Source organism: Collinsella aerofaciens (assembly GCF_015553355.1).
GTDB classification, from domain to species: Bacteria; Actinomycetota; Coriobacteriia; order Coriobacteriales; family Coriobacteriaceae; genus Collinsella; species Collinsella aerofaciens_V.
On record NZ_JADNGN010000001.1, the window covers coordinates 13,388 to 71,058 of the forward strand.

At 62.2% G+C, this 57,671-nt stretch carries 40 protein-coding genes and 1 pseudogene (1 of these 41 cut by a window edge); 9 read left to right on the top strand and 32 right to left on the bottom strand.

Annotated elements, in window-relative coordinates; all coding sequences use genetic code 11:
- The 7 genes from I2D57_RS00060 to I2D57_RS00090 form a co-directional block, all read right to left on the bottom strand.
- The coding region (locus I2D57_RS00060) for a DUF4430 domain-containing protein (protein ID WP_195361058.1) at positions 1-1,169 on the bottom strand (1,169 nt) is incomplete at its 3' end.
- Between the two features lie 431 nt (positions 1,170-1,600).
- Entirely contained in the window at positions 1,601-3,364 is a 1,764-nt protein-coding gene (locus I2D57_RS00065) for an ABC1 kinase family protein (protein ID WP_195361059.1), read from the bottom strand.
- 8 nt (positions 3,365-3,372) lie between these two features.
- Positions 3,373-3,789, bottom strand: a complete 417-nt coding sequence (locus I2D57_RS00070) for a hypothetical protein (protein WP_117583986.1) — start codon at positions 3,787-3,789, stop codon at positions 3,373-3,375.
- A gap of 99 nt (positions 3,790-3,888) precedes the next feature.
- The gene (locus I2D57_RS00075) at positions 3,889-5,412 is read right to left on the bottom strand and encodes a C69 family dipeptidase (protein ID WP_195361060.1); all 1,524 of its coding nucleotides are present in this window, start codon (positions 5,410-5,412) and stop codon (positions 3,889-3,891) included.
- A gap of 435 nt (positions 5,413-5,847) precedes the next feature.
- Positions 5,848-7,167 carry an IS256 family transposase gene (locus I2D57_RS00080; protein WP_229026480.1) on the bottom strand — a complete coding sequence of 440 codons (1,320 nt, stop codon included), beginning with the start codon at positions 7,165-7,167 and terminating at the stop codon, positions 5,848-5,850.
- A gap of 101 nt (positions 7,168-7,268) precedes the next feature.
- Complete coding sequence (locus I2D57_RS00085; protein WP_195361061.1) at positions 7,269-8,135, bottom strand: bifunctional 5,10-methylenetetrahydrofolate dehydrogenase/5,10-methenyltetrahydrofolate cyclohydrolase; 867 nt, start codon at positions 8,133-8,135, stop codon at positions 7,269-7,271.
- Between the two features lie 2 nt (positions 8,136-8,137).
- Positions 8,138-8,770 (bottom strand): cyclodeaminase/cyclohydrolase family protein, encoded by a 633-nt coding sequence (locus I2D57_RS00090; RefSeq protein ID WP_195361062.1) that lies wholly within the window; start codon positions 8,768-8,770, stop codon positions 8,138-8,140.
- A gap of 375 nt (positions 8,771-9,145) precedes the next feature.
- On the opposite strand from I2D57_RS00090, the gene I2D57_RS00095 reads away from it, so the two are divergent.
- The 3 genes from I2D57_RS00095 (at position 9,146) to I2D57_RS00105 (ending at position 13,341) form a co-directional block, all read left to right on the top strand.
- Entirely contained in the window at positions 9,146-9,748 is a 603-nt protein-coding gene (locus I2D57_RS00095; RefSeq protein WP_195361063.1) for a hypothetical protein, read from the top strand.
- Positions 9,749-9,977: 229 nt separating this feature from the next.
- Entirely contained in the window at positions 9,978-10,571 is a 594-nt protein-coding gene (locus I2D57_RS00100; protein ID WP_195361064.1) for a hypothetical protein, read from the top strand.
- A gap of 304 nt (positions 10,572-10,875) precedes the next feature.
- Positions 10,876-13,341, top strand: a complete 2,466-nt coding sequence (locus tag I2D57_RS00105; protein ID WP_195361065.1) for a phosphatidylinositol-specific phospholipase C — start codon at positions 10,876-10,878, stop codon at positions 13,339-13,341.
- 94 nt (positions 13,342-13,435) lie between these two features.
- Here I2D57_RS00105 and I2D57_RS00110 read toward each other — a convergent pair whose 3' ends face one another.
- Positions 13,436-13,705: a hypothetical protein gene (locus tag I2D57_RS00110; protein ID WP_022095134.1), complete on the bottom strand. Its 270-nt coding sequence runs from the start codon at positions 13,703-13,705 to the stop codon at positions 13,436-13,438.
- A gap of 168 nt (positions 13,706-13,873) precedes the next feature.
- Between I2D57_RS00110 and I2D57_RS00115 the strand changes: the two genes are divergently transcribed.
- Positions 13,874-14,923, top strand: a complete 1,050-nt coding sequence (locus I2D57_RS00115; RefSeq protein WP_229055537.1) for a PDDEXK nuclease domain-containing protein — start codon at positions 13,874-13,876, stop codon at positions 14,921-14,923.
- 395 nt (positions 14,924-15,318) lie between these two features.
- Here the strand turns inward: I2D57_RS00115 and I2D57_RS00120 are convergent, their stop codons facing one another.
- The gene (locus tag I2D57_RS00120; protein ID WP_195361066.1) at positions 15,319-16,656 is read right to left on the bottom strand and encodes a TFIIB-type zinc ribbon-containing protein; all 1,338 of its coding nucleotides are present in this window, start codon (positions 16,654-16,656) and stop codon (positions 15,319-15,321) included.
- A gap of 218 nt (positions 16,657-16,874) precedes the next feature.
- Between I2D57_RS00120 and I2D57_RS00125 the strand changes: the two genes are divergently transcribed.
- Positions 16,875-18,056: a cation diffusion facilitator family transporter gene (locus tag I2D57_RS00125; protein WP_195361067.1), complete on the top strand. Its 1,182-nt coding sequence runs from the start codon at positions 16,875-16,877 to the stop codon at positions 18,054-18,056.
- Positions 18,057-18,068: 12 nt separating this feature from the next.
- Here the strand turns inward: I2D57_RS00125 and I2D57_RS00130 are convergent, their stop codons facing one another.
- The 12 genes from I2D57_RS00130 to I2D57_RS00185 form a co-directional block, all read right to left on the bottom strand.
- Positions 18,069-19,010, bottom strand: a complete 942-nt coding sequence (locus tag I2D57_RS00130; protein ID WP_195361068.1) for an SNARE domain-containing protein — start codon at positions 19,008-19,010, stop codon at positions 18,069-18,071.
- Positions 19,011-19,189: 179 nt separating this feature from the next.
- A complete protein-coding gene (locus I2D57_RS00135) occupies positions 19,190-20,857 on the bottom strand; it encodes a formate--tetrahydrofolate ligase (protein WP_195361069.1) in 1,668 nt (555 codons plus the stop codon).
- A 144-nt stretch (positions 20,858-21,001) separates the two neighbouring features.
- The gene (gene ruvB, locus I2D57_RS00140; RefSeq protein WP_118377279.1) at positions 21,002-22,069 is read right to left on the bottom strand and encodes a Holliday junction branch migration DNA helicase RuvB; all 1,068 of its coding nucleotides are present in this window, start codon (positions 22,067-22,069) and stop codon (positions 21,002-21,004) included.
- On the bottom strand, positions 22,069-22,689 hold the full coding sequence (gene ruvA / locus I2D57_RS00145; protein WP_195361070.1) for a Holliday junction branch migration protein RuvA: 621 nt from the start codon (positions 22,687-22,689) through the stop codon (positions 22,069-22,071). The genes ruvB and ruvA overlap by 1 nt, the downstream gene beginning before the upstream one ends.
- Positions 22,689-23,210 carry a crossover junction endodeoxyribonuclease RuvC gene (gene ruvC / locus I2D57_RS00150; protein ID WP_022095142.1) on the bottom strand — a complete coding sequence of 174 codons (522 nt, stop codon included), beginning with the start codon at positions 23,208-23,210 and terminating at the stop codon, positions 22,689-22,691. Before ruvC ends, ruvA begins: the two co-directional genes overlap by 1 nt.
- Before the next feature lie 137 nt (positions 23,211-23,347).
- Positions 23,348-25,333 (bottom strand): NAD(+) synthetase, encoded by a 1,986-nt coding sequence (locus tag I2D57_RS00155; protein WP_195361071.1) that lies wholly within the window; start codon positions 25,331-25,333, stop codon positions 23,348-23,350.
- Positions 25,334-25,450: 117 nt separating this feature from the next.
- Positions 25,451-25,813 (bottom strand): desulfoferrodoxin family protein, encoded by a 363-nt coding sequence (locus I2D57_RS00160; RefSeq protein WP_195361072.1) that lies wholly within the window; start codon positions 25,811-25,813, stop codon positions 25,451-25,453.
- A gap of 152 nt (positions 25,814-25,965) precedes the next feature.
- On the bottom strand, positions 25,966-29,430 hold the full coding sequence (locus I2D57_RS00165) for a DEAD/DEAH box helicase (RefSeq protein ID WP_195361073.1): 3,465 nt from the start codon (positions 29,428-29,430) through the stop codon (positions 25,966-25,968).
- Positions 29,431-29,592: 162 nt separating this feature from the next.
- Positions 29,593-33,396, bottom strand: a complete 3,804-nt coding sequence (dnaE, locus tag I2D57_RS00170; RefSeq protein WP_195361074.1) for a DNA polymerase III subunit alpha — start codon at positions 33,394-33,396, stop codon at positions 29,593-29,595.
- A 176-nt stretch (positions 33,397-33,572) separates the two neighbouring features.
- Entirely contained in the window at positions 33,573-37,217 is a 3,645-nt protein-coding gene (locus I2D57_RS00175) for a UvrD-helicase domain-containing protein (protein ID WP_195361075.1), read from the bottom strand.
- A 3-nt stretch (positions 37,218-37,220) separates the two neighbouring features.
- Positions 37,221-40,319: a PD-(D/E)XK nuclease family protein gene (locus I2D57_RS00180; RefSeq protein ID WP_195361076.1), complete on the bottom strand. Its 3,099-nt coding sequence runs from the start codon at positions 40,317-40,319 to the stop codon at positions 37,221-37,223.
- 220 nt (positions 40,320-40,539) lie between these two features.
- Positions 40,540-40,839, bottom strand: a complete 300-nt coding sequence (locus I2D57_RS00185; protein WP_006235366.1) for a YerC/YecD family TrpR-related protein — start codon at positions 40,837-40,839, stop codon at positions 40,540-40,542.
- 324 nt (positions 40,840-41,163) lie between these two features.
- Here I2D57_RS00185 and I2D57_RS00190 point away from each other — a divergent pair, with 324 nt between their 5' ends.
- Positions 41,164-41,529: a phage holin family protein gene (locus tag I2D57_RS00190; protein ID WP_022094856.1), complete on the top strand. Its 366-nt coding sequence runs from the start codon at positions 41,164-41,166 to the stop codon at positions 41,527-41,529.
- A 137-nt stretch (positions 41,530-41,666) separates the two neighbouring features.
- Here I2D57_RS00190 and I2D57_RS00195 read toward each other — a convergent pair whose 3' ends face one another.
- Positions 41,667-42,095, bottom strand: a complete 429-nt coding sequence (locus tag I2D57_RS00195; RefSeq protein WP_022094857.1) for an RrF2 family transcriptional regulator — start codon at positions 42,093-42,095, stop codon at positions 41,667-41,669.
- A gap of 253 nt (positions 42,096-42,348) precedes the next feature.
- On the opposite strand from I2D57_RS00195, the gene cysK reads away from it, so the two are divergent.
- Both cysK and mnmA read left to right on the top strand, forming a co-directional pair.
- Positions 42,349-43,287 carry a cysteine synthase A gene (gene cysK / locus I2D57_RS00200; RefSeq protein WP_195361077.1) on the top strand — a complete coding sequence of 313 codons (939 nt, stop codon included), beginning with the start codon at positions 42,349-42,351 and terminating at the stop codon, positions 43,285-43,287.
- A gap of 178 nt (positions 43,288-43,465) precedes the next feature.
- Positions 43,466-44,569 (top strand): annotated as a pseudogene (mnmA, locus tag I2D57_RS00205) (tRNA 2-thiouridine(34) synthase MnmA); the annotation flags it as partial.
- 8 nt (positions 44,570-44,577) lie between these two features.
- Here mnmA and I2D57_RS00210 read toward each other — a convergent pair.
- The 4 genes from I2D57_RS00210 to I2D57_RS00225 form a co-directional block, all read right to left on the bottom strand.
- The gene (locus I2D57_RS00210; RefSeq protein WP_195361079.1) at positions 44,578-45,951 is read right to left on the bottom strand and encodes a HipA domain-containing protein; all 1,374 of its coding nucleotides are present in this window, start codon (positions 45,949-45,951) and stop codon (positions 44,578-44,580) included.
- Between the two features lie 138 nt (positions 45,952-46,089).
- Positions 46,090-47,109: a M42 family metallopeptidase gene (locus tag I2D57_RS00215; RefSeq protein ID WP_152073760.1), complete on the bottom strand. Its 1,020-nt coding sequence runs from the start codon at positions 47,107-47,109 to the stop codon at positions 46,090-46,092.
- Between the two features lie 266 nt (positions 47,110-47,375).
- Positions 47,376-48,542 carry a lactaldehyde reductase gene (gene fucO / locus I2D57_RS00220; RefSeq protein WP_195361080.1) on the bottom strand — a complete coding sequence of 389 codons (1,167 nt, stop codon included), beginning with the start codon at positions 48,540-48,542 and terminating at the stop codon, positions 47,376-47,378.
- Between the two features lie 165 nt (positions 48,543-48,707).
- Complete coding sequence (locus tag I2D57_RS00225; RefSeq protein WP_195361081.1) at positions 48,708-49,424, bottom strand: YoaK family protein; 717 nt, start codon at positions 49,422-49,424, stop codon at positions 48,708-48,710.
- A 267-nt stretch (positions 49,425-49,691) separates the two neighbouring features.
- Here I2D57_RS00225 and I2D57_RS00230 point away from each other — a divergent pair, with 267 nt between their 5' ends.
- On the top strand, positions 49,692-51,827 hold the full coding sequence (locus I2D57_RS00230; protein WP_324249174.1) for a YgiQ family radical SAM protein: 2,136 nt from the start codon (positions 49,692-49,694) through the stop codon (positions 51,825-51,827).
- Here I2D57_RS00230 and I2D57_RS00235 read toward each other — a convergent pair.
- From I2D57_RS00235 to I2D57_RS00260, 6 genes are all read right to left on the bottom strand, one after another.
- Complete coding sequence (locus tag I2D57_RS00235) at positions 51,824-52,735, bottom strand: CPBP family intramembrane glutamic endopeptidase (protein WP_195361082.1); 912 nt, start codon at positions 52,733-52,735, stop codon at positions 51,824-51,826. The two genes, I2D57_RS00230 and I2D57_RS00235, sit on opposite strands and share 4 nt — an antisense overlap.
- 23 nt (positions 52,736-52,758) lie before the next feature.
- A complete protein-coding gene (locus I2D57_RS00240; RefSeq protein WP_022093947.1) occupies positions 52,759-52,980 on the bottom strand; it encodes a type II toxin-antitoxin system RelB/DinJ family antitoxin in 222 nt (73 codons plus the stop codon).
- Between the two features lie 215 nt (positions 52,981-53,195).
- A complete protein-coding gene (locus I2D57_RS00245) occupies positions 53,196-54,572 on the bottom strand; it encodes an ATP-binding cassette domain-containing protein (RefSeq protein WP_195361083.1) in 1,377 nt (458 codons plus the stop codon).
- Positions 54,573-54,575: 3 nt separating this feature from the next.
- Positions 54,576-55,631, bottom strand: a complete 1,056-nt coding sequence (locus tag I2D57_RS00250; RefSeq protein WP_195361084.1) for an ABC transporter substrate-binding protein — start codon at positions 55,629-55,631, stop codon at positions 54,576-54,578.
- Positions 55,632-55,633: 2 nt separating this feature from the next.
- Entirely contained in the window at positions 55,634-57,445 is a 1,812-nt protein-coding gene (locus tag I2D57_RS00255) for a [FeFe] hydrogenase, group A (protein WP_229055538.1), read from the bottom strand.
- A protein-coding gene (locus I2D57_RS00260; RefSeq protein ID WP_195361085.1) for an NAD(P)-binding protein crosses the window boundary here: on the bottom strand, positions 57,439-57,671 show its end. Its footprint extends 1,600 nt past the window's final position; only the last 233 of its 1,833 coding nucleotides appear in the window; its start codon lies beyond the right edge, outside the window; the stop codon is at positions 57,439-57,441. The genes I2D57_RS00255 and I2D57_RS00260 overlap by 7 nt, the downstream gene beginning before the upstream one ends.

A 57,671-nucleotide genomic window follows, 5' to 3' on the forward strand; every position in this document is an offset into this window, starting at 1 on the left:
GGCGCGGGGTCGCCGTACTTCGAGTAGCACCAGACGACGGAGTCGCCGTCCTTGAGCGTGTAGCCGCCCGCGCCGACCTCGGAGGCGCTGCCGTTGACGAACAGCTGCCAGTACGCGCCGGTCGCCGAGTCGTAGCCGAGCTTGCGGTCCTTATCGAAGGGCGACGTGATCGTGTTGAGCGCCCAGCCCCAGGTGCCGTTGGGATCGTAGTCGGTGGTCAGGCCGGCCTGCTTGAAGAGCTGCTCGGAGAGGTCGGCCGCGGTCGAGCCCTCCTTCAGCGTGATCCGCTGCGCGGCGGCCCAGGTCTGCTGGGCGCCCTTGGCGTCGGTGCCGACGACGGAGCACGTGGCAGAGACCTGAGCGACAGGCGCGGGGTCGCCGTACTTCGAGTAGCACCAGACGACGGAGTCGCCGTCCTTGAGCGTGTAGCCGCCCGCGCCGACCTCGGAGGCGCTGCCGTTGACGAACAGCTGCCAGTACGCGCCGGTCGCCGAGTCGTAGCCGAGCTTGCGGTCCTTATCGAAGGGCGACGTGATCGTGTTGAGCGCCCAGCCCCAGGTGCCGTTGGGATCGTAGTCGGTGGTCAGGCCGGCCTGCTTGAAGAGCTGCTCGGAGAGGTCGGCCGCGGTCGAGCCCTCCTTCAGCGTGATCCGCTGCGCGGCGGCCCAGGTCTGCTGGGCGCCCTTGGCGTCGGTGCCGACGACGAAGCACGTGGCAGAGACCTCCTGGCTCTCTGCCTTGGCAGGCTGAGCCTTGGCCTCTCCAGCGGCAGAGACAACGGCGGTGTCCTGCTTCGAGGCATCGGACGTCGATGCAGCCGGTGCCTCATTGCCGGCAGCGCTATCGTCCTCAGTCTTGTCGGTAGGGCCCGAAGCTGTCGCAGTGGCATCTTGCTCGGCAGTGCCCCCATTCGCCACCATGCCGCTCGCATTGAGGTCGGCAGCAGGGCTTGTCGCGGACTCACCAGAGCCGTTCTCGGCAAGCGGTGCCGCCTGAGCCACAGCGTCGGTAATGCCCTCGGCACCCTCGGCCCACAGCTGAGCCGGCGTGGTGCCAAAGGCCATCGCGAAGGCCAGGAATGCCACCAGGCAGCGCTTTGCCACGCCGCGCGCGATTACGCCACGGCGACGAAGCGAGGCACGCTGGCACTCGTCCTCAAACATATCCATTTGTCTCCTACTGTCTGTACTTGGAGCGTTGCCTTGAAGCTGCCCCACGTCATCGCGCATGTTGCGCTCGAGTTCCCCCATCGGGGTCCCCCTTCCCTCCAGAGCCCTATGCACACCGGCGGCATACGCCGCAGCCGCATGCAAGATGGGAGGCGATCCGACTTAACCTTAACGACTCGGGCGCGCCGTCCGATCTGCGACGTGAACATCCCGAGCCAAGAGGAATTACGGTTACTGGTACAGCCGGGGACTTGCACCCCGATTCTCCCAAACGCGCAGGAAAACCGCGCATTCGTGCGTCTCCGCACCACCATCTAGGCCATCGATTAAAACCGTCAATATGCTATCACGCAAAAGGGCCTCGCACGCAGGCGAAGCCCAAGGTAAAAGCTATTGTTTGCGATAGGAGAATGCGGTGACGGTCGCAGCCTCTAGTGCTTGCCGCCGTGGCTGTTGAGCCAGATATTGCGACCCAGCATAAGCGCCAGCACCAGCGCGCTCACGTAGCCCATAAAGCCAATGACTGGGATACCAAACACAACCGGCTCGATGCGCGCGTAGTACACCACCGACGAACCGATAAACAGACCGGCGATCACAATCGCCATCGACATGCGGTCGATAATTCCACCCAGCTGTCGCAGCGCCTTATCGCTGCTCATGATCTGCGTGTTTACCTTAAGCTGGCCGCGCGTAAGCATACGCGAAGCCAAGCCCAGATACTCGGCCGCCTCGAGCGAGCCTTTTGCCGCGCGATAGCTGCTCGCGGCAAGATCGCGGCTCATCTCGCGCATGCGGGCGTAGGTGCTCTTCTCGTTTTTGATGTGCGTCTGGATGATCTGGATCATGTTGACGTTGGGCATGTACTCGGTCAACAGGCCCTCGAGCGTCACCATGCCGCGGGCGAACATCGTCACCACGCTCGGCAGCTCAACGTCATTCTTACGCGCGAGGTTTAACAGCGAGGTCAAAAACTCGCCGATATCCAGATCCTTCAGGTCAAGGCCCGCAAAGTCAGCCACGATAAAGTCAAGGTCGGACAAAAACGCTGAATGATCGAGCTCGGCCGAATCGCCACGCGTCACGGCGAAGCGCATGAGCGAATCCTTGAGCTTGGGCACGTCACCCTCGGCCACGGCGAAAATCATGTCCTTGACGATACCGCGATCGTGACTCGACATGCGTCCGACCATGCCCAAGTCGATAAAGTAGACGATGCCGTCCTTGAGAATGATGTTTCCCGCATGCGGGTCGGCATGGAAAAAACCGTCATCGAGCACCTGCGTAGAGTAGTCCTCGACAATCGCGGCACCGATCTTTTCCAAGTCATAGCCCTCGGCCACCAAGCGTTCGGGATCGGCGATCGAAATGCCGTCGACGTAGTCCATAACCACCACGTGCTCGGTGCACAGGTCCAGATAGGATTTAGGGCACGTCACGCCATGAACGCTCTTATGGAACTCGTAGAAGTCGTTGAGGTTTTTGGCCTCGGCCAAAAAGTTGGTCTCCTCGCGAAACGAGGTCCACAACTCCTCGACTACGCCGTGCAGATCAACGAATTGATCGGTGTTGACGAACTTGGAAACGATACGCACCACCGAGCGGATGATATCGATGTCCTGTGCCATAACCTGCTGCGCACCGGGGCGCTGCACCTTAACGGCCACGTCCTCGCCGGTCACCAGGCGGGCGCGGTGCACCTGCGCGAGCGATGCGCTACCAAGCGGATTGGGGTCGATCGCGTCGAACATCTCCCCCAGGCGCAGGCCGTATTCCTCTTCCAAGCAGCGAAGCACTACCTCGTACGGCACCGGCTCCACGTCGGAGCGCAGACGACGCAGCTCGTCGCAAAAGCGTTGCGGCAGAATCTCGGACCGGTTGGCCAGAATCTGCCCCATCTTGACGAACATGGGGCCGAGCTCCTCGAGCAGGCGGCGCAAACGAACCGGCGTGAGGTTATCCCACACGCGGTACTTTTTGACCAGGCGAACAATCTGCCCGATGCGTTCGCGACGACCCGCCGGCGTGAGCTGGTATTCCTCGTCCGGCGCCATCGCGTCGGGCTCTTCGGGCACCATATCGACAGCGCGCGGCTTTTTGCGAGCGCCCGAGACGGCGGCATCGACCTCATCGACAACCGCCGCCTCGTCACCCAAAGGATCTAGATTGTTGTAATCGGTGGTGGAATCTGCCATCTGCGCTGCTACTCGGCCTCTTCGGTATCCTTCGCATCGTCGGGCTCAACGGACTCGACGGGCACCGAGGTCACGTTGTCCTCGACCGAATCGACGATGTCGCGCACATGGGCCAGGAAGGCCGTGCGCTCGGGGGCGGTCATGACGCGGACCCGGGCAAGGATGAGCTCGTCAAGCACGCGCTGGGCCGCGGTCTCGCCCTGCATGCCCAAGCGCTCGGTCAGATCGGAGATGGTACCGCCGGCCTGCTCGAACATGTCGGACACACTGCGGGCGATATCGGGGGTGGCGGTGTCCTTGCGGACCTGCTCGCCCTTGGTGTTAAGGTCGTCGAGGACCTTCTTGCCGCCTTCGACAGCAACGGCGGCAGCGCCAAAGCCCACGTTAATGGCGCCGTTAACAAGCTGATCGAGTTTCATAACCATGGTTATCTCCAATCACAAACAACTGCATTGGCGTTCTTGTACCCAAGATTGAGCGAAAGCGACAAAGCGTTTTAGCGCTATTCGATCGACGGGAAATCCCTACCTCACGTTGTCATTCATCGCGAAAGAGTTCTTCATGGCGCAGCTCGTGGTGTAAAGCACCTTGCCCAGCAGGGCATCGGTCTCCACGCGAACACGCTCGGCAAAGGCCTCGTTGGCGCGTGCAAGCTCGGCAGGCACCTCGACCTCGGGCAGAGCGGCTACGGCAGCGTCGACGTCATGGATCTGCTTGTGGCCCATGCCACCGATCTTCTCCTGATAATCCTCGACCGCGCGGCCGCACTCATGGAAGCGGACGTCAGCCAGCGCGCCGATCAGGCGGTTGGCCCAGTAGAAGTTTTCGGACGTCACGCGAGCCTGCGTGTCGGCATAGTACTCGGGCATAGTCTCGACGTTGGCGTACAGCGGAACCAGCGCGTTAAACGAGTTGGAACCAAAGGCCATCCACTGCACGGCGCGGTAGGCCGGCTGCGCATAGGGGCGCAGCTGCAACACGGCAAGCTGGCTGTTGCGGTTGATGCCGATGGGGCGATAGGCACCACGCGTAGCGGGCGTGCCCTTGCTGCCGTAGCAGTCGTACTCCGTGCCCTGGTAGTGGCTCGAGAGCACGTACTTGATGTCCTCGATGGTCACCTTGCGCTCGGGCACGCGGCTCCAGGGGATATCGTCGCTCTCGGGCGTGTAGTCGGCGTCGGGGCCATCCCACACGTCGCTGGGGTTGAGGCAGCGCTGCATGTACCAGGCGCGCGGCGTGTTGTAGACATGGTCGCTGTCGCTGTGCGAGCCAAAGGCCTCGCGCGGGTTAAAGACGGCAGCCGGGCCGTCGCTCTCGACGCCCAGCGTCAGGTCCAGATGCCACTCGGCCATCCAGGCGCGCAGGTCGGCGGAGCACATATGGTCGGCCTGGGCGCCCTCGGCGTCATCCAGGTCAAAGCTGTCGATGCCCAGCTGGTTGGGCATGGTCACATAGGCGTCGTCAGGCACGCGCTTGGCGATCCAGTGGTGACCGCCGATGGTCTCGAGCCACCAGATCTCGTCCACGTCGCTAAAGGCGATGCCGTTGTTCTCGTAAGTGCCGTAGCGCTCGAGCAGGTCGCCCAAGATACGCACGCCGTCGCGGGCGGACTTGGCATACGGCAGCACCAGGGTCACCATGTCCTCCTCGCCCAGACCGCCGGGCTGCGCCGGCACATAGCCGTCCTCGCCCTCGCTGCCCTTGGCGGGCACGTAGTCCACGAGCGGATCGGCGCCGCGGACGCGCTCGTTGGTGGTGAGCGTCTCGGTTGCGGACATGCCAACATTGAGCTCGTTGAAGCCCGCCTCGGCCCAAATGCCGTGACCGGGAATAACATCGGGGACGCTCGTGTAGCGCATGGGATTATCGGGCAGTTCAACGGTCAGGTGACTCAGGACGCTCGTGTAGACGCGCGGCTGCTCGTCGGGATGCACTACGCGCATGTGCTTGGGCTCAAACACCCCGTTGGACGAGTCCTCGTTACGCGCGACCAGGGTCGACCCGTCGTAGCTCGCGTTCTTACCAACCAAAATCGTTGTGCACGGCATGCGCATCCTCCTTGAGCGAAGAAATCAAACGATAACAGTGTATCGCTTCGGCGCAGAAAGGGCGAAACCACGGCCTCGGCAGCCCCGTGGTCAAAAAATGCCAAATATGAGTACTGTCACCAATTTAGTGGCAGCAAATTTCCCTGTAACGAGTGCCGAAAATCCCCATTTGCCCAAAAGCAAGACAACGTTATTCCCCATAAGTTCAATAAAATAGGCTTCCTAACGATAATGGATACCGTTAGGAAGCCAAAAAGACGTAAGACATATGTGACTATCTTGGCAACAGTACTCATATTTGGCATTGTTTGACCACGTGGTATATAGCTAACCCCCTCAAACAGCCCAAAACGCCTATTTCGATGCGCGCTCCGCGGTCGCGCGCGCAGACGTGGTGTAAGAGTGTCCTGAGGTCCGTCGCTGCAAGTCCCGATGTTACTCCTTCTTGAGACCGCGCTTCTCGACTATCTCGTCCACTATCTCCCTGGCGCGCCGCCCGAGCGCGCGGCGCCTCCCCTCTGTCGGGGCCGGCCTGTCCGCGGGCTCGGCGAAGCCCTCGGCGGCCGAGGCCTCGGAGAACACGCGCTGCTGGGACCACTGCCCCTCGGTCTCCATGAGGCTCGCGCACGTCAGGCGCAGCATCGACTCCCTCGAGGGGAAGGACTGCACGACCCTGTAGCGGCGCTTGATCTCGCGGTTGGCGCGCTCCTGGACGTTGTTGGTGCGGAGCTTGGCCCAGTGCGCCCTGGGGAAGGCCGTGAACGCCAGCGCGGAGTCCTCGGCCTGCTCGAAGACCTCGCCGGCCCTGGCGGACACCGACGCCACCCAGGGCGCCGCCTCGGCCCACACGCAGCGCGCGAGGTCGGGGTCGTCCTGGTAGACCGCGGCGTGCACGAGGTCCCTGACGGCCGCCTTGGAGTCCTCGGGCCTGCCCGAGCAGGCGCTCTGGAGGTTGCGCTGCAGGTGCGTCACGCAGCGCTGCCAGGCGCAGCCCTGGAACAGGCGCGAGACGGCGGCCACGAGCCCGGCGTGGCTGTCGGAGACCACGAGGCGAACGCCGGCCAGCCCGCGCTCGCGCAGCCCGCCGAGGAATGCCGCCCAGGAGTCCTCGCTCTCGGTGTCGACCACGTCGCAGCCCAGGAAGTGCTTGCGCCCGTCGGCGCCCAGCCCGATCGCGGTCACGACGCCCTGCGAGACGACCGACGAGCCGACCCTGCAGCTCATGTAGGTGGCGTCGAGCCACAGGTAGCAGCACGGCGTGCCCGAAAGGTCGCGGCGGCGGAACTCCTCCACCTCGGCGTCGAGGTCGGAGCAGAGGCTCGAGACCTCCGAGCTCGACAGCGAGGATATGCCCAGCTTGGACGCCACGCGCTCGACCTTGCGGGTGGACACGCCGCACACGTACATCTCCTGCACGATGGAGGCCACCGAGGTGTCGACGCGCGACCATCGCGCGAGCATGCCCTCGGGGTAGTAGGTGCCGTGCCTGAGCTTGGGTATCTCGAGCTCCACGTCGCCCACGGCGGTCTTGAGCGACCTGGGGCGGTAGCCGTTGCGGCTGTTCTCCCTGCCGTCGCTGCGCTCGTTGCGGCTCGCGCCGCACATCTGCTGGGCCTCGGAGTCCATCAGCGCGTTCATCACGCCGCCCAGCACCCTGCACGCGAACTCGCGCGCGTCGCCGCACTCCTGCCAAAGCCTCGCCGCCTCGAGGGCCTCGTCGCGGCCGAGGCGCAGTACACTCTCTTCTTGGGGCATCGCCTTTCCTTCCATTCGTCACCTTCATTACTCCAACGACGAATTCTAGGCGGTGTCCCCTCCCTTTCAAGAAAGAGAAGAGGCGGGGCATGCCCCGCCTCTTACACCACATCTCTGCGCGCTACCCGCTCCGCCGCCTCAATCACGTGTTTGGCGAGAATCGCGGTGGTCACAGCCCCCACGCCGCCCGGCACGGGCGTGATGGCGTTAACGACCGACTCCGCAGCATCAAAATCGATGTCCCCGACCAGCTTGCCAGCGTCCTCATCCCAGTTAATGCCCACATCAATGATCGTCTGGTCCTCGCGGACCGCATCCGCGCCAATCGTGCGTGCGCGTCCAACGGCGGCAACCACAATGTCGGCAGCACGGCACTCGGCAGCAAGGTCGCGCGTATGCGTATGGCACGTCGTCACGGTCGCATTGCGCGCCGTAAGCATGGCGGCAACGGGACGACCAATCACCAGAGACCGACCGACGACCGCAACCTTGGCCCCATCCAGCTCAACACTGTAATGGTCCAGCAACGCCAACACGGCCTCGGCCGTGCAGGGAGCAAAGCCCTCGCCACGACCCGAAAGCGTGGTAAGCAGCGCGGCCGGCGTCATGGAGTCAACATCCTTGGCGGGATCGAGCGCTGCGGCGACGGCGTTCTCGTCAAGGCCGGCGGGCAGCGGGCGGAACATCAGACAGCCATGAACAGCCGAATCGGTATTGATGTCCTCGATGGCCGCCAACAGCTCGTCCTGCGAAACATCGGCAGAAAGCAAAACGCGGCGAGCCTCAATGCCAACCTTCTCGCAGCGCTTGAGGGCACCGCGCTCGTAGGACAGGTCGTCCTCGCGCTCGCCCACACGAACGATGGCTAGCGTCGGCACGATGCCCCGTTCGCGCAGGGCGGCGCAGCGAGCAGCGAGTTCCTCGGTCAACGTGCGGGCAACGGGAGCACCCTTGAGTAGCTCGGCCATGGCTATCCCCTCTTCCTGGCTGCGTCGGCGGCGCGGCGTGCCAGCGCATCGGCGCGCGGCAACCACGTGTCCAGCAGCTCATCGCACGCCGCCTCGAGCTCCTCGGCGCGTGCCCGGTCTTTCATGGACGTGGTGTTGGCAAAGAGCGTCAGGCTCGCGCCCTGCATGGCGGCGCGGCAGAACACAGCACCGCACGCCACGTCGGACAGCAGCTGGCGCGATCCCTTGTCGGCCATGTCCTCGAGCAGCGCCAGCGCGCGCCCGCAGGCATCCATGATCCGATACGGAGGCATGGCCGCCACGTGCAACGCGTCCTGAATCGCCGCAGGTCGAGCCGGGTCCTCGCGCGAAATACCGTACGCCGCCGACACCTGCCCGTATGCACGAACGTCCTCGGCGACCAGGCCCACAAGCTCCTGAGCAAGCTCGTCTGCCTGGGCAAACGCGTGCGTCAGATCGTCCGCGCGATCGGCAAGCGCAGGGTTGGTCGCCCCGTAGCGAGCAACCATCCCGCAAAGCGAGGCGCCCAGCGCGCCCACAAAGGCGCTCGCGCTGCCGCCGCCGGGCACCGGCTCGCGCGCGGCAAGCGCCTCGGCAAATCCGCGGCAGGTCTTATCCATCATCTCTTGGCTCATACGCACGCACCTTCAAGTCATATACATCGGTCGGGCGGCGACCGCCGACCAACCGCATCGAACACGTAATGGTGCTAAGTCTAGCCCATAAGCACATGAGCGTCAGCGCACCTGGCCATCGCAGATTTCTATGACACACGATAGGCGGCAGCGACGCAAACATGGGACACATGGCCCACGTTTCGAGACTCCCGGGCAGCGGCAACTGGGGCATACATATAGATAAGGAGCCCTATGTTGGGGAAACGCTCACCACGGCACCGGACGACGAATGGAGGAACAACAGCACAGCAAACAAAGTCATCATGTGCGCGCAACCGCCGCCCCAACAACCCACGGCACACGATGTCCCTGGCAGACAAGGAGGACGCCACCATGAAGAAAAAGACCCTATCGATCCTTTCCCTTTGCATCGCCCTCTTTGCCGCGTTTGCCCTTGTCGGCTGCGGCGGGAGCGCATCGGGCGGAGGCGGCAGCACCTCAAAGAGCGAAAGTAAGGAAAAGGCCCCCGTCGCCGAAAAGACTGACTTTATCTGGTTTAAGGTCGAGATGCCCGAGAGCGTTGGCGTGAGCGACTCCGCCGGCAAGAACGCCGACAGGGTCCAGCTCACCTTCCCCGAGAACGAGAACACCACAGTCGACCGTTTCATCCCCGTTTGGCAAGAGAAGATGACGGCCGAAGAGTCCTTTGCAGAGCAGGCCGAAAGGCACACCGGAACGTTCCAGTGGGAGGATGGCGACCCCGTCGAGTACAACGGCAGAACATGGCTCACCGGAACGTGCAAGGACAACGGCGGCACTTATACCTACCTCTTTACCGACGTCGACACGGGAAGCGTCTATATCATGATTAGGAACGTCGACCTTCACAAGAAAGAAGCCGAGGCGCTCCTCAACTCCATCGAGTTCCCCGATAACATGGAAGAGGCAATTTCCGAGGCACGCGAAGTTGAGATTTCGAGCATCGAGATCAAGTAACGGGACTCCGCACACGCCCACGTACGCGCGCCCCATTAAAACAACGGGCGCCCAACCCGGGGAGGGCCGACGGCACCGCCCCCCCCTCTTTTGCGCCCGAACATATTGCCACTTAACGGCGCAAATCCGGCCCTCAGAATGGGACACATGGCCCACCCTAGCGAGCCGTCCACGCGTACAGTAAAGGCAGGTAATCCATGGGCGGTTACAGATCGAGGAGGACACGACCATGAAAAAGAAGGCCTTTGCGATTCTCACCCTCTGCATCAGTCTCTTTGCCGCGGTTGCCCTGATGGGCTGTGGCGGAAGCGGCGGCGCTACCGGCAGTGGCGGTGGCGGCGGAGCAGAAAAGCCAGCCGTGGATATGAGGACCGACTTCATCTGGTTTAAGGTCGAGGTCCCCGAGGGCGTCGAGATCACCGACGTCGCAGGCGACACCGCCGACAGGGCCCAGTTTAAGTTCACTGAAAGCGAGCACGCCAGCGATCGCTTCATCCCCGTCTTCGACTCTGACAAGAACGCCGACGAGCTGTTCGACTACGAGGCAAAGTGGAATGCCAGCTTTGAGTGGACCGAGAATGACCCCGTCAAGTACAACGGCAAGACTTGGCGCAACGCTTCCTATACACACTCGGGCGGCGTAACGACTGAGTACTTCACCGACGTTGAAGGCGGCAGCGTGTACGTGCGCATCGACAACGTCGAGGAGCACAAGGATGCCGTCGAAACCATGATGAAGTCCCTGGAATTTGCCGACGACATTGCCAAGGCCAAGACCGAGGCCATGGATGTTAAGCTCGACGATATCGAGATTAAGCGCTAAGCGACTGGCGAGCGCAATGGGAAACACGAGCGCAGCGCAAGCAAGCGACAGTAACCCAGCGCTTCGTACTAAGGGAGGGCCGGTAAACCGACCCTCCCTTTCTTATGCCGGCAGCCGACGAACACGAGGATGCCGGACGCCGGAACCATCCCAGACACGGTAGCAACACAAATAGACAAGCACCCCAACACGTCCGCCCGCCGATTTATTGCACCGCGCAGACAATTAAACCGGCACCTTTAAACATCTGGGCAGTATAGTGACCCAAACGAGTGCATAACCGCACCCTGCGAATGGAGGAGTTATGACCGAACACCACGCCATCAGCCGTCGAGCATTCACGTTGGGCCTAGGACTCGCAGCATTGTCGCCATTTGTAAGCCTGCCCGAAACCGCGGGATTGGGCCTTCCCATGCGCGCGGCATTTGCAGAAGACGCACCCACACCGGCGGCCACCCTCGACAAGTTCGTCATTCGCCTTCGCCCCGCGGGCTACTTTCGTACCGCAAGCGTCAACCAAGACGGCAACTTCAAGGGCAACGTCTGTCATCTGTTTAACGACGGCACGTCCAGCAAGCTCATCCTTGAGCACGTAGAGACCGATACAGATAATAGAAATTGGTATGCCATCCGCACCCTGCTCAATTTCGAAGAGCACAAGAAGACGGGCTACAGCATTTGGTCGGTCGATGGCGACTCGGACAAAGATGGAAAGGTCATCCATGTATGGAGTGGCGAGCATGACGGCAAGGCCAGTCGCTCTTTTGCGTTCGAGCGTCAACCAAACGGTACCTATATCATCCGAGACCGCACGGTCGAGAAAGAAACCGAGAAAAAAGACATTAAGTACCTGGCCATAGAAAAGGACGGCAAAGACCAGGACAACAATAAGATCTGCCATAAGAGTAAGAGCATTCCGTGGGAGCTCGAGCTTGTCGGTTACGACAAGGGCGAGATCAATACCACGGTTAGAAGTATCGACTGGATCACGTATAGCAGCTACGTCGACGGACCATGCTGGATGAAATACGTCGACGGCAACAAATACCTCGACGAGCTGAGCATCCCGGGCACGCATGATTCAAGCACCTGCAGCGTCGACAACGACACCGAGCCCCAAACCTCGCTTGCAAAGTGCCAGCAGGATTACATCCCCACGCAGCTGCTCGAAGGCATTCGCTATTTTGATATCCGACTTGGAAAGAACAACGAGAACGGCGACCCCGGCATCGACCATGGAATATGCTACCTGCTCAAAAAAGACGGGGGCTTTATACATCTCTCCGATGTCATCGGTTACTTCAAAACATTTTTGAACGAAAACCCGTCAGAAGCGCTCATCATGCTGGTGTCACGAGGCAACGACGAAGCCACCGACGACAGTGTTACGACGGCTTTCGCCAATGTTATGGACAATAACTCCGATCTGTTCTATACGTCGAGCCATGTCCCCACACTGAACGAGGTGCGCGGAAAGATCGTCTTGTTGCGTCGATTTAAACTCGCCGGCGACAGTGTAGACGGCCACACGTGGGGCCTCGACCTCACCGAATGGGACGACAAAATCAAGACGCATTCCGGAAAGTCCATGTGCCTCGTGAAATACGAGCAAGGCTTTGAGGCTGCGGGCAATACGGGCGACAAAGAGCCCTATAGCACAGCGGTATATGCTCAAGACCATTACAACTGCACGGGGTCCAGTAAAATCGACTGGGTCGATATGGCCCTGAAGGCAGCGTCCGAGTTCGAGCGCAGCACCGTAGATATCACTGCCGCGGACGGGACAACGGTGCAGGCAACGGAGCGCTGCTGGTTTATCAACTACACGAGCTGCACGCAAAACAACCCTTTTACCGCAGCGCGAGTGGTCGACGAGCACCTGTACAAGAGCTCGTATATAAACAATAGCGGAGTTGAGAGCACAAAGGCGGACTGCCGCAAGCACATTGGCATCATTGCGTCCGACTTTGTTGATGCGGCACTGGCCCGAAGCATCTACCAGCGCAATTACGATACGCAGCACAAGCAGACGGCTTCGTGCTACCTCCCAGCCCGCATGCACATGACATATGGTGACTCGCTGAGCGACGCCTCGCTCCAGGACGGCAAGACCGTTGGCGAGGGTCATTTCCGCCTCGTCGACAGCAGCAACGTACTCAACGTGGCGGCTTCGGGAAGCGCTTTTGCCATCGAATACGTTGATGTCGATGCCTTGGGCAATGAGACCGTTATAGGGCTGCAGGGATCCGTGCCCATCGATATCGATCCGCGCGTGCTGACGCCTCATTTTGAGGGACTCGAAGGCCTTAAGGCCGGCGAGGACGTGCGCGCCAAGATTGCGGCATCACTCGAGGGCAAGCTCGAAGGCGATGCCTGCACAGCACAGCTCGAGTTTGTGCACGACGCAAACGGCGCTCCGGGCACGGCGATGGCCGAGGGCGAGGCATTTGCCGCAGGGACGTACTGGGTGCGCGCGAAAGGCCTTTTGGGCGATGCGGCGCAAAACTACACGCTTGCCACCGACGGAGCCGCAAGCTTTGCCGTGACGGCCTCGGGCGGCGCAGGCGGCAATGGCAACGATGCCAACGCAGGAAGCGCTGATAAGAACGGTAAGGGCAACAAGGGCAAGGGCTCGGGCGGAAAGCTCGCCGACACGGGCGACGGCTCTGGAGTTGCCGCCGGGCTCGCTGCCGCCGCCATAGCTACAACGGTCGCCGGCACGGCAATGCTTGTCAACGACCGCGAAGACAGTGAAGGCGCTAGCGAATAGGCCAGCCGACCGTTTGGACACATCGACTCAATGGGGGGCGCAGGACACCGTTCTGTGCCCCCGATTTTTACCTTGGCCCAAACGCCGCCATAGGCTACATCACCATGTTCAGCGCGTTAACAAACTCCTGGGCCTTCGCACGGCTGCTCAGGCTAAAAACACAAGCAGTCAACAGCCTGTTACGCAGAAAAACATCGCGGCCCTTGATCCTGTTGACCCCCGTAATGTCCTTAAGATAGACAATCTCGGTGTGCTTGCCACCAAAAGTGCCCTTCTTGAGCACCTCGATACGATTGGGGTAGATCTTAACGTCTTTAAACCTACCCGAACCTTTGTCCTGGAATAGCAGCGTGTTGTTGTCCATACGCGTCACTCCCGTGGGGTTCGCTAAAACTGTCTCTATTGCCACATTTTAGTCACCGCAAGGCTCCCATGCGAAGGTGCCAGACAGCAAAGCAATTCGTGTCCGCGCGAGGCTTTAAACTAAATGCAATCAAGATGCATTCCACAAGAGGAAAGTGGGGCGACAGTGATGGGCGAACTGGTAAACCGTGGAGAATCGGCAATCGTGCCCGAAGGTTTTTACAAGCAGGTCTCCTCAATTCTCAACGCCGCTCGCGACAAGGCCTATACCGCCGTTAACTTTGCGATGGTTGAGGCGTATTGGGAGATCGGCAAGAGCATTGTTGACGAGCAGGGCGGAGAGGAGCGCGCAGCATATGGGGAGGCATTGATTGCAGGCCTCTCCAGAAGGCTTACCGCGGATTTCGGAAGAGGCTTTGGCATCGCAAACCTTCGCAATATGCGTCAGTTCTTTCTTGCGTTTCCAATTCGCGACGCACTGCGTAGCGAATTGAGCTGGACTCATTACCGCAGGTTGATGCGCATCCCCGACCCTGATGCTCGCGCCTGGTACATGAACGAATGCGCCGATTCTCGTTGGAGCACGCGTCAGCTCGAGCGCCAGATCAACACCATGTTCCGCGAGCGCCTACTTGCCAGCAAGGACAAAGAGGCCGTCACCCAGGAAATCCAAAAGAGCGCCCCGGCTCGTCGCCCCGAGGATATCATCCGCGACCCATATGTACTGGAGTTTTTAGGTTTCTCGGACGATGCTACGTTTCGTGAGAGCGATCTAGAGCAGGCGCTCATCACGCATCTTCAGAAGTTCCTGCTGGAGCTTGGCCGTGGCTTCGCTTTCGAGGCGCGCCAAAAGCGCATCACCTTTGATGGGCGCCATTTCTATATTGACCTTGTTTTTTACAACTATCTGATGCGCTGCTTCGTGCTCATCGACCTTAAGACCGATGACCTTACGCATCAGGACCTGAGCCAGATGCAAATGTATGTGAACTACTACACGCGCGAACTCATGAACGAAGGCGACAATCCGCCCATAGGCATCGTGCTCTGCGCGGACAAAAGCGATTCGATCGTCGAGTACACGCTGCCCGAAGACAACGACCAAGTGTTTGCCGCCAAATACCTGCCATATCTTCCAAGCAAGGAAGAGCTGGCGCGCGAGCTGAGTGCCGAGTACCGCGCCATCAACGAAGCGACCAATGGCGAAACGCAAGGGTAGCAGCACGTTGCGACCGAAACCACCGCAGCCGTCGCAGGCGCACTCGCGGTTGCGACGCACGCTACGAAACAATACCGGTCATGGACGCCGGCAACGACATTCTAGCCGTGGCTGGCGAGCGTGACCTGACAGGCAAAGACGCGGCCTTCGTCTGATGTTGGTCCATTGGCTGCCACAGAAAAGGGCCGGTTGCAGCCGGCCCTTTAGACGATAGCACCTGCGTTGCCCGCGCTTCCGAAGTGTGACTAACTGAGGAGCGGGTTCCGTGGCACAACCTGATCTTGCCCAGCGAGGCGGCCCTTTTGCAGCCGGTCCACCGTTTATTTACATCTACCCCCTGCCAAACTACCGGATGGCAGCCCCCATGCCTGCGAGCCGTCCCGTGCTGGGCTTCCCTACTTCCCAAAGATCGCAGCGAGCAAGCCCTTGCGTTTGGGCTTCTCCTCTCGGCAGGAACCCTCGGCAACCGCTGCAACCTGGCGCGGTTGCTCGCCGCCTCCACGGCGCACGATCTGGTATAGGAACGGAGATTTAACATATTTGACCTCGACGGGCGTGGCGTGTACGGTGCTCTCACCGGACAGATGCAGGCTCGGGCTGAGCGGCGCCACGATATGCGTTTCGCGCTTGTCGCTAAACACCACCGCGGCCGCACGACCCGTCTGGCCGTTTACGGCAATGCGCACCTGCTCGCCATCGCGGCCATCCGTCGCCGGACGATCGACAAAGTAGACCGGCACCATCACCAGGCCATCCTTATGCTTGCGGGCCTTGCGCGCCCAGGTTCGGATGCTCTTTTTATTGAGCCCCAGTACGGCCTCGGCATCGTTGCCCGCAACGTCGAGCGCCAACTTATCAATGACCACCTGGTCCTTGGTAGATGCATCGACGGAGACAACGCGGAAGTCGCCTTCCTGCATGGCGGGATCGAACGGCCCAACCTTGGCAAAGTCCCACGGCTCCAAAATTCCCATAAGGCGAACATCCAGGTAGTTTGCCCTGGGATATGCCCAGTCGAGCACCTCGTAGTACACCAAGGTCTCCTTGCTCAGGCCCTTGCCCGGGAAGCTCGCCATCATGCGCAGGTCCGCCAGCGCCATGGGGAAGTAGAAGAGCATCATGTCGTTTTGGATCGCGTCTTCCACGTCGTGCCCGGCAAAGGCCTCCGCATACTGGCGCACCAGCTGCAGCGCGTTGGCACGTGCCTGCTGCGGCGAGATTTCGCAGGGAATGCCCTGCTCCGGCACATACTCCGCACCCACGCCCATGGTCAGACGCTTGCTAAACGTACCGGGCCTGAGCAGGTCGGCAATGCCGATCTTGTTGCCGCAGGACGGGCACTCAAACACACGCTGCGTTGACTCGCCCTCAAAGGACGCTCCGCAGAAGGGGCAAGGAATGCTCACATGCGTGACCTCTTGGAACTCCTGCGCCGTGCCGCGATCCTCCCACAGCAGATGTTCCAGAACCGACTGATTGCGCCAGTGCGAATTGAAGAAATACCAGTCCGGGTCCTCCGGGCGCTCGAGTTGCGACACATGCGTGAGCTTGAGCAGTCCATCTACCACCGTCAGCGGCGTATGGCGAATGCCCAGGGCGCTCTTGGGCTCCCCCGCATCAGCCTGCCACGGAACGACCGTGCCGCAATAGGCGCACTCAAAGCTGCGCTTAGCCTGGTGCGAGTACATAGGGCCGCCGCAGTTTTGACATTTAATGGCAAACATCTCGTCCATGGAAACGTCCTCCTTTGCACAGGGGCTGTCGACATTAAGTATGTCGAGCAAGCAGGCACATGCCCATACCCATGTGGCCCAAAATGGACCACCCAGGCAGACGAGAAGGCTCGCTCGTTAGCACCAGCAGACTATTGCTGCATTTTCTGAGCATCGGTGCACGGCGCCCCCGCGCGAGCTACACTATCCCCTTAAACATGATTGTGAGGACGACCACTATGCTATTTGTAAATCGGCTGGTACATATGCTTGTTCCCGGCAGCGAAAGCGAGCCGGTCGATACCTCCTGCCGCACCAACGCGGGTTTTGCCGCAAGCCTCATCTGCATCGGCCTCAATATCACGCTGTGCTTGGCCAAGGGCATCGCGGGTCTGCTCGCCGGCTCCGTCTCCCTCATCGCCGACGCTTTCAACAACCTCTCCGATGCCTCGAGCAACATCGTGAGTCTGCTCGGGTTCCGCCTTGCCAGCCGCCCGGCAGACGAAGGCCACCCCTATGGCCACGGTCGCTATGAGTACCTAGCCGGCCTGTTCGTCGCCGTCCTGGTTTGCGCCGTCGGCATCAATCTGATCCTCGAGTCGGTCACTAAGATCATCAAGCCTTCCCCCACTGCATATTCGGTGCTCTCCTTAGCCGCCCTCGTCTTGTCCATGCTCGTTAAGCTCTGGATGACCGCGTTCAACCGCACGCTGGGCGACCGCATCGACTCCGAAACGCTCATCGCCACGGCGCAGGACTCCAAAAACGACGTCATCACCTCGGGCTCGGTCTTGGTGGCGGCGCTTATTTCGCAGACGACCGGCTTTGACCTCGATGGCTGGGCAGGCCTGGGTGTGGGCATCTTCATCTGCATCAGCGGCCTGGGCCTGGTGCGCGACGCCATCAGCCCGTTGCTGGGGCAAGCGCCCGACCCCAAGCTCGTCCAGGCAATCCGCGACAAGATCATGTCCTATCCGCAGGTCTTGGGCACACACGACCTCATGGTGCACGACTACGGCCCCGGTCGTCAGTTTGCCAGCGCCCACGTGGAGATGCCCGGCGAGGGCGACGCGTTTGAGCACCACGAGATTCTGGACACCATCGAGCACGACATCAAGCGCCAGATGGGCATTGGTATCACGCTGCACTGCGACCCCATCGCGACAACCGGCGATGACTTGCGCGGCTGGGTCAAGCGCGGCGTCATGCAGATCGATCCCGCGCTCTCCATCCACGACCTGCACGAGCACGACGGGTTCGTTTCGTTTGACCTGGTGCGTCCCGACGGCTTTGACATATCCGACGAGGAGCTGCTGGAGCTCGTCACGCGCATCGTGCACGAGCGCCGACCCGATGCCTCATGCGTCGTTACGTTTGACTCGGGCTTTAGCTCGCCCGACCGTCCGGCCGAGCAGCTGTAGCCCACTTAACAGCTAGTTTCCCCGCGCGCCCGAGATGCCGTTTTGTAGGGCGTTCCAGGCATCCGTCGCCATGTCGCCCAAGTTCTGCGCGGTATCGCCCAGATTTTGTGCCGTATCGCCCAGCTCTTGCGCCTTGTCTCCCAACTCCTGCGCCTTGTTGCTCAAGTCCTCCAGCGCATTGGAGCTCGAGCTGTCGGTACCGCTTTGGCCGTCGGACGAGTTGCCCGAACTGTTCTTGTGCGTGAGTTGAATTTCGAGGTTGCCGTTGTCGTTATAGTAGGCAGAAGTAACGACCCAGTTGGCATCGACGACGGGCGTTGAGCCATCATCAGTCAGGACCACGGCATTCGAAAGATCGGCGCCGCGCGACTTGAGGATCTTCCTGGCGTTGGACCAGTACTGCCCCGGGATATCACTCAGATCGACGGTGCTAGACGAGGCGGACTCGGTTTGCTCGGCAGTGGTATCGGCCGTTGAACTCCCTCGCTTGTTGAGCATGCCCGACACGATGGCAAACACAACCGACAGCGCAAAGAAGATCGCCAGCACGATGAGGATCTTCTTAATCACGCTCGACGAACGCGACGGCGTCTCTTCCTCGTCCTCGCCATATTGCGGAATCGACTTGGGGTACTCGCGATACGGCTCGCGCGACTCGTAGCGAGGCTGCGCCGTGCGAGGCATATACGTCGTCTGCTGAGGCTGCGGAATGGGATTCTGCGGCAGGTCATCATAGGGATTCGGCGTCGAGGCGGCATAAGAATCCTGCGGCGCGTAATCAAACGGGTCTGCCGCCGCGTCGCCATAGCCCATAACTCGTGTGGGCTCGGCAGAAGGCTGCGTCGCGGCGGGGTCGACATAACCGGGGTTGGGAACAACGCGGGTCGCATCGGCGCTATCGCCAGCCTGCGCGGAACCGTAGCCGCCCATCACGGTTGTCTTGTCCTGATCCATGCAACGATTCCTTTCCGTCGCCTGTAAGCATCAAGTTATCCATGCATTCTACCAGCGCAAAAGCCTATGATGGGCAGAGTCCGTCGGTATCTACAAGACATGCGCGGGTCTAAGGATCAAAAAGCCCCGCCGGGCCTTGTGGGCACGGCGGGGCGGGCTAGCAGCGATGGACAGCAGACTTAGAACAGGCCGGTGATGTTGCCGTCGTTGTCGACGTCGATGTTCTCGGCCGCAGGGACCTTGGGCAGGCCCGGCATGGTCAGAACACTGCCAGTCAGTGCGACCACAAAGTGGGCGCCGGCGGAAACCTTGAGCTCACGCACCGTGATGCGGAAGTTCTCGGGAGCGCCCAGGGCCTTGGCGTTGTCGCTAAAGCTGTACTGCGTCTTGGCGACGCACACCGGCAGGTTGCCAAAGCCATTCTCGCGCAGCTCGGCGAGCTGGCGCTTGGCGGCCGGCGTAAAGTCAACGCCGTCGGCGCGGTAGACCTTGGTGGCAACGGCCTCGAGGGCATCAGCGACATCAGCGCCGTCCTCATAGGCAAACTTGAGCTCGCTCGGCTGCTCAATCAGACGCATGACCTCATCGGCCAGGTCGAGCGCGCCCTCGCCGCCCTTGGCCCAGACCTCGGAAAGCTTAACGTTGACGCCGAGCTTCTGGCACTCGGACTCGATGAGCGCAAGCTCGGCCTCGGTGTCCGTCGGGAAGCGGTTGATGGCGACCACGCAGGGCAGACCATAAACGTTCTGGATGTTGTCGACGTGACGCAGCAGGTTGGGCATGCCGGCCTTGAGTGCCTCGAGGTTCTCCTCGTTGAGGTCGGCCTTGGCGACGCCACCATTGTACTTCAGCGCACGAGCGGTCGCGACGACCACGACGGCGCTGGGGCGAACGCCCGTCATACGGCACTTGATGTCGAGGAACTTCTCGGCACCCAGATCGGCACCGAAGCCGGCCTCGGTAATAGCGACATCGCCAAAGCGCATCGCCATACGCGTAGCCATGATAGAGTTGCAGCCGTGGGCAATGTTGGCGAAGGGACCGCCGTGGACAAACGCGGGCGTACCCTCGAGCGTTTGCACCAGGTTGGGCTTGAGCGCGTCCTTAAGCAACGCGGCCATGGCACCCTGGGCCTTAAGGTCGCGGGCACGGACGGGCTCGCCGGCAAAGCTATAGCCGACGACAATCTCGCCCAAGCGCTCCTTGAGGTCGTTAATGCTCGTAGACAGGCACAGGATTGCCATGACCTCGGAGGCAACGGTGATATCGAAGCCGTCCTCGCGCGGCACGCCCTGGGCCTTGCCGCCAATACCGTCGATGACATGGCGCAGCTGACGGTCGTTCATGTCGACGACGCGCTTCCAGGTGATGCGCTTAACATCGATACCGAGCTGGTTGCCCTGCTGAATATGGTTGTCGAGCATGGCAGCCAGCAGGTTGTTAGCGGCACCGATAGCGTGGAAGTCACCGGTAAAGTGCAGGTTGATGTCCTCCATGGGGATGACCTGCGCCCAGCCGCCGCCGGCGGCACCGCCCTTGACGCCAAAGACGGGACCGAGCGAAGGCTCACGCAGGGCCACAGCACTCTTGACGCCGCGACGGCGCAGGCCATCGGCCAGACCGATGGTCGTGGTGGTCTTACCCTCGCCCGCAGGCGTTGGGTTGATAGCGGTCACGAGGACGAGCTTGGCCTGGTGATCAGTTGGCTCATTAAGCAGAGAGTAGTCGACCTTAGCCTTGTCGAAGCCGTACGGAATCAGGTGCTTTACGTCGACACCGGCGTTCTTGGCCACCTCGGTAATGGGCAGCGGTGTGACGGAACGTGCGATTTCGATGTCAGTAGGCATGGGAGGTCCTTTCGTTACCGAATGAGAAAAAGACCAATTCAGCATAGCACGGGCGCGCAATAGTAAAACACCCGTAACCGATGAATGGCGATATGTTTATCCAATGCTCAGCGATAGCTTAACAGCCCGCCAAAACAAAGCGCCCTAAATGGTAGGTTCAATCCCCAAGTGCTCAAAGGTGCGAAGCGTTGCCTGGCGGCCCTGGGGCGTGCGAATCATCAAGCCGCACTGCAGCAGATAGGGCTCATAGACATCCTCGAGCGTGCCCGGGTCCTCGCCCACCGCGCTGGCAAGGGTCGTAAGTCCCACGGCACGACCGGAGAACGTCTTGGCAAGCGTCTCCAAGATACGAATATCCATCCAGTCCAGACCGAGCTCGTCGATCTCGAAGAACTCGAGCGCCTGACGGCAGATATCGAGCTCAATGGGACCGTTGCCGCGCACCTGTGCATAGTCGCGCACGCGCTTGAGCAGGCGGTTGGCAAGACGTGGCGTACCGCGCGAACGCGAGCCGATCTCGAGTGCACTGGGATGATCGATCGTCACGCCCAGGATAGTCGCCGAGCGCGTCACAATCTGCGCGAGCTCCTCGACCGTGTAGTAATCCAGGCGATATGAAATGCCAAAGCGGTCGCGCAACGGGCCTGTCAACATGCCTGAGCGGGTCGTTGCCGCTACCAGCGTAAATTTGGGAATATCCAGGCGAATCGAGCGCGCCGCCGGACCCTTGCCAATCACGATATCGAGGGCAAAGTCCTCCATCGCGGGGTACAGGACCTCCTCGACCGAACGGTTGAGGCGGTGGATCTCGTCGATAAACAGCACATCACCCGGCTGCAAGTTAGTAAGGATGGCCGCCAGGTCGCCCGTGCGCGCGATGGCAGGGCCACTCGTGGTCTTGATCTGAGCGCCCAGCTCGTTGGCGATAACGGTGGCCAGCGTGGTCTTGCCCAGGCCCGGAGGACCCGAGAAAATCACGTGGTCGAGCGTCTCACCACGGCTCTGCGCCGCTTCGATCAACACGCGCAGGCTCTGCTTGATGTGCTCCTGGCCACAGTAATCGTCCAGGCGCTGGGGGCGCAAAGTGCGGTCGACATCGAGGTCCTCGGCCGTCAGCTCCGAGCCCACCATGCGCTCGCCGTGCGCCATGGATGCCGCCGGCGAGTTGCCGGGCGTCGCCCACAGGTCCTGAGAGTCATCGGCTTCCCACATCACGCATCCATTCCAAGTCGCTTAAGCGCCGCGCCGAGCAAATCCTCGACACGCATATCCTGCCCATCATACCCGCTCAGAGCGACATCGGTCTCCTGCGGGCTAAAGCCCATGGAAAGGAGTGCCGCACGGGCATCGTCGATCGCCGAGGGAGCGGCAGCGGGCACGGGCATCGCAACCTGTCCGGGAATCACGTCGACCGGCACAAAGCCCTTATCCTTGGCAAAGGTGCTCTTGAGTTCCAGGATCAGGCGCTGAGCTGTCTTTTTGCCCACACCGGGTACCTTGGCCATGCCCTTGTCGTCCTCGGCCATCACCAGCGAATACAGCTGCCCCACGGTATAGGTGGAAAGCACGGCAAGCGCCAGGCGCGGGCCAACGCCCGAAACGGACACGAGCCGGTCGAACATCGTGCGCTCATCCTTTGAGGAAAAACCGAAAAGTGTCATGGCGTCCTCGCGCACCTGCATACGCGTGTAGAGACGGACCTCGCCGCCGGGCGTCGGCAACGTGGCCGCAGTGCTGCCCGAAATGCCGAGCTCAAAGCCAACGCCCGACACATCGACGACAGCAGAGCTCATCGTGGACTCGACAAGCGTTCCGTGGAGCTGGGAAATCATCAGTATCCGGTTCCTCTCTGTTGATAGAACTCGCCACCGGTGAGGGCGCGGGTGCGGCTGAGGTTTACGTGGCAGATGGCGCAGGCCAGGGCATCGGCGGCATGGTCGGGATGCGGGTCGTGGTCGAGCTGTGTTAGCGTGCGTACCATGTAGGCGACCTGCCGCTTGTCCGCGGCGCCGGTGCCCACCACAGCCTGTTTGATCTGCATGGGCGTGTACTCGCCAATCTCGAGCGCGCACTCCGAAAGCGCCACAAGCGCAGCACCTCGGGCATGCGCCGTGGGAATGGCCGAACGAACGTTGGCACCAAAGTAGATGCTCTCGACAGCAGCCGTGTCGGGTCGATAACGCTCAACGACATCCTTAAGGTCATGGGCGATATGCGACAGGCGCACCGCGAGCGGACTTCCGGCACTGGTCTCGATGCAGCCATAGGCACGGCAGCGAACCTCGCCACGCCGCTCCTCGATAATCCCCCAACCCGTATGAGCCAAACCGGGGTCAATGCCCAAGATAACCAAGCCGACCTCCCCTCGCCACAAGCACAGCGCAAGGCAAGGCCCCGCGCATCATTCACGAACGTCTGTTCTAGAATAACACAACGGGGTCAAGATGCTTAGTTGAAGTATCAGGGTTGGGAGCAAATCCCATCCCCAGTTTAGTTCTGCGAGAAAAAGGGGAACTGCCTCGGATCTACTGGCGGGTGCGGCATCGGGCCACCCTGGGGACTACCTTGCGAGCCGCCCTGACCGCCCATCATCTTATCGATGGCGTCCTGAACCTCGCCCTCGAACTTTTTCATTCCCTCGTGTAAACGACGCTGACCGTCCTCAGAGCGCAGCTCCTCCATCTGCTCGGGCGAAATGCCCAACAGGTCACCCAATATGCCCATCATCTCGCCACGCATGCGCTCGCTTGTATCCTCGTCGGCAAAGCGGTTCACCTCGGCGCGCGCCAGCGCATCGACCGTCATGCGTTCCTTGCCGCTCAGCCCCAGGTCGGACCACGCGAGCATGTACGGCCAGGCGCGCTCAACAAACGAACGGGCCGAGACGATCGGCGCCGTCGGCAGCATGCGGCGGGCGGCCTCGCCCTGACGCACGAGCATCAGCAGCAGCGAGCAAGCCTCGGGCTTGCCGGCGGCCATCGGGATGTCGTCGAAAGCTCGATTGCGGTCCACGTGCGCCTCGAGCGCGCCATCGACCTCACCCGGCTCAAGCCCGCCGAGCAGCTGTGCCGCGCGGTCGAGCATATCGACCGGACCGTCGAGCGTCGAGAGCGCCTGCGCCAGCACGCGCTCCATACAATCTTCCACCGCGTTGAGCGTCACGAGCTCTTGGGGCACCACGGCAGACGTGCGGTTGCGCACACGCGCCACAAACTCAAGCGTCGACAGGTACACATCGCCAAAGGGCGCAAAGTCGCCCTGGTAACCGCCGCAAAGCGCCGGCGCCGCCAGCGCATACTCGGTTTTGGACAGCGGGCTCAGCGCCATCGCACCCAGCTCGAGCGCCGTGTCCTCCAGCATGAGGCCCAGCGTGCGCGAGCGCAGACGCTCGGCATCGCCCGCCGACACGTCGCGATCGAGCACACGCGCCGCATCCGGTGCATCGCGCTCGACAGTGCGAATGTGCAGACGCTCGGCAAGCGCGCGCACGGCGGCGCAACGGGCGGCCTCAGTCTCTTCCTGGGCCGGCGTAAAGATGCGATTGCGCCCCAGCACCAGACCGATCACGTTGCGCGGACCCAGGGCATCGACGGCAAGTGCCGCGAGTAGGGACGACGGCAAATCGCCCTCGAGCGCCACCACGGCACGCGACGCACCGCGGGCGCGGGCATTGTCGCGCACGGCGAGCACCAGTGCCTGCCACAGCCACTCCTCGGAGCGAAACTCGGGGAGCTCATGGTCCTCCAAAGCGTCGAGCATCATGCCGCGCTGTATCTCCTGGACCAGCAGACTCTCCTCAAAGCACGGGGCCTTGGCCACCACGCGGCCGCAGTCGTCGAGTACAAACGACCCGCCGGTATACACCGACTCGTCATAGGCACCGACCGGCGCCATGCAGGCAAACCATACGCTGCGCTTGGACGCAATCTTGCGGTAGGCACCGCTGCGAACGGCGGCAATGGCGGCCGTCTCGCGGTCGGTCATATCAAACGCGTTGAACTGAAAATAGGCGATGAGGTCGACGCCGGTCGGCAGCATCTCGAGCTCGCGGTCCAGGTCGAAAATCACGGCGATACGCACGCCGTCCACGTCGAAGACCGGCGGCGCCCAACGGGCATCGCCGTTCCCACCGCGCTGCAGGGCAATGCTCGAACGGGCCGGCACCACATGGCCGTCCTTGAGCATCATGTAGTCGAGCAGGGGCTGGCCCTCAAACGAAACCGCCGCGGGCACGATGCAGATCATATCGAGTTCTTGGATACGCTCGGCAACGCCCGTCAGGCTCGTCAGCATGTCGTGCTCAAAGTCGGCAGTGCCCACCAGACCGCCGGGCAGAGCGCCCATAAAGAGCGGAGCCGGGACGCACAGCACGCGCGCCCCGCGTTCGTGGGCTATACAAGCCTGGTCCTCGATGCGACCGCAAATGCCCTCAATATCACCCAGACGCATATCGATCTGTGCAAGTGCGAGCTTCATGGCTCAGCCCTTTCCGTCGTAAACCATCGTTGTCGTAGTAAAAGCGCCGGCCGCATAATGCAGTCGGCGCTCGCATGTGCATATGCTAGCTATGATACCCCGAGCGGGGGCGCGCTCCTAGAATGTCGCGGACCACAGCCCGTGCAGGTTGCAGTAGGCATAGACGGTACCGGTCTTGGAACCGCCGGCAAAAAACGTCGCGGGCTTCATGCCGGGCTCAAGGTAATGGACCTCTAAGCGGCCCTCGGCCTCAAGGGCGATCCACTCAATATAGTGCTCGGGCAGGCTGGGGTGCTCGACCGAGCCCACGCGTGCGCGGATCACGTGACCGTCACGCTCGCTCTCGACAACAGGCACGTGCTTCTCGTGCGCCGCGTCCTCGGTGTTCGCGGTCAGCTCCGTGCAGCCAGCAGGGGTTGCAACGTCGTTGCCCAGGGCGGCAATGAGCTTGCCATCGGGGTCCTTAAAGAATTTCGCCATGATGTTCTCCTTTGCTGATGTGCCAATATGTTCTTGATGGTTCTTATGCCCAAAGGCAGACAAACCATCCACGGCATTGCAAATGAACACATAACGGGCAGGGACGATGGGGCAGCGTGTGCCATCCGCCCAGGCGGCCCCACCCGAGCGGGTTAGCGCCCGTCGCCGCCCAGCAGTGCCAGAACATCTTCGCGGGTAAACAGCGCCGACGAGATGCCGTCGCCGCCGAGCACGCTGTTGACCAGGTCGCGCTTGGACTCCTGCATCTGCATAATGCGTTCCTCGATCGTATCCTTGGCGATGAGCTTGTACACGGTCACGGTATGTTGCTGGCCAATACGATGCGCACGGTCGGTCGCTTGGTCCTGCGCCGCCACGTTCCACCACGGGTCGTAGTGGATGACCACGTCGGCCGCCGTCAGGTTAAGGCCCACGCCGCCCGCCTTGAGCGAAATCAAAAAGACCGGAACCTCGCCCGCTTGGAACTGCGCGACCATCTTGGCGCGGCTCTCCTTAGACGAAGCGCCCGTGAGCTTAAGAAAGGCGATGTCCTCCTTGGCCAAGCGCTTACCGATGATATCGAGCATACCCGTAAACTGGCTGAACAACAGGATGCGATGCCCGCCGTCGAGCGCGCCGTGGACGAGCTCCATGCACGTATCGAGCTTGGCGCTTCCCGCCTTGTAGTCCGCGTAGTGCAGATGCGGATCGCAGCAGATCTGGCGCAGCTTGGTGAGCTCGGCGAGCACCTTGAGCTTGTCCTTCTTAAACTCCCCAGCCTCGCGGTGCTGCACCTGCTGGGCGATGCGGTCCTGGTTGGCCAGGTAGAGCTTGCGCTGCTCGCCGGTGAGTTGTGCCATGACCGTATCCTCGATCTTCTCGGGCAGGTCAGCCACCACGTCTTCCTTGACGCGGCGCAACACAAACGGCGACACGAGTGCCTGCAGGCGAGCGGCACTGTCACCCTCGGCATGCTCGACGGGACTTTCAAAGCGCTTGGCAAACGACTCACGCGTCCCCAGAAGGCCCGGCATTAAAAAGTCGAAGATGCTCCAAAGCTCGGACAGACGGTTTTCGATAGGCGTGCCCGTCAGGGCAAAGCGCACGCCGGCAGGCAGGCGCTTGGCGGCGTGCGCCACCTGGGTGAGCGGGTTTTTAATGTACTGGGCTTCATCCAGCACCACACGGGCAAAGTCCTGCTCGACGTACTCGTCGATATCGCGCCGCATAAGGTCATACGACGTTACAACCACGTTATGTTCGGCCACGCCGGCGATCTGCACGCGGCGTTGAGCCTTGGCGCCCACGATGGCGCACACATCGAGCGAAGGCGCAAAGCGCTCCAGCTCGGCGGTCCAGTTGTACACAAGCGACGCAGGACATACCACGAGCGTGGGCTTAGTGTCCCCCGCCTCCACGCGCGCCAGGATATGTGCGATCATCTGCAGCGTTTTGCCCAGGCCCATATCGTCGGCCAAGATGCCGCCGAGGCCCAGGTGCTCGAGCGAACCGAGCCACTGGTAGCCGTCGACCTGATAGCCGCGCAGTGTGGCCTTGAGCGAGACCGGCACCGTAAAATCCATCTTGCCGAGCGTATCCAAGCGCTCGACGGTGCGGCGGAACGCGGCGTCGCGATCGGCCTCAAGCGCCGGCGTGCGCGCGAGCATGCTGTCGACAAACAGGGTACTCGACGCGGGAAGCGACACGCCGTCGAGCAGGTCGGCAGCATCGACCCCCAGGTCCTCGGCAAGGCCAAACGCAGCACGGGCTCCCTCGTCCAGGCGAATGATATCGCCCGACGTGAGACGCGCAAACGTCTGGTGGCGCTTGTAGGAGTCCAGATAGATGGCAAGGTCTGCCGCCGAAAGCCCACTTGCGCCCAGCTCAACGTCGAGCAGGTTACTCTTGACGGTTGCACGCACCGAAAGCTTGGGCGCAGGGCGAACCGAGACCTGGCGCAAGCGGTCGCTGAGCATGACCTCGCCCAGCTCGGACAGGGCGGACAGGCCCTCGGTCAGCAAGTGGAACAGGCTCTCGTCATCGCGTTCCTCAAACGCCAGGCCGCCCTCGTAAAAGTCGAAATACAGGGCCGCCGTATCCATAACGCGAAACTCTGCTATCTCGTCGCGCGGCGGCACGCCCGGGCGCTGCTCTTCGAAGGGGCTGCCCGGAGCGCCCAGGCTAAAGAGATCTGCCGACCAGTCGCCATAGGAAACCGTAATCTTGCAGGTCACAAGCCCGTCATCGACACCGATTGCCATGGCAAAGCTCGGCTCGGGCGCCACGGTGTCGAGCACGGTGGGAGCGGTGAGGTCAGTATATTCGCGCAGCACGGGCAGTGCCATGCGGCAGAATTCGCCCACCTGCTCGGCGGCGATATGGACCGGCGTGCGACAGGGCAGCAGACGCGACAGAAACGGTGCGGCATGCTGGGCAAACGCTGCATCGGCGCGGCGCGCGCGGTGCGTGTCGACCAGATAGGCAACGTCGCCCGAGGCAAAGCAGTACATATCGGCGGGCAGGCGCAGGTCGTAGCTGCCACCGACCGCCGGCGCGATCTTGGCGGCAAGGAGCGGCGGTTGTTTTGCCGAGGCCTCGTCCTCCCCCACCGGCGGCAACTCAACCGCAACCTCGTAGGAACGATGCGTCGTCGTTCCCCGCGACCAGGCGGGCTCAAAGGAAATGGTCCGGCCACGCAGCAAGTCCAGCATGTATACGATGTCATGCTCGGACAGCGGCAGCTGGCGCTCGGCGACAAAGCCGCTGCGTGCAAAATCGTACGACGCCGAACGCGAACTTGTGATGTCGCTCAGATACACAACCGTTGCCACAACAAGGTCGAGTAGGCGCACCGAAACCTCGTTGAAGGCCTCGGGCGCATGGAGGAATGTGAGCTTTTTGCCGTATGAGAACGTGCCGCCGCGCACGTAGGCGGCGGCCATGCCGTCGATGTCCTTGACCACGTAGGACACCGAGCCGCAGCGGATGCGAAGCTCGAGCGCCCAGCTAAAGCGGTCGGCAAACAGCGGATTGTAGTACGGCACCAGCGAGGGCTCCAATACCGCCTTGGGGGCATCAGGGTCGACAGTGCCGGCGAGCTTGCGGCGCATACCCGCCAACTCATCCATGCGCGCGTCCGAAAGATCGGAGAGCGCCTTCATGAGGCTCGGGCTCGTGGGAACTGGTGCCGGGAAGGGAAAGTTAGGGTTGACCGCCGGTGCGGCGAACGCAGGACGCACGGCTTGCTTGGGCGCCGCCGTAAACGTGCGGACCGGTGTGCGCAGGCCCTCGACGGGCTCAATGCCGCTTGCGTCCAGATACGCAAGCGCCGTGGCGATGGCGTGCTTGCACATGCCGGGGTAGCGATAGGCAGCGGGGCAATCGCAGTCGTAGTCGATCACCTCGTGCTCGTCCATGTCGAGCGCCACGTGCGTCTTGTACAGGTCGCCGCGCGAGCCGCGCACTGCACCCTCAACCGTCACGTTTTTGGAGAAGCGCGAGCCGCTGTCCTCAATCGACAGCACGGCGCCGTTGAGCATGAGCGAACGCCCCTTCATAAAGGTGCCGCTCAGCGCCGCCTCTTTCCGGAGCGTCTGCACAAACGTCCCCTGCGCCATCACTTCCTCCAATCCACACAGGGTAGCTAATTTTGGGACGGGGCTATTTTAGCTACCCCTCATATGTCGGTTGAGATGCATTCCGACCCCGACTCATTCGCCGTCAGTCAAAGGGTAGCTAAAATAGCCCCGTCCCAAATTAGCTACCCCGGCAAAATCATTTTAGATAACCGTCACTCTGCCCTGGTTACCCACGATGGCCTTGGCCTCGGCCAGCAGCGGAATCGAGCGCGCGTTGACCTTGGCAGGCACCTCGGCGCGCAGCACGCGCCCGTCCACCTGCTCGATAAAGATCTCCACGCGGTCGCCGCCCGGGTTAGTGGTGAGCACCGTGGCCAGGCGCGCCATATTGCCCTGGCTAAAGCGGCTGTTGGGCACCATGACCTCAAACACCTTAGGCTTGTTGTTCTCCTCGTTGAGCTCCAGCGGCACGATCTCCTGCGCGATGATCTGGTCGCCGCGGTCCGAGCGCTCGAGCTTGCCTTTGATGCGCACAAAGGCGTCGGACAGCTGCGCGCCGGTCTCGGGATCGACCTCGCCGTACAGATACCCCTCGGCCTCTTTATAGGTCTTGGGGAACACGACGACGGTGGCCTCGCCTTCCATGTCCTCGAGCTGCACGATGCCCATGGGGTCGCCGTTTTTGGTCACGCGCTTGGACACGCTCGAGACCATGCCGGCCCACCACAGCGCCTTGCCCTCGGGAATCTCCTGGTTGATGGTGCCGCCCGTAGGATTCTGAACTTCGTAGCCGGTGTCGATCTGCGAGAACGAAAAGTCGCGCGCTTTGCTGAGCGCATACTCAAACGGGCGCAGCGGATGGTCCGAGACATAGATGCCCAGAACCTCCTTCTCCTGGCTCAGCTTGAGGTGGCGGTCCCATTCCTGGCCGTCCGGATCGGGCACGCTGACCTCGAAACCCGAGCCCTCAACATCACCAAACATGTCGAAGAACGAAGTCTGGCCGCTCGCGCGGTCCTTCTGGCGCTTTATCGCGGCGTCGATGATGTTCTCGGGGTTGTTCTTGTCCACAAAGTGCATCATCTGGCGGCGCGGATAGCCCGTGGAGTCGAAGGCACCTGCCTTGATCAGCGATTCGATCACGCGGCGGTTGGCCTGGCTCGAGTCCACGCGCTCAACAAAGTCGTGCAGCGTCTTAAACGGACCGCCTGCCTCGCGCTCAGCGATAATCGCCTGCGCCACGCCGGTGCCCACGCCTCGAATACCGGCCAGACCAAAGCGCACGCCCTCCTTGGTAGCCGTGAACTCGGTGCCGGACTCGTTGACATCTGGCGACAGCACGGGGATGCCGTCGTGACGGCACGCCGAGACGTAGTGCACGATCTTGTCGGTCTTGCCCGTGTAGGACGTCAGAACGGCCGCCATGTACTCGTGTGGATAGTGCGCCTTGAGCCACGCCGTCTGCATAACCAGGATGGCGTAGCCGGCGGAGTGCGACTTGTTGAAGGCGTAAGATGCGAACTCGAGAACATCGTCCCAAATCTTCTGGGCGACCTCGCGCGTGTAGTTGTTCTTGATAGCGCCGTTCATCCAGTGGTCGTAGGTGGTCTCGTCCGAGCCATCCTCCCAGTGGAGCACCGTCGAGGTGAGCAGCTTGATCTTCTTCTTAGCCACGGGCTTACGGATACGCGAGTCCGATTCGCCCTTGGAGAAGCCGCACATCTCGACGGAGATGAGCATAACCTGCTCCTGGTAGACCATGGTGCCGTAGGTTTCACCCAGGATGTCGTCCAGACGGTCGTCGTAGGAGACGGCCGGCTCCTTGCCGTTCATACGGTTGATGTAGGACGAAACCATGCCGGCGCCCAGCGGGCCCGGGCGGTACAGGGCGATCAATGCCACGACGTGCTTGTACTCGGTGGGCTTCATGTTCTTGATCGTGGCCGTCATGCCGGCGGACTCGACCTGGAAGACGCCGGCAGTGTGGCCGGAGCCCATGAGCTTAAAGATCTCGGGATCGTCAAAGGGAATCTCTTCCTCTTTGATGTCGATGCCGAAGTTCTTCTTGATGTTTGCTTTGGCCTTGGAGATAACCGTCAGCGTACGCAGGCCCAGGAAGTCCATCTTGAGCAGGCCCATGTCGGCAACGGTATGGCCCTCGTACTGGGTAATCTCGACGCCGCCCTTAGTATCGAGCTTGGTGGGCACGTGCTCGTTGACGGGGTCGCGGCAGATCAGAACGGCGCACGCGTGCACACCCTCGCCACGGGTGAGGCCCTCAATCGAGAGCGCCGTGTCGATGATGCGGCGAGCGTCGTCGTCCTTTTTATAGGCCTCGGCAAAATCGGGGTTAAACAGATCTTCTTTGCCGGGTTGTTTGTCGAGCACCTGCTTGAGCTTGACCTTGGGGTCGCTCGAGACCATCTTGGACAGGCGCTGGCCCATGTAGACCGGGTAGTCCAGGACGCGCGCGGCATCATTGATGGCCTGCTTGGCCTTGATGGTCGAGTAGGTGATGACGTGGGTGACCTTCTCGGGGCCGTAGAGCTGGCGAACGTGCTCCACGACCTCGAGGCGCCGCTCATCGTCGAAGTCCATATCGATATCGGGCATCTCAGTACGCTGCGGGGAGAGGAACCTCTCAAACATCAGGCCGTTCTCGAGCGGGTCGAACGCGGTGATGTTCATGGCGTAGGCGACGATAGCGCCGGCGGCAGAACCACGGCCGGGGCCGACGCCGATGCCGTTGTCCTTGGCCCATTGCACGTACTCGGCAACGATGAGGAAGTAGGCGGCAAAGCCCTTGTCGCAGATGACCTTGTATTCGTACTCAAAGCGCTCTTTGATGTTGACTCCGCCGATCTCGCGCGTGGCCCAGTCGTCACCGTAGTGCTGGCGCAGGCCCTTCTCGCACTCGCGGCGGAACTGGCTCTCGTGCGTCTCGCCGGGATCGAGCAACGGGAAGCGCGGCAGGATGATGGAGTCCCAGTCGAGCTCCACGTAGCACTTGTCGGCAATCTCGAGCGTGTTGTCGCAGGCCTCGGGGCAATACGGGAACATCGCCCGCATCTCCTCCTCGGTCTTCATGTAAAACTCCGAGCCGGTCATGCGCATGCGGTTGGGGTCGTCGACTTTGGCGTTCATGCCGATGCACATGATGACGTCCTGCACGGGCGCGTCCTCGCGGCGCAGGTAGTGGAAGTCGTTGGTCGCGATGACCTTGACGCCCACCTGTTTGGCGATGTCGATGAGCGTGCGGTCCATCTGCTCGTCGGTCAGACCGTTGTCGGTGGTGATGCCGTGTTCCTGGATCTCGATGTAGAAGTCGCCGGGGTCGAAGGTGTCGCGGAAGGTCTCGGCCCACTTGATGGCGCCTTCCATGTCACCGCGGTCGATGTATTTGGGGATGATGCCGGCGATACAGGCGCTGGTGCAGATCATGCCCTTGGCGTGGCGGCGCAGGTTGTCGAGCGTCACACGGGGCTTGTAGTAAAAGCCCTGTACGGCGGCCTCGGAGACCGTCTGCATCAGGTTGACGTAGCCCTCCTGGTCCTTGGCCAGAAGGATCATGTGGTAGAGCTCGGGCTTGTGGTCGCGGGCGAGCGTCTCGTCCGGCGTAAAGTAGACCTCGCAGCCAAAGATGGGTTTGATGACCAGGGGCGGCTTGAGCTCGTCGATGTTGCCCTTCTCGTCCCACATGGCCATGTCCTTCACATACTGGGCATGCTCGCGCGGGTTTTCCTCGGGATCGGGCTCCACCAGCTCGTCGCGGCGGTCCTTTTCCAAGAAGGCCTTGTCGTGGCTCCAGGTTTTGTACTCGGGCGTGTTGTGATTGACGGCGTCGCAGGCCAGCGCCAGGTCGGGCACGCCGTACATGTAGCCGTGATCGGTAATGGCGACGGCGGGCATGCCCAGCTCTACGGCGCGGTTGACCATATCCTGGATACGGGTTGCGCCGTCGAGCATGGAGAAAACAGTGTGATTGTGCAGATGGACGAATGCCATGTGATGAGCTCCGATGCGGGTTCGTGTTCTGACTGAACGATTTTACCCCACGGCACGGACAGCACCCGAACCTAGCCAAACCCACACGGCTCCCCTTGCAGTTGCGGTGAAATAGTTCCCGCTTGGGCCACCTGGGCCGCAATACAGGAACTATTCCACCGCAAGTTATCTGAGGACTAGAGATTGTAGATGACTACTTGGGGCTCGGCGGGTTCGACGAAGATGGCTGGATTCGCCTGTTCCACGCGGACGAACTTGACGGTCACGGCCTCAAAGCCCGCCTTGTGCAGAACATCAGCGTAGACGCGCGCCTGCAGGGCGTGCTTCTCCTGCAGCTGTTCCGGCGTCTCGTCCGGTGTACCGCCCGTCTTGTAGTCGATGACCAGCGCGCGTGACGAATCCGCCGGGTTCGTCGCCAAAGCGTCGATGGCGCCTTCGGCATATACACCGTAGCGGGCGATGTCCTCGTCCTCGCAGCCCAGCGAAAAGAACGGCACCTCGGCGCGAACGCACGGCCACGCGAGCAGGTCGGCACGAACAGCCGACTTGAGCCAGCGGTCCAGGGCAACGTCGAAGCGTTCGCGCTGCTCCGGCGTCAGACGCCACAGGCGCGCCAGCGCATCGGCACGCGCGGCGGGCAGCGCATCGGCACCCATCTCGATAAGCCACTGGCAGGCAGCGTGGAAGGCCGAGCCCAGCGCCGTGGGATTGCCGGTAGGCTCAACGGCGGCCACGTCTGCATCCGTCATCTCGGAACCATCCGACTCCGCATCATCGCCGGACTCGTCCATGGGAACACGAGCCTCGGCGGCACGGTCCTCGGACTCGGCATGCAGCGCCGCGGCAATTGACGAGTAGCTGTACGAGTCGCGCATCGGATACGGACAGATGCCCATGCGCACGCCCACCGCCTGGGGATACACAAGCTCAAACGCATCGGGCTCGGGGTCGGCAGGGCCGGGAACAGCGGCGCGGGCATCTGCACCGGCGCCCTCCGGCTCCGCATCGCCGCGGACAAGCCTACCCTCGGCATCCAGTGAAGCGTTGGCCTCAAACGCCTGCTCGCCAAAGGTAAAGTTCGCCAGCGTGATGAGCTCGTAGTCGCCCGGCTGGGAGTTGTCGAACACCAGGCGGTCGGCATCGAGCTGCGGCATGTCCAGAGCGTCGGTCGGCAAAATACGGCGCAGCACGTCATAGGTCAGATCGGTCTCGACATCGAAGGTCGGCGCCGTCACCTTGCCACGGCTCACGCCGGCATCCATCGCCAAGATCACCAGCTCGCGCGCACGCGTCATGGCAACATAGAGCAAGCGGGCCCGCTCCTCGAGCGAAAGCTGCAGGTCGTCGTTGCGCAGGCGAACGAATGCCTCGGCGGGAGAACCCGTCGCGCAGACATCCTCCATGAGCTCCGGCGGCAGCCACAGCGACGTGCCCTTGCCCTTAAACGCATGCTCAAACTGCTTTTTGACGTCATCGCCCTTCACAAAGGTTCCGTCGGCGAGCTTAACGCCGTCGAAGCGTGCCGGCAGCGCCACGACCTGCGCTCCGCCCTCGACGCGACCCATCTGTGCCGCACCCGAGGACTTACGCACGCCAAAGCACTCGGCGACCGCCACGACCGGATATTCCAGGCCCTTGGAGGCGTGCACCGTCATGATGCGCACCGCGCCGTCGCCCTCCTCGTTGAGGGCACCCGGGGCTTCCTTGCCCGCCAGGAAGCGATCGAAGGCAAGCGCAATGGAGCGCGGCGAGTTGCCGAACTCGGCCTCCGCCTCGGCCACGGCATCGAGCGCCTTGAGCACGTTGGCGGCAATGGCCTTGCCCTCGGGACCACGCTGCGCCAGACGCACGAACCAGCCGGAGGCGTTGACCACGTCGCGCGCGATGGCGGCGAACGAATCGCGACCCACACGACGAAGCGCATAGCGCAACACCTCGCGGGCGCGCGTCACGAGCGGCAGGTCTTGCAGGCCCGGCACATCGGAATCGCTCATAATGCCCGCATCGATGTTGCGGCGCGAGGTCTCCCCCGTCTCGCTATCGAGCTTGGTCGCCAGCGCCAAAAACTCCTGGGCGCCGAGCGCAAACATCGGCGAGGCGAGCAGCGGCATAAGGCCCTGCGCCGTATCGGCCGGGTTGGTGAGCGCGCAGACTAGAGCGCGCACCGTCTGCACCTCGGCAGCCTGCGCAAAGACCGAGCCGCCCGCGATGACGCAGTCGAGCCCCTGGTCGCGGAAGGCCTGTGCGTAGACGTCTGCGTTGGTCATGCGGCCCAGCAGCAGCACCATGCCGCCCTGAGGCTGGCCGGCATCGGCAAGCGCGCGGAATCGCTCAGCGATCGCACGGGCCTTGGCCTGTGTGCGTTCCTGCGTACTGCCGCCGGCAACAAAGAGGGCCTGGCGACGCGAGGCATCTGCCACCAGCGTGTCCTTGCGGCCGTCGCTCGCCTCAAGGTCCAAAAAGCCCTGCATCAGGCCGCCGTCGTCGCCGTCGAAGACGCGGGCCACATAGCGCAGCACCTCGTCGTGGCTGCGGAAGTTGCGCACGAGTTTGACGAGCTCACCGGCGGGAACATCGGCAGCAGTGCCAGCGACGTCCGCTGCCTCGGCCGACCCCGAGGCGCCCACCTTGCGCTCCTGGCGACGGAACACCTCGACCTCGGCGCCGCGGAAGCGATAGATCGACTGCTGTGCATCGCCCACGGTGCACAGCGCGCGCTCCCCCGCACCCGTCAGGTAACGGATCAGATCGACCTGCATCTGGTCGGTATCCTGGAACTCGTCGATCATGACCATCTTAAAGCGGTCCTCGTACGCAGCACGAATGGCAGGGTAATCGCGCAGAGCCTCGTAAGCCATGCGCAGCAGGTCGTTGTTGTCGAGGGCAGACTGGCCGGCCTTCAGCGCGCGGTACTCGGCCTCCACGGAACGGGCCAGGCCCACCAGCGCATCGAGCGCCGGGCCACCGCAGGCAAGCACGATATTGATAAATGCATCGGCGGCCTCGGCCTTGAGCAGCTCGACCTGCTCCTTGGGGAACGCCTTGCTCGCGCGCGGCATGGCGCACGACATCATGAGTCGCGCCGCATCGGCCATGGTCTTGCCACTCGCCTCGAACGCGTCGATGGCATCGAGCGCCATCTGTGCCTTCTCGGTCGCCGCCTTGCTTGCACCCAACGCCGATCGATAGGCATCGGCGAGTGCCGAGGTATCGGCCTGGCCGCGTGCTACGCGCACGTCGTCCATGCCGCCCGGCAGCTGACTCGACAGCTCCAGCAGCTCGCGCACCAGGCCCTTGATGGTGGTGCCGGCACCAAAGGGACCGCCCTCGCCCGCCATGGGATACCAGGCGTAGAGGGCCTTAAGCGAGGCGGCGAGCTCGGGGGCGGCATCGGGCGCCGTCGCGCGGGCCAGCACATGCTCAACAGCCTGGTCCATAAGCTCGTCGGTATCGGTGAGCACCGTGAACTCGGGATCGATGCCCAGTTCCAACGCGTGCGCGCGCAGGATACGCGAGCACATGCCGTGAATGGTCGAGATCCATGCATCGTCGACAGTCAGGGCCTCCTCGTCCATGCCCTCGTCGATGAGCGCGCGGCGCACGCGGTCACGGATCTCGGCCGCGGCATCTTTGGTAAAGGTAATGGCGAGCACCTGGTCCAGATGCTCAACGAACGGACCGGATTCGGGCGAGAGCGCGTAGACGATGCGACGCGTGAGGGTAAAGGTCTTGCCCGAACCGGCGCCCGCCGAGACAAACAGCGGACGGTCGAGCGTTTTGACGATCTGCAATTGTTGCGGCATCAAAGTCGAAAGATCCATGGTCTACACGTCCCTCCTTACAAACGTTCCTTCGTGGTTATACGAGCAGCGCGCATGCACGGCCTGAGCCGACGTCGGGTCGACGGCAGCAACGTTGCCTGCCTCGAGCTCGCGCAGGCGCTCGGCGATGCCGGCCTCCACGCGATCGAGCAGGGCGTCGAAGTCCATGCTGCCACCCTCGCCGGGGAAACCTTTCTTAAGGCCCGGGATGCGACCGTCGCCGCGCTCTTCCTCGAGCAGCTCGGCGCTCGCGGCGCCGCGCAGCGCCGGCTTGCCGCCCTTGGTCGAAAAGTAGAGCGCCGCGCGGGTGTCCAAATCCAGCGCCCGGCGCATGGCCTGGGCGTAGATGAGCGTTTGGGTATGTGGCGGCAACCAGCGCGGATCGTCGATGGGCGCCGTGCCCGATTCCTCGTCGCGCACCGTGGGGTCGGCGAGCTTAAACTCCTCAACGCCCGTGCGATGCTTGTAGTCGATCACCACGGCACGATTCTCGGCGTCCACGTCCACGCGGTCGATGCGTCCGCCAAGCGGCCAACCGGCATACTCGACCTTGAGCTCGTTGAAGGCGAACTCCAGGTAGCGCGGGGCAAAGGGGGCAAGTGCCTCGGACTCGTAGGCAAGCACGCCCTCCAGCTGCGGCAAGATCTCGGCAACCTGACGCTCCTCCACTGCAGAGAGCGGCACCAGCGGACCCTCCGTGCCGCGCTTGCCGGCGTGCTCGGTCAACGTCTCGTCAAAGACCTCGCGCAGCAGCTCCTGAGCGCGCGGCAGATTCTCGGGCGTCACGCGCTCCATGCCCTCCTGGGGCAGGCGGGCATGCAGGTGCTCCAGCACGTCGTGGACAAAGTTGCCCTTCTCCATGTTGCCAAAGCCCGCATCGATGGACTGGGGCTTCACGCGATACGACACGAACCAGCACAGCGGGCACGTCGAGTACGCCTCAATCTGCGAGGCGGACGTCAGGCGCGGCACGAGCGGCGCATTCTCGTCCTCGCCATCGCGGCGGCGCAGGACCAGGTACGGCACGGCCGCCTCGCTCAAATGCTGAGGAGCCTCGCACGCGACGCGCTTGCACTCGATGCCCTCGCCGGCCGCTGGATCAAAATCGGCGACGATACCGCCCTCGCCCACGCATGTCACCTGGGCGGCGCCGGCAGCCTCGGCGTGCGCCCGCAGCTCGGTCCACACGGCAGCCGGGTAGCACTCGCGTGCCTGGCGATCGTGCGTCACGCGGGCGAGCACAACGGGGCCGTGCGCCGCCTGCATCGCGCGGCCAAAGCGCACGCGCAGCAGGGCCGCGGGCTCAAGCGTCACACCGCTGCGATCTAACTCTGCCGTCAGCGTAGCCAGCGGTCCCTCCTCGTGTGAGAGCGGATAACTGTCCAGATCGACGTCGGCAAACAGCACGGCATCGTAGCTATCGGGGCACAGGGCTGCCGCATCGGTAAGCGACGCAAAGCGCACCTGGGCACGTGGCGCGCGGTCGACCTCGTAGGTCTCGTAATCGTATGCGGTGCTGCGCTTGTCCACCTTGGTACGAACGTCGTCGAGCACGGGCACGGTCGCGGCCTGCGACACGTCGAGCGCACGAGCATCGTTCATAAGGATGTCGATGGCATGTCGCAGCAGGGCGGTCTCGGCCTGGCGACGAGCCTGACCGTCAAGGCCTCCAAGGGCGCGATCGGGCAACGCCTCGGCGACGGCGAGCATTGCCTTAAGCGCCGTCACGGGTTTGTCGCGCCACAGCGCTTGGAACACGTCCGAGACCACGCACGGCACGCTCTTAAACCAGTTATCATCGCTGGCGGCCTTGCGCGTGCCCCTGACCTGGCCCTGCACGCTCTGCAGCAGGCTCTTGACGGCCGTGGTGGTCTTGCCGCGCGACAGGCGCATGTTCTTGTCGAAGGTGCGCGCGCTGGCGGCATCGGCACCCGAAAGCGGACTGTAAATCCAGTCGGTAAGCTCCGGAGCGGGCCACCACTCGGTCTTGGAAGCGGTGCCCTCGTCAGCGGCCTTCATGCGCTCGATTAGATTGGCGAGCGCCGTGAACTGCCTGCCCGCGATGGATTGGGAAAACGCCGTGAACTCGCTTGTCTCAGCAGCAATGTGACGCGCCGCCAAACGGGCAGCGAGTTCACCGAACAGCTGGGGCGCCCGGGCAGACACCACGAGCACGCGCACGGGGTCCGCGGACGCCGTGACACCGCCGTCGACCGCGGCGTCCTCACACGTTTTTACCAGCTCATCGATTGCATCCACATAGGCGTGGGCGCGGGCGTGAGGGCCGGCAACCTCTACAAAGGTAGGCTGAGCGGCGGACTTGAAGGCAGTCTGGGGCGCGGCGGCACCCTCCCCCAGCGGCGCGGCCTCAAACAGCACACCGCGGGCATCAAAGGCGGCAGCAAGTTCCTCGCGCATTGCCGCCTGCTCGCGGGCAAGCAGCACAACGACTTCTCCCCCATTGTTCGCCACGGCCGACAGCAGCTCGAGCAGGCCGTGCGTAAACGATGTGATACCGCGCACACATACCGCGCGGGCGCACGCCGGCAGGCTGTCGGCCAGCACCTCGGCCATAAGGTCAGCCGCCTCGCAGGGCTCGACCATGTCTCGACGGTCCAAGCCGCTCGCATAGGCACTCAGCAGCTCGAACACGCGAGCCTCGGCGTCGCTCTTGGGATCGGGCCGGCAAACGTCGCCGCGGCAGCGCTCGGCACCCGTTCCCGCTACGCCCGGCAGCACATCGCGGGCCATGCGCGCGAGCATGCGCACCGTGCCCTGACTGCGCGAAAGCGGCTGCAGGTCGGCATCGTCGCGACGGGCGATCATGTCCGAGAACAGCATCTGGCGTTGCATGTTGTCGACGAAGCTGCGGCCATCGCCCATAAGCTCCCACATCGAACGGAGCCACGACGCAGGGGGTTTGTAGTCAACGCCCAGCGAGGCGCCAGCAACCGCAGCATCGTGACGGCACAGGTCGAGCTCGGCAAACGAGGGTGCCAGCAAAACGGCATGCCCGTGGCGGGCAACCAGGTCGGCGAGCAACGCCGCCTCGGCATCGCTCAAGTCCGCACCGGTATTGGTGGTATAGATTCGAACAGGCATGGTCCTCCACTCAAACCGTTCGCAATAATCAATGCATCCATCCTACCCGCCCACGCGGACAGATTTGCCCCACGCCAACAGATTTGATCCCTCGGGGACGGAGGAAAACGGATCACCGAAGGGGTCAGTCTAACCATGCAATCCGTTTTCCTCCGTCCCCGAGGAATCAAAAAACCGCCCCCGAAGGGACGGTTCTGCGCAATTCGTTTTTGCCGCTGGCCTACTCGCCATCCTCCAGTTTGATGAGGATCTTGCGATAGCCACCGTACTCGCCATTAAGCGCCTTGGACACGCGGCTCACCGTGGTGGACGAAGCGCCGGTGCGGGCCTGAACCTCAACATAGGGCTCGCCCTCATCCAGATAGCGCGCGACCTGCAGGCGCTGCGATAAATCGCAAATCTCGCGCGGCGTGCAGATATCGGTTAAAAACGCCTGGATATCGTTCTCGTCATCCAAAAGACTAAATGCGTGGACCAGCTGCTTGACATCAGGCTTGTCAAACATGTTCTCGATATTCATCGATCACCGCCAAACCCGCCATAAGGCATCGAAGTTGATACTGACATCGGGCATCGTTCGCCCGTAATATGCAATAAAACTATGCATGGGCTATTTGCCCGTGGCAGTGTAGCACACCACCAAACTAAAGCGACAAGACTCTCTGCCAGCGGCACGTTTTTCAGGACGAACGCCGTTTAGAAACCGAATGCGCACGTAAGCTCCACGAATATTTGAGACAATGGGCGCCCAAACACCGCGGCGCGCCCGCGCAACCATCCAAGTCGCCGCCGCAAGCCGCTTCACGCGACGCCAGCAACCCCGGCGCAAGAAAGGATTCACGCCATGCGCTTTATGCTTAACTGGCTCTTCACCTCGATCGCCATCGCGATCGCCACGTTCCTCGTCCCCGGTATCCAACCCTTCGGCTTTGCCGAGGCCTGGGTCTGCTTTGCCTTTGTGGGACTGTTCCTCAACATCGTCGATTCGTTCGTCAAACCGTTCCTCACGGTCATCTCGCTGCCGCTCACAATCATTACGCTCGGCATTTTCCAGCTCGTGCTCAACAGCTTTATGCTGGAGCTCGCCAGCTACCTGTCGGTCAACCTGTTGGGCGTCGGTATCTCCATCGCCGGCTTTGGCTCGGCCTTTATGGGCAGCATCCTAGTGTCCATCATGCGCAGCATCCTTGATAGTATTGCCGAAGAGTAGAACGCCCCCGACACACAAACGCATCGGACCAAATCAAAGGCCGCCCATCGCAAAAATGGGCGGCCTTCTTATTTGTCAATCCTCAGAGGGCAAGAAAATCTACCATTTCCACCCCGTCCCCACATGGCAGGCGTGGGTTAGATGACATAGTCGTAGCCATGGTTGGGAGCGACAAGTTGATCGAGCGTCACACCGTCGAGGTAGTCGTTGATGAGCTTGTCCAGGTTCTTCCACACGTCGAGCGTGGGGCACTCATCAGATCGCGAGCAACCCTTGCAGTCGCCATCCAGGCAGGCGACCGGCGCCAGGCTGCCCTCGGTCAGGCGCAGGATCTCGCCCACCGTGTACTGCTCGGGCGGACGCGTGAGCACATAACCGCCGCCCTTGCCGCGCATGCCCGAAAGCATATTGGCGCGCACGAGCGTAGCCAAGATGTTCTCGAGATATTTCTCGGAAATCCCCTGACGCGCCGCGATCTCTTTGAGTGGGATGCGACCGGCCGCCTGGTGCTCGGCCAGATCGACCATAACGCGCAGGGCGTACCTGCCCTTAGTAGAAACCAACATATATAGTGCTGCCTTTCGGTCTTTTAGTCCGTTGAAATTCTAGCCGAAAAATTGGCTTTGGAAATACCCGTTCCGGTCAAGATGGTTAATCGACTTGCAATAATCTCCTATTTCCTATTGCATTACTAGGCTTTAGTGTCTACTATGCTTGCCAACAGCCAAACGGACAACCTATAAGGTTTATGGGTTTAGCTGTTAGACACGCCGTAAAACCACACGGCAACCAGCAACTTGAACACTTTGGAGGTTCACCATGAGCAAGGTTTACACGTCCATCGATCAGCTTATCGGCCACACCCCGCTTCTGGAGCTCACTCACTTTGAGGCCGACGAGGACCTCAAGGCTCGCGTGCTCGTCAAACTGGAATACTTCAACCCCGCCGGGTCCGTCAAAGACCGCGTCGCCAAGAACATGATTGACGAGGCCGAGAAGGCCGGCAAGCTCGTGCGCGGCGGCGACTACACCATCATCGAGCCCACGAGTGGCAACACCGGTGTCGGCATCGCCTCGGTGGCGGCGGCCCGCGGCTACAAGGTGATCATCACCATGCCCGAGACCATGTCCGTCGAGCGCCGCAAGCTGATGCAGGCATACGGTGCGCAGCTCGTGCTCACCGACGGCTCCAAGGGCATGAAGGGCGCTATAGCCAAGGCCGAGGAGCTGCAGAAGGAGACTCCCAACAGCATCATCGCCGGCCAGTTCGTGAACCCCGCGAACCCGGCCATTCACAAGACCACGACCGGCCCCGAGATCTGGGACGACACCGATGGCCGGGTCGACATCTTCGTCGCCGGCGTTGGCACCGGTGGTACCGTGACCGGCGTGGGTGAGTTCCTCAAGGAGCAGAGCCCCGAGATTAAGGTCGTCGCCGTCGAACCCGCCACCTCCCCGGTGCTCTCCAAGGGCCAGGCCGGCCCGCACAAGATCCAGGGCATCGGCGCCGGCTTTGTGCCCGACGTCCTCGATACCCAGGTCTACGACGAGATCATCCCCGTCGAGAACGAGGACGCCTTTGCGACCGGCCGCGCCGTGGGCCACAAGGAGGGCGTGCTCGTGGGCATTTCGTCCGGTGCCGCCGTGTGGGCCGCACTGCAGCTGGCCAAGCGCCCCGAGAACGAGGGCAAGACTATCGTGGCCCTGCTTGCCGACACCGGCGAGCGCTACCTGTCCACGGCACTGTTCCAGGACTAAGGGCCCGTCACTTGTCGATGAGCCCAAGGCACGCCGGTCTCCCCTCTCTTCTGGCAGCCTGGGCTCATCCCGGCAGGGTGTCCCACAGGACGCCTGAACTTGCTACAATGTCTGCGGCGCGGAACCAGCCTCCCGCGCCGCTTTTCTTTTTTGGCCACATGCCACCAAGGAGAACCTCCCCATGCACAACAAGCGCGTGCTCGTCGCCATGAGCGGCGGCGTCGATTCCAGCGTGACCGCGTACCTGCTCAAAAGCCAGGGCTATGAATGCGTCGGCGCCACCATGCGCCTCACCTGCCCCGCACCCGACCCCGCCACGGGCATGAGCAAAGTCGACCGCGACATCGCCGACGCGAAGGCAGTTTCCGAGCGCATCGGGATCCCCCATCACGTGCTCGACCTGCAGCAGACGTTCGACCACAGCGTTATCGAGCGCTTTGTGGACGCCTACCAGGAAGGGCTGACGCCCAATCCGTGCATTATCTGCAATCGCCACATTAAGTTTGGCGCGCTGCTCGATGCGGCGCTGGACATGGGCTGCGACTACATCGCAACGGGACATTACGCCAAAACAAGCCAGGCGGCAGACGGCACCTGGCAGCTCCATCGCGGCGAAGATCCCAAAAAGGACCAAAGCTATTTTTTGTATTCGCTTACGCAGGAGCGCCTGGCACGCACGATCTTTCCGCTGGCAGGCCTAGACAAAGAGCGCGACGTGCGCCGCATAGCCGCCGAGCAGGGCTTTACCAACGCCCAGAAGGCCGAAAGCGAGGACATCTGCTTTATTCCAGACGGTAACTACGCGGGCTATATCGAGCGCCGCTGCGGACATCCCGCTGCACCGGGCGACATCGTGTGGCGCGACGGCAGTGTGGTCGGGCGCCACAACGGCGCGCTGCGCTACACCATCGGCCAGCGCAAGGGCCTGGGCGTCGCGATGGCGCATCCCGTGTATGTGACGGGCGTCGACGCCGCCAACAACACCGTGCATCTGGGCGAGGCCGAAGATCTGACCGCCACTGCCCTCACGGCCGATGAGTGGATCTGGAGCGCGCCGGACGCACGCATGGAGGCGGAGCTCGACGCCGGCGGCATTCGCGTAGGTGCCAAGTACCGCTACCGTCAAAAGGACCAGGCAGCGACCCTTACGCGCGGCGAAGACGGGCAGATGTTGCTGACCTTTGACGAGCCGCAGCGCGCCATCGCCCCCGGCCAGGCCGTCGTCGTCTACTCCGGCGACATCGTCCTGGGCGGCGGTACCGTGACCGGCGCACTTAAGTAGCCGCGGGTTTATCGCTGCACGTGTCGAAGTACCTCAACAGCGGCACCAACCTCGATTACGCGACGCTCGAGGCCGTGGCAAATGGCCTCGAGTCGACCCTCCGCCGTCGCCCATTCGCTCTGCGAAAGAATCTCGATCGCCTCATCAACAAATCCGTTGAGCCGCGATGGATCGAACCAATCGAGTGAGTCCGCAAGCGCCAGCTGGACGGAAGGGTCGGGCCCAAACGGCTTAGCGGAAAACCCAAACTCCCCAGCTGCGAGCACGGCAGTTGGTACGTTGTACCACAGGCAGTTGCCGCTATCGAACAGCGGAGCAGGCCTTATCTCCAGGGTGTCGACATTGCGGATGATGCCGAAGTTTCGCCAATGGCGGTCGCTGTTGGCCAAAAGAGCATCGCAGACAATCATCTGCGACATAGACCTTCTCACAGCGGCCTCATCGACACCATGCTTACCAAGGAAGCAGCAGTACCGGTCGTACGTCGAGCTTCCTCGCTGGCCGCCAAGGGCGTTCTTAACGTAAACAGCCGGAACGTATTCCTCGCGGCCGTCAAGAAAGTCGTCGCACAGACACACAGGGCCATCGAACATCCGCTCAACCGTATAAGGAACAAACTCCCCTTTGGGAAGCAAGCGACGATGCAGAGCCGTTGCAACCGCCTCGTTAAAGGGCCGTTGGTCGTCCACGCCGCATCCCTTGACCAGAACGCGAACGCCGTTGCGAATCATCCACGATTTAGGGAGCTCGCCCTCGGACGTGTTATCAGGATTTTTAAGACCGATGCCTTCCAGCCAACCCGAACGCTCTTCGGGCGCCGATCGCTCAAATTCGTTCTCAAAGTAATTGATGTTTTGCCATTTGAGTTCGGCGCAATCGGCCGGCCGCAGCCAATAGCAATCCGAAAGCGATAGGCCCAGGCACCGAACCGGAACCTCGATGCCGCTGGCAATTCCCAGCTCGCGGTAGCGCGAGACGAGTCCGGGGCGAACATCGGGCACCGACCGATGCCCCCACCATGCATTGAGCTCCCGCTTATTCACCGTTGGAGAAGAGCTCGAGCATGTGCCAAACGGCATTCGTTGCGCATCGAGGACCTCGGCGATTTCGAAGGGAAACTCACGCGTCGGATCAAAAGAGACATGCGCGACCTCATGGTCGGCCGACATCAGCGTAAACTTGCGCCCCACATCGGCCGCAGGACGGCGTCCACGTTTGCGGACCTTTTGATAAGCGAGCGCAGAATTGTACTCGACCATCTTCCGGCCGCCCACAATATCGCACACAAGCGTCCCCGATGCGGCAAGTTGCGATATGCGGGCTTTCGTAACGCCCAACAGGCGGGCGGCATCACCCATAGACAAGTACTCAGACGTATCCATACACCGCATCACCTAGTTAAGTAATTTACACGTTTAGTTAATAGATTACAGACATCATAATACTAAACGACCAAAAGCGAAAAAAGGCCCGAGAAATCGGGCCTTAGCGATTGGTCAGCCGAGTCGCAAGCTGCTCCCCTAGCGCTGAACGTAGGCGCGAACGAGCTCGTAGGTATTGCGCACGCCGTCGATGTGGCTGCGCTCGTAGTTGTGGCTCGCGTACACGCCGGGGCCAATCAGACCATGGCGAATGTCGTAGCCGGCCGAGAGCGTTGCCTCGACGTCGGAGCCGTAGTGCGGGTACACATCGATGGCGTAATCGAGCTCCAGCTCGCGCGCGATGTTGGACAGCGTGGTTACCAGGTCGTAGTTGTACGGACCGCCCGAATCCTTGGCGCAAATCGAAACCATGCGCTCGGTGCAGCCCAGGTCGTCGCCCACGCAGCCCATGTCCACGCTGATCATCTCGCGCGTGTCGGCCGGCACAAAGGCACCGCCGTGGCCGACCTCCTCGTACACGGTAAAGAGCAGCGACACTTTGCGCGAAAGCGTCACCTCGCCAGCAGCGACGGCGCGGGCCAAACCCAGCAGAATCGACGCGGACAGCTTGTCGTCCAAGAAGCGGCTCTTGATGTAGCCGCTCTCCGTCACCGTGGTGCGCGGGTCCATAGCGATGATGTCGCCAGTCTGAATACCCAGCTCGAGCACATCGTCCTTGCTGTCAACGTTCTCGTCGAGCAGGATTTCCATGTTCTTTTCGATGGTCTTGACCGGCTCATCGGCCACATGCGCCGAAGGCTCGGTATTGAGGACCACACCCGTAAAGACTTTGCCATCGCGCGTGTAAACGGTGCAGTTCTCGCCATCAGCCGTAGACCACTGATGCCCGCCGAGCGTCGTGGGACGCAGGCGACCATTGTCCTTGATAGAGCGCACCATGGCGCCCAAGGTATCGACATGGCTCGCCAACACGAGCGGCTCGCCCTCACCACCAAGCTCAACGAGCACATTGCCCTTGTTAGAACGCTCGGGCCCAAAGCCCATATCGCGCAACGTTTCCATCAGATAATCAGTCGCCGCACGGGTATAGCCCGTAGGCGAAGCAATAGAAGTCAGCGCCTTCAACTGGTCAGTAATATAGGAGAGCGTAGAATCCATCTTGGACACCAAAGTCACCCTTTCATATCGAATTAAACCCACAGCAACAATACCACCGCGAACCATCTTTTTACCTAGCGAGATGACCCATCGAGCTCCCCAGAACTGCGCCCGCCACGATAACGAGCCAGCGGGCCCCTGCCCGTTAGCCCCAGAATCTTTCCGCAGGACGGAGGAAGCCCCCGCCGCACGAAGTGCGCAGTGGGGGCTTCCGATATGTCCGAGGACGATTGTGGGGCTAACGGGCAGGGGCCCGCCGAACCAAGTTAGGCAGCCGGGCAAATCTTCTTGAAGAGCTCGATGACGTCGTCGAGCGTCGCCTCGCGCGGGTTGCCCGGGAAGCAGGCGTCGGCCATGGCGTCCTTGGCCAAGACCTCGATCTCGTCGGCCTTCATGGCCTCGCAGACGTGCGGGATGTTCACGTCGGCGGAGAGCTGCTTGACGGCAGCGATGGCAGCGTCGGCGGCCTCGTCGGTGCTCATGCCCGTGGTGTCAACACCCATGGCGACGGCAACCTTGGCCAGGCGCTCGGCGCAAACCGGCTTGTTGAACTCCATGGCGATCGGCAGCAGCATGGCGCAAGCGACGCCGTGCGGGGTGTCGTAGTGAGCAGACAGGGTGTGAGCCATGGCGTGGTCGATGCCCAGGCCAACGTTGGAGAAGCCCATGCCGGCGACATACTGGCCAAGGGCCATGCCCTCGCGGCCGGAGCCGGGCTGACCGGACTTGGCCTCGGCGACGGAGTCACGCAGGTTCTCGCTGATCAGCTTAATAGCCTCAAAGTGGAACATGTCAGAGAGCTCCCAAGCACCCTTGGTGGTGTAGCCCTCGATGGCGTGGGTCAGAGCGTCCATACCAGTGGAAGCGGTCAGGCCGGCGGGCATGGAAGCCATCATGTCAGGATCGACGACGGCGACCTCGGGGGCGTCGTTGGTGTCGACGCACACGAACTTGCGGATCTTCTCGGGGTCGGTGATGACGTAGTTGATGGTCACCTCGGCAGCGGTACCGGCGGTCGTCGGCACAGCGATGGTGAACACGGCGTGGTTCTTAGTGGGAGCAACGCCCTCGAGGCTGCGGACATCGGCGAACTCGGGGTTGTTGATGATGATGCCGATGGCCTTGGCGGTGTCCATGGAGGAGCCGCCACCGATGGTCACGATAGCGTCAGCCTCGGCAGCCTTGAAGGCCTCGACGCCGTCCTTGACGTTCTGGATAGTGGGGTTGGGCTTAATCTCGGAGTAGAGGCTCCAAGCGATGCCAGCGGCATCGAGCTCGTCGGTCACCTTGGCGGTAACGCCAAACTTGACCAGGTCGGGGTCGGAGCAGACGAAGATCTTCTTGTAGCCGCGACGCTGGAGCTCACCGGGGATTTCCTTGATGGCGCCGGAGCCATGATAAGAGATGGTGTTGAGAACGAAACGATTAGCCATTGATAGCCTCCCATCGTGTGCGGGGCACCCATTACGCCCCACGCTATGAGTCCCATCCTAACGCTTTTGAAACGAAAAACACGCGAGAACGTCAAATTTGTTAAAGCGTTTCAACAGATGATGAAAAATATTGCGGCAAAGGGACAGCCCCTTTGCCGCATTCGGTTACTTTCGGCAGCCCTCTTTCCAAGCCTCGGCCGCAACCTTCCAGCGTAAGCGCAAGTCGCGCTCGCGGTCGATGAACATGATGGCAAACGCGACAAACAGCAGCAAGCTCGCCACGACGATGGCGTGCAGGCCCATGCGCTCAATACACCAATTGCCCAGCACCGCACCAAACACAAAGGTGAAGATCACGCCAAAGTACAGCAGACCGTTTTCCAAAAAACCGCGCTTGTGCGTAATGATGTAGTCGTCCACATTTTGCAGCGCATTGCGCAGGTTGCCGATGCACATGGTCGTGGCAATACCATGGCCGTGGATCTTCCGGAAGCTCTCGACCTGCATGCCGCAGGCAAACGAGGTAAGGCAGTTGGCAAGCAGGTTGTAATCGCCGCCGGGGATAAAACTCACGCCCAGCAAGATGACGGCTTCAAAAAACACCGTCACCTGGCGCCAGTGAATCACACTGCCAAACCGCTCGTGCACCAGGTCGGCAAGCATAATGCCCACGGCAAACGACACCACGGGGAAGAAATAGCGTCCCGCCAGCGCCCAGTTGCCCTCCGAGATGCTCACGCCCACAAGCAGGATGTTGCCCGTCTGCGCGTTGGCAAAAACATGGTCGCGGCCGATGTAGGAATACACATCCATAAAGCCACCGGCGAGCGCCAAGATGATGCCCAGCTCAAGAGACTCCGATATCTGTTTGGCACGCTGCATCGTCGTGCATCCTCCTTGTTGGCGACTCTCTCGTGCGTTGGCGGAGACATGGCCGCCGTTCATACTGTAACCCATTGACAACATGGCGCGCACGCGAGACGGGTTCCCCAACGCGCAGATACACAGTCTGGAAACAAACGGCGGGCGCCGCACCGCGCCCGCATCGACGTGCCGATCCGCCAGCTCGTGTACTCCACCAGTCTTTTTAGCCCCGTCCCAAAAAGACTGGTTACAATTACGAGCAGCATACTGACAACGGGAGGAATCGTGGCAAAAAAGCCCCAGGACGCTCAGAACAACCAGCACGGCAAGCATGCCCAGCGCGGCCAGCAGCAAAAGCGTGGCGGCAAGGCCCAGGGCTCGCGCCCCGCGCATGCCCCGGCAGCGCCTGTCCGCCCCTGGCGCCCGGGCCGCGACAAGTTCCTCCCCGTCAGCCGCGCCGACATGGATGCACGCGGCTGGGACCAGTGCGACTTTGTCTACATCTGTGGCGACGCCTATGTGGACCACCCCAGTTTTGGCATGGCAATCATCAGCCGCGTCCTCGACGCGCACGGCTACAAGGTGGGCATCATCTGCCAACCCGACTGGACCGACCCCGCTAGCATCACCGTGTTTGGCAAGCCGCGCCTGGGCTTTCTCGTCAGTGCCGGCAACATGGACTCCATGGTCAACCACTATTCGGTGAACAAGCACCGCCGCCACACCGACGCCTACACTCCCGGTGGCGAGGAGGGGCACCGCCCCAATCGAGCCGTCACGGTCTACGGCAATCTCATCCGTCAGACGTTCAAGGACGTTCCCATCATCATCGGCGGCATCGAGGCGAGCCTGCGCCGTCTGGCCCACTACGACTACTGGCAGGACAAGCTCAAGCGCTCGGTGTTGCTCGACTCGGGCGCCGACATCCTCATCTACGGCATGGGCGAGCACGCGATTGTCGAGATCGCCGACGCGCTCGACGCGGGGCTGCCCGTCGATCAGATTACCTATATCAACGGCACCGTTTACCGCACGGGTTCGCTCGATGAGGTCTACGACTACGACCTGCTGCCCAGCTGGGACGACCTTGCCGCCGACAAGCTCAACTACGCGCGCAGCTTTAACGTGCAGCAGCAGAACATGGACCCCATCACCGGACACCGCCTGGTAGAGCCCTACCCCAACGGCGTCTATGTGGTGCAGAACCCGCCGTCGGCGACGCTCACCACCGACGAGATGGACGAGGTGGCAGAACTCCCCTACGCACGCGATTGGCATCCCGACTATGATGCCGCAGGCGGCGTGCCGGCCTTTGCCGAGATCAAGTTTTCGATCAGCTCCAACCGCGGGTGCTTTGGTGAGTGCTCGTTTTGCGCCCTCACCTTCCACCAGGGCCGCGTGCTGCAGATGCGCAGCCACGATTCGATCATGCGTGAGGCCGAGCTACTCACGCGCGATCCCGAGTTTAAGGGCTACATCAACGACGTGGGCGGACCGACGGCAAACTTCAGCCGTCCTGCCTGCGACAAACAGCTCAAGCACGGCGTGTGCAAGAACAAGCGCTGCCTGTGGCCGAGTGTGTGCAAGAACATGGTGGTCGACGAGAGCGGCTACACGCAGTTGCTGCGCGACCTGCGCCAGCTGCCGGGCGTCAAGAAGGTCTTTGTCCGCAGCGGCATCCGCTTTGACTACACCATGGCCGACGCCTCGGACGAGTTTTTGCGCGAGCTGCTGGAGCACCATGTCTCGGGCCAGCTGCGCGTAGCGCCCGAGCACGTGAGCGACGCGGTGCTGTCCGTGATGGGCAAGCCGAGCCGCGCCGTCTACGACGCGTTCTGCCGTAAATTTGAACGTTTGAACCGCGAGTACGGACTCAAGCAGTACGTGGTGCCGTATCTGATCTCGAGCCACCCCGGCTCGACGATGAAGGAAGCCGTGGACCTTGCCGAGGCCGTGCGCGACATGGGCTACATGCCCGAGCAGGTGCAGGACTTCTACCCTACGCCGTCCACCATGTCGACCTGCATGTACTACACCGGCGTGGACCCGCGCACCATGGAGCCGATCTACGTGGCGCGCGACCCGCACGAGAAGGCCATGCAACGCGCGCTCATCCAGTATCGCAAGCCCGAAAACTACAAGCTGGTACGTGAGGCGCTGGAGAAGGCCGGCCGCCGCGATCTGATCGGCTACACCAAGCATTGCCTGATCCGCCCCGTGCCGCCGCGCCCGGGCGAAACGTCTGCCGGCGGTGGGCATGGCACCGGCAAGAAGGGCGGCAAGCCGCACGGTGGCGCCGCCGGCAAGGGGCCCAAGGGCAGCAAGGGCCACGGCGGCATGTCGCGTGCGCAGAACACCGCGGGCCGCAACCGCGCGGCGCAGGGACGACAGGGCGCCAACGGCGGCGGGCGTCGCAACTAGCGAAGTGGTGCACTCGCTGCGTCCATCCCACACGCGTGGCGCAGCGAGTGCATTGCTTCAATGAGAATGACGCCGGCGATAGCAACCGTGACCACCACGTCGAACGGCGTGTTCACAAACCAGAGCAACGTCATGAGATACGACCCAGCATTAAAGGCAAAGTGCAGCAGGATCGTGTAGCGGAGCTTTCCGGTCGTCACGAGCACCCAACCAAAGATAAGGCCGGCGGCACCCGCGTAGCAACCCTGCACCCAATTCATGTGCATAAAACCGAAGATTGCCGCCTGCAGCACGATTGCCACGGCGACACCCCAGGCACTCGGGGCCGCCCAGGACACCATGGCGCCTTCCTGCGCGCTCACACGACGCCGGCGCTTCCAGAGCGGACGGCACTGTGGATTAAACGCACGCAGCGAAAACTCAAAGATGATGCCGCGCACCAGCAGCTCTTCACAAAATGGGGCGCCGAGCACCGTAGTCAGGACGGCGAGATAGCCGGTGTCGCCCATGCCTGTTTCCTCGACAAGTTCGCTGTAATCAGCCGCGACCTCGGGCAACAATGACAGTACGGCGTCGGTCACGTAGCCAACGACCACCTGCAGGGCCAAGCCGATCACGATAACGCAGGCAATGCGCTTCCACGCGCTACGCAATCCCCCGCCAAGCGGACGCCCACCTTGCCAGCGCGCGATAAACGACCGCGGCCACAAATAACGCCACCACAGCAGCGCCATCAAAAACGATGCCGTCTGCGCGACGGCTTGAAACCATTGAATATCGAGATTGTCGATCGGGTAGCCCGTCAGCACCGACACGGCATCGAGGACTGAAAACAGAACCACGCTCAGGGCTATATCGGCAGCGACAACGCCAAAACAGGCAAGTGCCCAAACCAGCGCATTGAGCATGCCGGCCTCCTCCCGACGACTAGTCATTGGGGACGTTCTTCAACGACTAGCTGTTGGGGACACTCTTTACCAAAGGCCCCGCTGGGCGAAATGTCGAACGGAAAGGTGCCGCAGCGATTGAAGGCGGCGATGAACATACGGATGGCGTTGGACGGCGTGGTGCCTACGAGTTGGGTTGCCGCCGCGAAGGCCGCCTTTTCCTCGGGCAAGACCTTCGCGACAACCGGGGTCATGTGTTCTGCCATGGCGCTTCCTTTTTGAAACGACGGTGGTGCGGATAGATGCGGGCCACGCGGCTGGGCGACGGGCTGTGAAGGCAACCCGATTGGCCCGCATCTGGAGTTTGTTTCTACGGCGTTGGTATTACTTAGTATTCTTAGGTATTACCCCACAGATAGAATACCACACCCGCCCCATGGGGACGGAGAAAAAACGGATCATTTTGTTGCTGAGTAAGTATTTAGAGCGTGATGATGTCCGAGATATTGAGGGCCTGAGCGTCGGCGACATCGTGCGTGGCAAGCAACAGCATACGACCGTCGAGCAAGTCGAGCACGACCTCGGCCGTCGCATCGCGCGCGGCGGCATCCAGGCCGGTAAAGGGCTCATCCAGAATCACTGCGCCGCCCGGACACAGCAGGGCTCGGGCAATCTCGACGCGACGGCGCTGCCCGCCCGAGAGCTCGGCCACACGAGCATGCACATCGACCCCCGGCACCAGCAGGCGCAACAGGGCCGCGGCACTCGAGGCGTCCGCGCGCGCGTCGGCGCACACCAGCACGTTATCCAAAGCCGAGCCGCCCTCTACCAGGCGCACATCCTGAAACACCATGGAGCACGGCGCGCACTCCCCCGCCGCCAGCGCAAGCAGCGTCGACTTGCCCACGCCCGAGGTGCCCATCACACAGATACGCCCACCCGCAGGCACGTTGAGCACCAGACCATCCAGCGCCGGCGCCCAGGGCGCGCGATCGCCCACGGCAAACGCAAGCTCCGCCGAAACGCCATCGCTCACGGCCCCCGCACGTCCGTGCAGTCCATGTCCATGTGCCCGCACGGCCGCGCCCCACGCCACGGGCCCCGAAGCCCGCAGCAGCCACACCAGCACGCGCTCACACGCCCACGAGGCGGCAACGACCAGCACGGTCCACGCCAGCAGATCAGCCGTCTCAATCAAAAGCTTTGCCTGATAGATGCGCTCACCCACGGTGCCCACCGCCATGCCGATCAGCTCCGCCGCCACGCCGGCCTTCCAGCTCATGCCAATCACGGCGCGGGCGCACGAAAGCACAAACGGCAGGACTTCGCGCCAGGTGTGGGCACAAAACAGTCGCCAACCCCGCACGCCATGCAGACGAAACATCTGCTCCAGCGGTTTATCCGCTTGCGTCAAGCCCTCGACCAGCGAAAAATACACTCCCGGCAGCGCCATCAAAAAGACCGCCGCAATGCTTACGCGCGCCGACCCCAGCCAAATGAGCAGCAGGACCACCACGCAGGCAACCGGCGTCGCCTTAACAAACGAAAGCGCCGGAGCCACCAAGCGGGCAAACGCCCGCGAGCGCGACGAAATTCCGGCCAGCAAACCACCGCACACCGCGGCAAGCGCCAAACCGCCTAGAATCCGCACACCCGAGCCCGCCAGAATCGCCCACGTGCCGGCATCGCATACCAGCCGCAGCAACGCCACCACAACAGCACCCGGACCCGGCAAAATCAGCGGCTGTGCCACCAGCGCCGCCACGAAGACCCACACGGCAAGCCAAAAGGCGGCAACGGCACCCGCTGCCGCCACCGCCTTCATACGCTCTATCATTTGTCGAGCAAACGCACGCACGGGTTACTCCATGTAGTAGAAATCATCAGCCGGGAGCTTGCCGCCCACGGCGCTCGCGTCCGCATCGGCCAGCACCTTCAGGTACCCACCGAGCGCGGCCTTCATATCCTTCCCTGTCTGGCAGACAAGCATGCACCCGGGAATCGCCTTCTCGGCGATCTTGGCGTTATCCACGATGCCCGCATCGACCACGGCCTGCGCCCAGTCCGCCGGCGCCGCGTTCACGGCCTCAACGCTCGCAGCATGGCAGCTCAGGAATTCCGCCACGGCCTCGGGATGCTCCTCGGCAAAGGCACGGCGCACCACGGTCACACCCGTCAGCAAGCGCGAGCCCGTGTCTCCTGCCAGCTCGTCCCACACATCGGTCAGGCTCACCGGTGCCGACAGCTTGCCTTCGCTCTTGGCGATGGCCGCCGTCTTGAACGGCTCGGGCAGCACGCCCACGGCGGACGGATCGGCAAGCAGGGCCGACAGCACCTCGGTGGGCTCGCTCTTAAACTCAAGCGCCACCTGGCCTGTCAGACCCGCGCGCTCCAGCAGGTAGTTCATGACGTACTCCGGTGTGGTGCCCTTGCCCGTCATGTAGACGGTGCGACCTGCCAGGTCGCCAAACGAGGTCACGCCCGCGTCGCCCGTCACAACGTTCAGCACACCCAGCGTGTTGATGTCGATGACCTGCACCGCGCCCTCGGTCTTGTTGTAGAGCACGCTCGCCACGTTGGCGGGTACCAGGGCAATGTCGATATCGCCCTGAATGACCTTGGGCACGACCTCGTCGGCCGCGGCGCTGATCGCAAAGTCGAAATCGTTGTCCGTGGCACCGTCGGCAGCCTGGTCCATAAACTGCACCAGGCCAATCGAGGTCGGCCCCTTGAGCGAGGCGACGTGCACCTCGACCGGCTCTGCGGCAGCACCGGCGCCGTCCGTGGCAGCCGAGCCCGCGGCGGACCCGGCACCGGCAACCCCGCCGCCACAGCCCGCGAGCGCAAGTGACAGGGCGCCCGCGGCGAGCGCCGAGGCAAACCCCCGGCGCGACATTTCAAAATCAAACGCGCGCATCGCTAGCACGTCCCCTCGTTAGGCATCGTCCATGCGTGATGGTCGGTATGCAGCAGCTCCTCGGCCAGCGGCGAGAGCGGCTCGCCCAAGAACTCGCGATAGCACGCCTGGACATCGGGATTCTCGTGCGAGAAGCGAATCTCGGCGTTCGCATCGAGGCCCCAGAGCACCTGGCCACGCTCGGCAGCCAACTCGCAACCGTCGTGGATGGGCTGACCGCCACCACCGACGCAGCCGCCGGGGCACGCCATGACCTCGACAAAGTCATAGCTCACACGACCGTCGCGAATTGCGTCGAGCAGGCGGGCGGCATTGCCCAGCCCGTGTGCCACGGCGACGCGCACCTTGGTGCCATCGATATCGGCCACGGCTTCCTTCCAGCCGTCCAGGCCGCGCACGTCGGTAAAGAAATCGGCGTCGGGGTTCTTGCCCGTCACCAGGTAATAGGCCGAGCGCACGGCGGCCTCCATCACGCCGCCCGTGGCGCCAAAGATCACACCCGCGCCTGTGCCAAAGCCCAGCGGCGTATCGAGCGGCTCCTCAACCAGCGTGTCCACGCTCACGTGGCTCGCGCGGATCATGCGCACCATCTCGCGCACCGTCAGCGCAACGTCCACATCGGGTGCGCCGCCCTCGCCCACCATGCTCGGCAGCGCGCACTCAGCCTTCTTGGCCGTGCACGGCATCACGGACACCACGAACAAGCGCTCGGGCTCCACGCCCAGCACCTTGGCGTAGTATGTCTTGGCGATGGCGCCGAACATCTGCTGCGGCGACTTGGACGTAGACAGGCTGTCGACAAACTCCGGATAGCGGGCCTTCACAAAGCGCACCCAACCCGGGCAGCAGCTCGTAAACATGGGCCAGCCGCGGCCATCATCCTCACCCTTAGCGGCGGCACCCAGGCGCTCGAGCAGCTCGGAGCCCTCCTCCATAATGGTGAGGTCAGCCGAAAAATCGGTATCGAACACGTACTCAAAGCCCACGCGGCGCAGCGCACAAGCCAGGCGCTCGACGGTAGCCTCCTCGCGCGGAATGCCGAGCTCCTCGCCCCAGGCGCTGCGTACGGCAGGCGCGATCTGCACCAGCACGATCTTGTCGGGATTAGCGAGCGCGTCAAACACGGTCTCGGTATCGTCGCGCTCGCGCAGTGCGCCCGTCGGACAATGCGTAATGCACTGACCGCACGCGACGCAATCGGTCTTGCCGATCGGCGCGCGCCCGCGGGTACCCACGGCGGTATGCGTGGCGCGGTTAGTCAGGTCCCAAATCCCCAGGCCCTGCACGCTCTCGCACACCTTGATGCAGCGCATGCATTTAATGCACTTGTCGTTTTCGCGGATGATGGGAAAATCGAAATCCCAGCCCTCGCCCGCCAAATGCCTTTGATACGGCAGATAGAAAATGCCCAGGTCGTTGGCGATGGTCTGCAGGTTGCAGTTGCCGCTGCGCACGCAGCTCGTGCACTGCGAATCGTGCTGGGACAGCAGCAGCTGCACGTTGGTGCGACGGGCCTCGCGGGCCTTGGGGCTGTTGGTGTGGACCACCATGCCGTCGAGCACGTAGTTGTTGCAGGCGGCAACCAGCTGGTCGCAGCCCTCAACCTCGACCACGCACACGCGGCAGCCGCCGATCTCGTTTAGATCGCGCAGGTAGCACAGGGTGGGAATCTGGATGCCGACGGACTTGGCCGCATCCAGGATCGTGGTGTGCTCGGGCACCACGACTTCGCAGTTATCGATAATGAGCCTGACCATGTTGTGCGCTCCGTTTTCGCTGTTGTCGCCGACGGTGGTTTTGTTGAGCTCTACCATTCCAGGTTCCTCCCTCCGCGGAACGCACCAAAGCCAAAGTGGTCGCAACGCAGACAGCGACTCGCCTCTTGGCGTGCCTCCTCCTCGGTAAGGCCCTGTTCGACCAGATTCCAATCGTGAATGCGCTCGCCGGCCTCGCGCTCGCCCAGCTCGCAGCGGCCGCACTCGTGCTTGCCCTTAAACTGGACGGTCGGCAGCTCGACCTCGAGCTTAATCTTGTGGTCGA

Excerpts from the sequence above, each read along its gene's own strand:
- I2D57_RS00065 (WP_195361059.1), bottom strand. The coding sequence starts at position 3,364 with ATGGCAGATTCCACCACCGATTACAACAATCTAGATCCTTTGGGTGAC.
- I2D57_RS00070 (WP_117583986.1), bottom strand. The coding sequence starts at position 3,789 with ATGGTTATGAAACTCGATCAGCTTGTTAACGGCGCCATTAACGTGGGC.
- I2D57_RS00075 (WP_195361060.1), bottom strand. The coding sequence starts at position 5,412 with ATGCCGTGCACAACGATTTTGGTTGGTAAGAACGCGAGCTACGACGGG.
- I2D57_RS00080 (WP_229026480.1), bottom strand. The coding sequence starts at position 7,167 with ATGCCCCAAGAAGAGAGTGTACTGCGCCTCGGCCGCGACGAGGCCCTC.
- I2D57_RS00085 (WP_195361061.1), bottom strand. The coding sequence starts at position 8,135 with ATGGCCGAGCTACTCAAGGGTGCTCCCGTTGCCCGCACGTTGACCGAG.
- I2D57_RS00090 (WP_195361062.1), bottom strand. The coding sequence starts at position 8,770 with ATGAGCCAAGAGATGATGGATAAGACCTGCCGCGGATTTGCCGAGGCG.
- I2D57_RS00095 (WP_195361063.1), top strand. The coding sequence starts at position 9,146 with ATGAAGAAAAAGACCCTATCGATCCTTTCCCTTTGCATCGCCCTCTTT.
- I2D57_RS00100 (WP_195361064.1), top strand. The coding sequence starts at position 9,978 with ATGAAAAAGAAGGCCTTTGCGATTCTCACCCTCTGCATCAGTCTCTTT.
- I2D57_RS00105 (WP_195361065.1), top strand. The coding sequence starts at position 10,876 with ATGACCGAACACCACGCCATCAGCCGTCGAGCATTCACGTTGGGCCTA.
- I2D57_RS00110 (WP_022095134.1), bottom strand. The coding sequence starts at position 13,705 with ATGGACAACAACACGCTGCTATTCCAGGACAAAGGTTCGGGTAGGTTT.
- I2D57_RS00115 (WP_229055537.1), top strand. The coding sequence starts at position 13,874 with ATGGGCGAACTGGTAAACCGTGGAGAATCGGCAATCGTGCCCGAAGGT.
- I2D57_RS00120 (WP_195361066.1), bottom strand. The coding sequence starts at position 16,656 with ATGGACGAGATGTTTGCCATTAAATGTCAAAACTGCGGCGGCCCTATG.
- I2D57_RS00125 (WP_195361067.1), top strand. The coding sequence starts at position 16,875 with ATGCTATTTGTAAATCGGCTGGTACATATGCTTGTTCCCGGCAGCGAA.
- I2D57_RS00130 (WP_195361068.1), bottom strand. The coding sequence starts at position 19,010 with ATGGATCAGGACAAGACAACCGTGATGGGCGGCTACGGTTCCGCGCAG.
- I2D57_RS00135 (WP_195361069.1), bottom strand. The coding sequence starts at position 20,857 with ATGCCTACTGACATCGAAATCGCACGTTCCGTCACACCGCTGCCCATT.
- ruvB (WP_118377279.1), bottom strand. The coding sequence starts at position 22,069 with ATGTGGGAAGCCGATGACTCTCAGGACCTGTGGGCGACGCCCGGCAAC.
- ruvA (WP_195361070.1), bottom strand. The coding sequence starts at position 22,689 with ATGATTTCCCAGCTCCACGGAACGCTTGTCGAGTCCACGATGAGCTCT.
- I2D57_RS00155 (WP_195361071.1), bottom strand. The coding sequence starts at position 25,333 with ATGAAGCTCGCACTTGCACAGATCGATATGCGTCTGGGTGATATTGAG.
- I2D57_RS00160 (WP_195361072.1), bottom strand. The coding sequence starts at position 25,813 with ATGGCGAAATTCTTTAAGGACCCCGATGGCAAGCTCATTGCCGCCCTG.
- I2D57_RS00165 (WP_195361073.1), bottom strand. The coding sequence starts at position 29,430 with ATGGCGCAGGGGACGTTTGTGCAGACGCTCCGGAAAGAGGCGGCGCTG.
- dnaE (WP_195361074.1), bottom strand. The coding sequence starts at position 33,396 with ATGGCATTCGTCCATCTGCACAATCACACTGTTTTCTCCATGCTCGAC.
- I2D57_RS00175 (WP_195361075.1), bottom strand. The coding sequence starts at position 37,217 with ATGGATCTTTCGACTTTGATGCCGCAACAATTGCAGATCGTCAAAACG.
- I2D57_RS00180 (WP_195361076.1), bottom strand. The coding sequence starts at position 40,319 with ATGCCTGTTCGAATCTATACCACCAATACCGGTGCGGACTTGAGCGAT.
- I2D57_RS00185 (WP_006235366.1), bottom strand. The coding sequence starts at position 40,839 with ATGAATATCGAGAACATGTTTGACAAGCCTGATGTCAAGCAGCTGGTC.
- I2D57_RS00190 (WP_022094856.1), top strand. The coding sequence starts at position 41,164 with ATGCGCTTTATGCTTAACTGGCTCTTCACCTCGATCGCCATCGCGATC.
- I2D57_RS00195 (WP_022094857.1), bottom strand. The coding sequence starts at position 42,095 with ATGTTGGTTTCTACTAAGGGCAGGTACGCCCTGCGCGTTATGGTCGAT.
- cysK (WP_195361077.1), top strand. The coding sequence starts at position 42,349 with ATGAGCAAGGTTTACACGTCCATCGATCAGCTTATCGGCCACACCCCG.
- I2D57_RS00210 (WP_195361079.1), bottom strand. The coding sequence starts at position 45,951 with ATGGATACGTCTGAGTACTTGTCTATGGGTGATGCCGCCCGCCTGTTG.
- I2D57_RS00215 (WP_152073760.1), bottom strand. The coding sequence starts at position 47,109 with ATGGATTCTACGCTCTCCTATATTACTGACCAGTTGAAGGCGCTGACT.
- fucO (WP_195361080.1), bottom strand. The coding sequence starts at position 48,542 with ATGGCTAATCGTTTCGTTCTCAACACCATCTCTTATCATGGCTCCGGC.
- I2D57_RS00225 (WP_195361081.1), bottom strand. The coding sequence starts at position 49,424 with ATGCAGCGTGCCAAACAGATATCGGAGTCTCTTGAGCTGGGCATCATC.
- I2D57_RS00235 (WP_195361082.1), bottom strand. The coding sequence starts at position 52,735 with ATGCTCAATGCGCTGGTTTGGGCACTTGCCTGTTTTGGCGTTGTCGCT.
- I2D57_RS00240 (WP_022093947.1), bottom strand. The coding sequence starts at position 52,980 with ATGGCAGAACACATGACCCCGGTTGTCGCGAAGGTCTTGCCCGAGGAA.
- I2D57_RS00250 (WP_195361084.1), bottom strand. The coding sequence starts at position 55,631 with ATGCGCGCGTTTGATTTTGAAATGTCGCGCCGGGGGTTTGCCTCGGCG.
- I2D57_RS00255 (WP_229055538.1), bottom strand. The coding sequence starts at position 57,445 with ATGGTAGAGCTCAACAAAACCACCGTCGGCGACAACAGCGAAAACGGA.